Annotated in this window: 56 protein-coding genes and 1 riboswitch (2 of these 57 running past the window's edge); of the genes, 37 read left to right on the top strand and 19 right to left on the bottom strand. The window is 66.8% G+C overall.

Annotation, left to right across the window (positions count from 1 at the left end):
- Nucleotides 1-659, bottom strand: the start of a protein-coding gene (locus tag AC5RVN_RS10000; RefSeq protein ID WP_494137812.1) for an MFS transporter. The gene continues 832 nt to the left of window position 1, outside the view; the window shows 659 of its 1,491 coding nt (coding positions 1-659); its start codon is at nucleotides 657-659; its stop codon lies beyond the left edge, outside the window.
- A gap of 151 nt (nucleotides 660-810) precedes the next feature.
- Between AC5RVN_RS10000 and AC5RVN_RS09995 the strand changes: the two genes are divergently transcribed.
- Nucleotides 811-1,305: a GvpU-like protein gene (locus tag AC5RVN_RS09995; RefSeq protein WP_494137811.1), complete on the top strand. Its 495-nt coding sequence runs from the start codon at nucleotides 811-813 to the stop codon at nucleotides 1,303-1,305.
- A gap of 48 nt (nucleotides 1,306-1,353) precedes the next feature.
- On the top strand, nucleotides 1,354-1,935 hold the full coding sequence (locus tag AC5RVN_RS09990) for a GNAT family N-acetyltransferase (RefSeq protein ID WP_494137810.1): 582 nt from the start codon (nucleotides 1,354-1,356) through the stop codon (nucleotides 1,933-1,935).
- A 69-nt stretch (nucleotides 1,936-2,004) separates the two neighbouring features.
- Here AC5RVN_RS09990 and AC5RVN_RS09985 read toward each other — a convergent pair whose 3' ends face one another.
- On the bottom strand, nucleotides 2,005-2,388 hold the full coding sequence (locus AC5RVN_RS09985; protein ID WP_494137809.1) for a hypothetical protein: 384 nt from the start codon (nucleotides 2,386-2,388) through the stop codon (nucleotides 2,005-2,007).
- Between the two features lie 250 nt (nucleotides 2,389-2,638).
- On the opposite strand from AC5RVN_RS09985, the gene AC5RVN_RS09980 reads away from it, so the two are divergent.
- From AC5RVN_RS09980 to AC5RVN_RS09965, 4 genes are read left to right on the top strand one after another with little or no spacing between them, the layout of a single operon-like run.
- Nucleotides 2,639-3,751 (top strand): PP2C family protein-serine/threonine phosphatase, encoded by a 1,113-nt coding sequence (locus AC5RVN_RS09980; RefSeq protein ID WP_494137808.1) that lies wholly within the window; start codon nucleotides 2,639-2,641, stop codon nucleotides 3,749-3,751.
- A complete protein-coding gene (locus AC5RVN_RS09975) occupies nucleotides 3,748-5,715 on the top strand; it encodes a glycosyltransferase family 2 protein (RefSeq protein ID WP_494042074.1) in 1,968 nt (655 codons plus the stop codon). The genes AC5RVN_RS09980 and AC5RVN_RS09975 overlap by 4 nt, the downstream gene beginning before the upstream one ends.
- Nucleotides 5,705-6,037: an STAS domain-containing protein gene (locus tag AC5RVN_RS09970; protein ID WP_494042073.1), complete on the top strand. Its 333-nt coding sequence runs from the start codon at nucleotides 5,705-5,707 to the stop codon at nucleotides 6,035-6,037. The genes AC5RVN_RS09975 and AC5RVN_RS09970 overlap by 11 nt, the downstream gene beginning before the upstream one ends.
- Nucleotides 6,030-6,452 (top strand): ATP-binding protein, encoded by a 423-nt coding sequence (locus tag AC5RVN_RS09965; RefSeq protein WP_494042072.1) that lies wholly within the window; start codon nucleotides 6,030-6,032, stop codon nucleotides 6,450-6,452. The genes AC5RVN_RS09970 and AC5RVN_RS09965 overlap by 8 nt, the downstream gene beginning before the upstream one ends.
- Nucleotides 6,453-6,455: 3 nt before the next feature.
- Here the strand turns inward: AC5RVN_RS09965 and AC5RVN_RS09960 are convergent, their stop codons facing one another.
- Entirely contained in the window at nucleotides 6,456-7,730 is a 1,275-nt protein-coding gene (locus AC5RVN_RS09960) for a GAF domain-containing sensor histidine kinase (protein ID WP_494137807.1), read from the bottom strand.
- A 252-nt stretch (nucleotides 7,731-7,982) separates the two neighbouring features.
- On the opposite strand from AC5RVN_RS09960, the gene uraD reads away from it, so the two are divergent.
- The 10 genes from uraD to AC5RVN_RS09910 all read left to right on the top strand — a co-directional run bounded on the left by uraD (nucleotide 7,983) and on the right by AC5RVN_RS09910 (nucleotide 18,507).
- On the top strand, nucleotides 7,983-8,480 hold the full coding sequence (gene uraD, locus AC5RVN_RS09955; protein ID WP_494105149.1) for a 2-oxo-4-hydroxy-4-carboxy-5-ureidoimidazoline decarboxylase: 498 nt from the start codon (nucleotides 7,983-7,985) through the stop codon (nucleotides 8,478-8,480).
- Nucleotides 8,477-8,815: a hydroxyisourate hydrolase gene (uraH, locus tag AC5RVN_RS09950; RefSeq protein ID WP_494042070.1), complete on the top strand. Its 339-nt coding sequence runs from the start codon at nucleotides 8,477-8,479 to the stop codon at nucleotides 8,813-8,815. The genes uraD and uraH overlap by 4 nt, the downstream gene beginning before the upstream one ends.
- Nucleotides 8,816-8,909: 94 nt before the next feature.
- The gene (locus AC5RVN_RS09945; RefSeq protein ID WP_494137806.1) at nucleotides 8,910-9,224 is read left to right on the top strand and encodes a hypothetical protein; all 315 of its coding nucleotides are present in this window, start codon (nucleotides 8,910-8,912) and stop codon (nucleotides 9,222-9,224) included.
- Nucleotides 9,225-9,282: 58 nt separating this feature from the next.
- Nucleotides 9,283-10,953: an amidophosphoribosyltransferase gene (gene purF / locus AC5RVN_RS09940; protein WP_494105039.1), complete on the top strand. Its 1,671-nt coding sequence runs from the start codon at nucleotides 9,283-9,285 to the stop codon at nucleotides 10,951-10,953.
- Complete coding sequence (purM, locus tag AC5RVN_RS09935) at nucleotides 10,950-12,110, top strand: phosphoribosylformylglycinamidine cyclo-ligase (RefSeq protein WP_494137805.1); 1,161 nt, start codon at nucleotides 10,950-10,952, stop codon at nucleotides 12,108-12,110. The genes purF and purM overlap by 4 nt, the downstream gene beginning before the upstream one ends.
- 151 nt (nucleotides 12,111-12,261) lie before the next feature.
- A complete protein-coding gene (locus AC5RVN_RS09930) occupies nucleotides 12,262-13,071 on the top strand; it encodes an ATP-binding cassette domain-containing protein (RefSeq protein WP_494042066.1) in 810 nt (269 codons plus the stop codon).
- Nucleotides 13,068-13,871 (top strand): ABC transporter ATP-binding protein, encoded by an 804-nt coding sequence (locus AC5RVN_RS09925; protein WP_494137804.1) that lies wholly within the window; start codon nucleotides 13,068-13,070, stop codon nucleotides 13,869-13,871. Before AC5RVN_RS09930 ends, AC5RVN_RS09925 begins: the two co-directional genes overlap by 4 nt.
- The gene (locus tag AC5RVN_RS09920) at nucleotides 13,868-15,121 is read left to right on the top strand and encodes an MFS transporter (RefSeq protein WP_494137803.1); all 1,254 of its coding nucleotides are present in this window, start codon (nucleotides 13,868-13,870) and stop codon (nucleotides 15,119-15,121) included. The genes AC5RVN_RS09925 and AC5RVN_RS09920 overlap by 4 nt, the downstream gene beginning before the upstream one ends.
- A 78-nt stretch (nucleotides 15,122-15,199) precedes the next feature.
- Nucleotides 15,200-16,777: an ABC transporter substrate-binding protein gene (locus tag AC5RVN_RS09915; RefSeq protein WP_494042063.1), complete on the top strand. Its 1,578-nt coding sequence runs from the start codon at nucleotides 15,200-15,202 to the stop codon at nucleotides 16,775-16,777.
- Nucleotides 16,777-18,507: an ABC transporter permease subunit gene (locus tag AC5RVN_RS09910; RefSeq protein WP_494137802.1), complete on the top strand. Its 1,731-nt coding sequence runs from the start codon at nucleotides 16,777-16,779 to the stop codon at nucleotides 18,505-18,507. Before AC5RVN_RS09915 ends, AC5RVN_RS09910 begins: the two co-directional genes overlap by 1 nt.
- A gap of 174 nt (nucleotides 18,508-18,681) precedes the next feature.
- On the opposite strand, the gene AC5RVN_RS09905 is transcribed toward AC5RVN_RS09910, so the two are convergent.
- Nucleotides 18,682-18,915, bottom strand: a complete 234-nt coding sequence (locus tag AC5RVN_RS09905) for a DUF3073 domain-containing protein (RefSeq protein ID WP_494042173.1) — start codon at nucleotides 18,913-18,915, stop codon at nucleotides 18,682-18,684.
- A gap of 273 nt (nucleotides 18,916-19,188) precedes the next feature.
- Between AC5RVN_RS09905 and AC5RVN_RS09900 the strand changes: the two genes are divergently transcribed.
- Nucleotides 19,189-19,914 (top strand): septum formation family protein, encoded by a 726-nt coding sequence (locus AC5RVN_RS09900; RefSeq protein WP_494042061.1) that lies wholly within the window; start codon nucleotides 19,189-19,191, stop codon nucleotides 19,912-19,914.
- A 68-nt stretch (nucleotides 19,915-19,982) separates the two neighbouring features.
- Here the strand turns inward: AC5RVN_RS09900 and clpB are convergent, their stop codons facing one another.
- The gene (gene clpB / locus AC5RVN_RS09895) at nucleotides 19,983-22,640 is read right to left on the bottom strand and encodes an ATP-dependent chaperone ClpB (protein ID WP_494105032.1); all 2,658 of its coding nucleotides are present in this window, start codon (nucleotides 22,638-22,640) and stop codon (nucleotides 19,983-19,985) included.
- Nucleotides 22,641-22,792: 152 nt separating this feature from the next.
- On the opposite strand from clpB, the gene AC5RVN_RS09890 reads away from it, so the two are divergent.
- Nucleotides 22,793-23,176: a hypothetical protein gene (locus AC5RVN_RS09890; protein ID WP_494137801.1), complete on the top strand. Its 384-nt coding sequence runs from the start codon at nucleotides 22,793-22,795 to the stop codon at nucleotides 23,174-23,176.
- Nucleotides 23,177-23,236: 60 nt separating this feature from the next.
- On the opposite strand, the gene AC5RVN_RS09885 is transcribed toward AC5RVN_RS09890, so the two are convergent.
- The 5 genes from AC5RVN_RS09885 to AC5RVN_RS09865 form a co-directional block, all read right to left on the bottom strand.
- Entirely contained in the window at nucleotides 23,237-23,935 is a 699-nt protein-coding gene (locus AC5RVN_RS09885; RefSeq protein WP_494042058.1) for a hypothetical protein, read from the bottom strand.
- Nucleotides 23,936-24,025: 90 nt separating this feature from the next.
- Nucleotides 24,026-25,090 (bottom strand): sulfate/molybdate ABC transporter ATP-binding protein, encoded by a 1,065-nt coding sequence (locus AC5RVN_RS09880; RefSeq protein ID WP_494137800.1) that lies wholly within the window; start codon nucleotides 25,088-25,090, stop codon nucleotides 24,026-24,028.
- Nucleotides 25,087-25,935: an ABC transporter permease gene (locus AC5RVN_RS09875; RefSeq protein WP_494137799.1), complete on the bottom strand. Its 849-nt coding sequence runs from the start codon at nucleotides 25,933-25,935 to the stop codon at nucleotides 25,087-25,089. The genes AC5RVN_RS09880 and AC5RVN_RS09875 overlap by 4 nt, the downstream gene beginning before the upstream one ends.
- A gap of 10 nt (nucleotides 25,936-25,945) precedes the next feature.
- Entirely contained in the window at nucleotides 25,946-26,701 is a 756-nt protein-coding gene (gene modA / locus AC5RVN_RS09870; protein WP_494137921.1) for a molybdate ABC transporter substrate-binding protein, read from the bottom strand.
- 14 nt (nucleotides 26,702-26,715) lie between these two features.
- Nucleotides 26,716-27,123 (bottom strand): TOBE domain-containing protein, encoded by a 408-nt coding sequence (locus AC5RVN_RS09865; protein WP_494137798.1) that lies wholly within the window; start codon nucleotides 27,121-27,123, stop codon nucleotides 26,716-26,718.
- Between the two features lie 117 nt (nucleotides 27,124-27,240).
- Here AC5RVN_RS09865 and AC5RVN_RS09860 point away from each other — a divergent pair, with 117 nt between their 5' ends.
- Together AC5RVN_RS09860 and AC5RVN_RS09855 are read left to right on the top strand one after the other, a co-directional pair.
- Entirely contained in the window at nucleotides 27,241-28,110 is an 870-nt protein-coding gene (locus AC5RVN_RS09860) for a DUF4031 domain-containing protein (protein ID WP_494137797.1), read from the top strand.
- On the top strand, nucleotides 28,107-28,916 hold the full coding sequence (locus AC5RVN_RS09855) for a 2-phosphosulfolactate phosphatase (protein WP_494137796.1): 810 nt from the start codon (nucleotides 28,107-28,109) through the stop codon (nucleotides 28,914-28,916). The genes AC5RVN_RS09860 and AC5RVN_RS09855 overlap by 4 nt, the downstream gene beginning before the upstream one ends.
- 3 nt (nucleotides 28,917-28,919) lie before the next feature.
- On the opposite strand, the gene AC5RVN_RS09850 is transcribed toward AC5RVN_RS09855, so the two are convergent.
- Together AC5RVN_RS09850 and AC5RVN_RS09845 are read right to left on the bottom strand one after the other, a co-directional pair.
- Nucleotides 28,920-29,321 carry a YccF domain-containing protein gene (locus AC5RVN_RS09850; protein WP_494105025.1) on the bottom strand — a complete coding sequence of 134 codons (402 nt, stop codon included), beginning with the start codon at nucleotides 29,319-29,321 and terminating at the stop codon, nucleotides 28,920-28,922.
- 64 nt (nucleotides 29,322-29,385) lie between these two features.
- Nucleotides 29,386-30,003: a phosphoribosylanthranilate isomerase gene (locus AC5RVN_RS09845; RefSeq protein ID WP_494105024.1), complete on the bottom strand. Its 618-nt coding sequence runs from the start codon at nucleotides 30,001-30,003 to the stop codon at nucleotides 29,386-29,388.
- Nucleotides 30,004-30,099: 96 nt separating this feature from the next.
- Between AC5RVN_RS09845 and AC5RVN_RS09840 the strand changes: the two genes are divergently transcribed.
- From AC5RVN_RS09840 to AC5RVN_RS09810, 7 genes are all read left to right on the top strand, one after another.
- Nucleotides 30,100-30,690, top strand: coding sequence for a HutD/Ves family protein (locus AC5RVN_RS09840; protein ID WP_494105023.1), 591 nt, complete (start codon nucleotides 30,100-30,102; stop codon nucleotides 30,688-30,690).
- Nucleotides 30,691-30,761: 71 nt separating this feature from the next.
- Nucleotides 30,762-31,292: a ferritin gene (locus tag AC5RVN_RS09835; protein ID WP_494042049.1), complete on the top strand. Its 531-nt coding sequence runs from the start codon at nucleotides 30,762-30,764 to the stop codon at nucleotides 31,290-31,292.
- A 144-nt stretch (nucleotides 31,293-31,436) separates the two neighbouring features.
- Nucleotides 31,437-31,502: riboswitch (guanidine-III (ykkC-III) riboswitch) on the top strand.
- 9 nt (nucleotides 31,503-31,511) lie between these two features.
- Complete coding sequence (locus AC5RVN_RS09830) at nucleotides 31,512-31,835, top strand: DMT family transporter (RefSeq protein ID WP_494105022.1); 324 nt, start codon at nucleotides 31,512-31,514, stop codon at nucleotides 31,833-31,835.
- Nucleotides 31,835-32,230, top strand: coding sequence for a DMT family transporter (locus AC5RVN_RS09825; protein ID WP_494137920.1), 396 nt, complete (start codon nucleotides 31,835-31,837; stop codon nucleotides 32,228-32,230). Before AC5RVN_RS09830 ends, AC5RVN_RS09825 begins: the two co-directional genes overlap by 1 nt.
- A 27-nt stretch (nucleotides 32,231-32,257) precedes the next feature.
- Nucleotides 32,258-32,884, top strand: a complete 627-nt coding sequence (locus tag AC5RVN_RS09820) for a nucleoside/nucleotide kinase family protein (RefSeq protein ID WP_494042047.1) — start codon at nucleotides 32,258-32,260, stop codon at nucleotides 32,882-32,884.
- A 63-nt stretch (nucleotides 32,885-32,947) separates the two neighbouring features.
- On the top strand, nucleotides 32,948-33,943 hold the full coding sequence (locus AC5RVN_RS09815; protein WP_494137795.1) for an aldo/keto reductase: 996 nt from the start codon (nucleotides 32,948-32,950) through the stop codon (nucleotides 33,941-33,943).
- A gap of 35 nt (nucleotides 33,944-33,978) precedes the next feature.
- On the top strand, nucleotides 33,979-34,629 hold the full coding sequence (locus AC5RVN_RS09810; RefSeq protein WP_494042045.1) for an MBL fold metallo-hydrolase: 651 nt from the start codon (nucleotides 33,979-33,981) through the stop codon (nucleotides 34,627-34,629).
- A 66-nt stretch (nucleotides 34,630-34,695) separates the two neighbouring features.
- Here AC5RVN_RS09810 and AC5RVN_RS09805 read toward each other — a convergent pair whose 3' ends face one another.
- Nucleotides 34,696-36,597, bottom strand: a complete 1,902-nt coding sequence (locus AC5RVN_RS09805) for a DEAD/DEAH box helicase (RefSeq protein ID WP_494042044.1) — start codon at nucleotides 36,595-36,597, stop codon at nucleotides 34,696-34,698.
- 310 nt (nucleotides 36,598-36,907) lie between these two features.
- On the opposite strand from AC5RVN_RS09805, the gene AC5RVN_RS09800 reads away from it, so the two are divergent.
- Nucleotides 36,908-37,669, top strand: a complete 762-nt coding sequence (locus AC5RVN_RS09800) for a class I SAM-dependent methyltransferase (RefSeq protein ID WP_494137794.1) — start codon at nucleotides 36,908-36,910, stop codon at nucleotides 37,667-37,669.
- 2 nt (nucleotides 37,670-37,671) lie between these two features.
- On the opposite strand, the gene AC5RVN_RS09795 is transcribed toward AC5RVN_RS09800, so the two are convergent.
- Both AC5RVN_RS09795 and AC5RVN_RS09790 read right to left on the bottom strand, forming a co-directional pair.
- A complete protein-coding gene (locus tag AC5RVN_RS09795; protein ID WP_494137793.1) occupies nucleotides 37,672-39,105 on the bottom strand; it encodes an MFS transporter in 1,434 nt (477 codons plus the stop codon).
- Between the two features lie 57 nt (nucleotides 39,106-39,162).
- The gene (locus AC5RVN_RS09790) at nucleotides 39,163-40,500 is read right to left on the bottom strand and encodes an MFS transporter (protein ID WP_494137792.1); all 1,338 of its coding nucleotides are present in this window, start codon (nucleotides 40,498-40,500) and stop codon (nucleotides 39,163-39,165) included.
- 88 nt (nucleotides 40,501-40,588) lie between these two features.
- On the opposite strand from AC5RVN_RS09790, the gene trmB reads away from it, so the two are divergent.
- Both trmB and AC5RVN_RS09780 read left to right on the top strand, forming a co-directional pair.
- The gene (gene trmB / locus AC5RVN_RS09785; protein WP_494042040.1) at nucleotides 40,589-41,512 is read left to right on the top strand and encodes a tRNA (guanosine(46)-N7)-methyltransferase TrmB; all 924 of its coding nucleotides are present in this window, start codon (nucleotides 40,589-40,591) and stop codon (nucleotides 41,510-41,512) included.
- A gap of 176 nt (nucleotides 41,513-41,688) precedes the next feature.
- Complete coding sequence (locus tag AC5RVN_RS09780) at nucleotides 41,689-42,507, top strand: DUF1206 domain-containing protein (RefSeq protein WP_494137919.1); 819 nt, start codon at nucleotides 41,689-41,691, stop codon at nucleotides 42,505-42,507.
- A 72-nt stretch (nucleotides 42,508-42,579) separates the two neighbouring features.
- On the opposite strand, the gene AC5RVN_RS09775 is transcribed toward AC5RVN_RS09780, so the two are convergent.
- The gene (locus AC5RVN_RS09775; RefSeq protein WP_494137791.1) at nucleotides 42,580-43,248 is read right to left on the bottom strand and encodes a zf-HC2 domain-containing protein; all 669 of its coding nucleotides are present in this window, start codon (nucleotides 43,246-43,248) and stop codon (nucleotides 42,580-42,582) included.
- Nucleotides 43,245-43,745 carry a sigma-70 family RNA polymerase sigma factor gene (locus tag AC5RVN_RS09770; RefSeq protein WP_494137918.1) on the bottom strand — a complete coding sequence of 167 codons (501 nt, stop codon included), beginning with the start codon at nucleotides 43,743-43,745 and terminating at the stop codon, nucleotides 43,245-43,247. The genes AC5RVN_RS09775 and AC5RVN_RS09770 overlap by 4 nt, the downstream gene beginning before the upstream one ends.
- Before the next feature lie 169 nt (nucleotides 43,746-43,914).
- Between AC5RVN_RS09770 and AC5RVN_RS09765 the strand changes: the two genes are divergently transcribed.
- Nucleotides 43,915-44,472, top strand: a complete 558-nt coding sequence (locus AC5RVN_RS09765; protein ID WP_494137790.1) for a COG4315 family predicted lipoprotein — start codon at nucleotides 43,915-43,917, stop codon at nucleotides 44,470-44,472.
- A gap of 293 nt (nucleotides 44,473-44,765) precedes the next feature.
- Nucleotides 44,766-45,359: a DUF5655 domain-containing protein gene (locus tag AC5RVN_RS09760; RefSeq protein WP_494137789.1), complete on the top strand. Its 594-nt coding sequence runs from the start codon at nucleotides 44,766-44,768 to the stop codon at nucleotides 45,357-45,359.
- A gap of 13 nt (nucleotides 45,360-45,372) precedes the next feature.
- On the opposite strand, the gene AC5RVN_RS09755 is transcribed toward AC5RVN_RS09760, so the two are convergent.
- A complete protein-coding gene (locus tag AC5RVN_RS09755) occupies nucleotides 45,373-45,984 on the bottom strand; it encodes a DMP19 family protein (RefSeq protein WP_494137788.1) in 612 nt (203 codons plus the stop codon).
- A 228-nt stretch (nucleotides 45,985-46,212) separates the two neighbouring features.
- On the opposite strand from AC5RVN_RS09755, the gene AC5RVN_RS09750 reads away from it, so the two are divergent.
- Entirely contained in the window at nucleotides 46,213-49,701 is a 3,489-nt protein-coding gene (locus AC5RVN_RS09750; RefSeq protein ID WP_494137787.1) for a DEAD/DEAH box helicase, read from the top strand.
- Nucleotides 49,702-49,770: 69 nt separating this feature from the next.
- A complete protein-coding gene (locus AC5RVN_RS09745; protein ID WP_494137786.1) occupies nucleotides 49,771-50,784 on the top strand; it encodes a glycoside hydrolase family protein in 1,014 nt (337 codons plus the stop codon).
- 122 nt (nucleotides 50,785-50,906) lie between these two features.
- On the opposite strand, the gene AC5RVN_RS09740 is transcribed toward AC5RVN_RS09745, so the two are convergent.
- Nucleotides 50,907-52,196 carry an ammonium transporter gene (locus AC5RVN_RS09740; RefSeq protein WP_494105012.1) on the bottom strand — a complete coding sequence of 430 codons (1,290 nt, stop codon included), beginning with the start codon at nucleotides 52,194-52,196 and terminating at the stop codon, nucleotides 50,907-50,909.
- Nucleotides 52,197-52,542: 346 nt separating this feature from the next.
- Between AC5RVN_RS09740 and AC5RVN_RS09735 the strand changes: the two genes are divergently transcribed.
- The 3 genes in view from AC5RVN_RS09735 to AC5RVN_RS09725 are tightly spaced (at most 43 nt apart) and all read left to right on the top strand, a layout consistent with a single transcriptional unit that may run on beyond the window.
- Nucleotides 52,543-53,667: a Gfo/Idh/MocA family protein gene (locus tag AC5RVN_RS09735; RefSeq protein WP_494105146.1), complete on the top strand. Its 1,125-nt coding sequence runs from the start codon at nucleotides 52,543-52,545 to the stop codon at nucleotides 53,665-53,667.
- Nucleotides 53,667-54,416, top strand: coding sequence for a ThuA domain-containing protein (locus AC5RVN_RS09730; protein WP_494105011.1), 750 nt, complete (start codon nucleotides 53,667-53,669; stop codon nucleotides 54,414-54,416). Before AC5RVN_RS09735 ends, AC5RVN_RS09730 begins: the two co-directional genes overlap by 1 nt.
- 43 nt (nucleotides 54,417-54,459) lie before the next feature.
- A protein-coding gene (locus AC5RVN_RS09725; RefSeq protein ID WP_494137785.1) for an alanine racemase crosses the window boundary here: on the top strand, nucleotides 54,460-54,480 show its beginning. Its footprint extends 1,077 nt past the window's final position; the window shows 21 of its 1,098 coding nt (coding positions 1-21); it begins with the start codon at nucleotides 54,460-54,462; its stop codon lies off the right edge, out of view.

The raw sequence follows: 54,480 nt of genomic DNA, 5'->3' as shown, positions 1-54,480 counted from the left end.
ATGGACAGCCCGGAGAGCACCGAGGTGACAAGGAACATCAGTCCCTGCACCATGCCCACCAGCCCGTTGGCGTTGGCCCGCCGGTCCGGCTCGATGAGGATGGTTACGATGGTGGAGAGCGCGATGTTGCGCATGTTTTCCACCACCGCGCCGATCAGGATGACCATGGTGAACACCCAGAACCACGGCTGCGCCAGGTCAAGCAGCACGGCGGCGGGTGTCAGCAGGAACATCACTCCGGACAGCACGAACATCACCAGGGTGAACACGGCAGCAAACCGCATCACGGATAACTTGCGGTAGCGGTCCACGAAAGTGCCGAAGCTGATGCTTGAAAGGGCGATGAGCAACATGTATGCGCCGCCCACCACCCCCGTGGCGATCACGTTGCGGGTTCCCAAGTACACCCAGAACGTCAGGGCAAACCACAGGTAGCTGGTAGTGATGTTGGCGAGGGCAGTGTTCGCCAGAATCCAGGTGAAGGTGCGGTTCCTTTCGGCGGGAGTGCGAAGGGAGGTATCGACGGCGTCCGGGTCGGCCAGGTGCGGGGTTCCGCCGTCCTCACCCGTCCCCGCGTTGACGGCTACGTCCCTGCCAGGTCCTGTCCCGCCGTCGGAAGCCGCAGCCGCCCTGCCCCGGGCCGGTTCCTGCTCGGTCATGCGTCCCAGTGTAGTGACGGGAGACAGACGCCGACAGGGTTGGCACCCCCCTCCCTGCCGGCCTTCTTCCACCCGCCAACGCTTTGCGAGGCCAGGAAACTAAGCTCTTGTGGGAGGGTGACCTGGCGGAACCACGAAAGGGGAAGGGTCCATGGCGGACGAGACTGCTGAAGAGGTATTGTCCGCGGTGGCGGCGGAGCGCGACGCTGCATTCGCGGCCAACCGCGAACGCTTTAAAGCCCAATCCTGGTACGAGATCGACCACCGTCTTGCGCTCCTGTTGGCTCCGGTCGCCAGGATGGGCAACGACGCAACGGTGGAGCTCACCGTTGTTGTGGACGGCGCCGTCATCTCCGGATCCGTCGTGTCCGCGCACGCCTGGGCACAGCGGCAGAATGACCAGATCCGCACCGGCAGCCCGGCCGTCGCCGCCGCCTTCGAGTCGCTGGAGCCGGCGACGGACCAACTGGAACGCCAGCCGGCGGGAGAAGGCGGGGCAGGCCCGCAGCCGAAGGACCAGGACCGGTACATCCACTTCCTTGGACCGGTGCTGCTGTCAGGGGGAGTCCACGTACGCATGCAGGCCACCAGAGTCGACCTGCGCAAAGTCTCGGCATGGAGCATAGGGCGCATCCCGGGCGAGTAGGGACTCAGCGCCGTTGCCCCCTGCGCAGGCCGGTGACAGGATGGCCGCATGGTGATCGAGGTCCGTCCGGCCACTGAGTTTGAGGATGTCAGGACGATGGTGGGGCCCAAACGGCCGGACGCCAACGTCTGCTGGTGCCTGAGCTACCGCATTCCGTCGAAACAGAACCAGGCACTGCACGGGGCGGAGCGCGGGGAGCTGGTGAAGGAGCTGGTGGCCCAGGATCCCCCGCCGGGAATCCTGGCGTACGACGGCGGTGAAGTAGTCGGGTGGGCAGCAGTCCACCCCCGCTCGGATACCAGCTTCGCCGCGAACCGGAAGATTCCGCACGTGGACGGGCTGGACGTCTGGTCTGTGTGGTGTATCCGGGTGCGGCCAGGGCGCCGCGGCAAAGGCATTTCACACCTCCTGCTCAAAGGCGCCGTTGCGTTCGCTGGAAGCTATGGGGCACCGGCCATCGAGGGCTACCCGGTGGATAACCGCGGGCAAAAGGTAGACCTCACCATGGCGTACGTGGGCACGCGCAAGCTTTTCGAGGACGCCGGCTTCACCAAGGCTGCGGACACGGAGTCAGTACTCAACGGCTTCCCGCGGGTGCTGATGCGCCTGAACCTGCGGGATCAGGCGTAACCCCCCGGTTCCAGCGGCGCGCCGAAATCAGGGCGCCCAGCCCATAGCGCTAACCAGGGTTCCCGGCACCTAAACCGCCGCGGGACGCCCCAGGTCCGCACTCCTGAAAAGCGCCTCCAACCTGCAATGCGCCTCGGTCTCCAGGTTAAGGCGGTGCGTCAGCTTTTCCACCTGCACGGACATCTCCTCACCCACCGGCAACCGGTCCCCGGGCCAGCTCGACGCCGCCCTCGATTCGGCGAGTGCCTGCGCCAGTGCCTTGGCCGCGGCACGCACCTTCCGCGAGTGGAGGTAGACCCGCAGGAGCGCCCTGCCCTTGTTCAGGCCGGCCTGCACCAGTTCACGCGGACCCGCTTCCGCCTCCGGTCCAATCGCGGTCGCCCCGCCATCGGCAGGCGCCGCGCCCGCGGCGGCACCCGCCGTCGTCTGGTCTTTGATGTTGCTGTGTCCCATGGCTGCCCCTCCTGCACCGGCCAGCTTCCGGACCGGTCTTCGTTGACCGTTGTCCCTGAAGCTGTTTCTTCTGCCTTCGAGTGTCCCGGGCCTTCCTCAACGTCCAGGCAAGCAGGTGCCAAGATTGGCGCAAGATCCGCTGAGGCAGCCGCCGGGGAAGCCCGGAGCAGGTGGCCGCTGCCAACACGGCCAGCACCACAAGAAGCCTTGCGACATGCCCCGTTGCCGTTAATACGGTAGAAGTAGAGCTATGGTCTCTCCCTCCGAAACCCGCCGTGCCGTTGTCATCGAGGATGACCCGGACATTCGCGGCCTGCTGGTCCGCGTCCTGGTCAAGCAGGGCTTCGACGTTACGGAGGCCGGAGCGGGTCTGCCCGGTGTGGAGGAAGTCCGCCGCCGCCAGCCGGACCTGGTGACCCTGGACCTGAACCTCCCGGACCTCGACGGACTGGAAGTTTGCAAGCGGCTCCGGGAATTCTCGGACGCCTTCATTGTGATGCTGACCGCGCGTGCGGACGAACTGGACAAGCTGACCGGACTGGACAACGGAGCTGATGAATACATCAGCAAGCCATTCAGCCCCCGGGAGCTGCAGTCCCGGATCAACGCCCTCTTCCGCCGCCGCCCCTCCGCAGCTGCCGATTCGGCCGCCCGGAGCGAGCTGGAACGCGCCACCGAAGTCCAGTTAAGCCTTCTCCCGCAGGAGGACATCCGCGTCGAAGGCTATGACGTGGCCGGGATGTTCCGCCCTTCCCGCAGCGTGGGCGGGGACTTCTACGACTGGTACCAGACCCCGGACGGGCTCCACCTGACTTTCGCCGACGCCATGGGCAAAGGCATGGGCGCCGCCCTGATCGCGGCGACAGTCCGCGCCGTCATGCGCTCCACGGGCCGCCGGGAGGACCTCGACGGCGCGTTCGCCTCCGCCAGCAAGGCGATAGCCACGGACCTGGATTCCTCCAACTCCTTTGTCACTTTGTTCCACGCACGGCTTGACGCGGCCTCGGGAACGGTCAGCTATGTCGACGCCGGGCATGGGCTTGCGCTGCACGTCAGCTCCGGCGGCGCCGCCCACCGCCTCGCGTCCGGCGGGCCCCCAGTCGGAGCCTGGGCAGGAACACAATGGCCCCAGTCCAGCCTCGAGCTCGCCCCGGGCGATTCATTGGTGGTGGCCAGCGACGGCGTGCTGGACGTCTTCGATACCGTTGAGGACTTCACCGAGGCTGTCCGCAGCGCGGTGCAGGGACATGACTCGGCCCGGGCAGCCAGCAGCGCCATCCTTGCCCTGGCCCCGGCCGAGACCGCTGAGGACGACGTCACGGTGGTTGTGGTCCGCCGGCTGCCCGAAGGAGCAGGCGCATGACCCGGTTCCTGACCCGGCTGGTGGTGGTGCTCACCGTCATCACGGGCGTCAACTACATCGCCTGGCGCTGGATGGCATCGCTGAACTGGGACGCCTGGTGGATCGCCGTGCCGCTGGTGGTCGCTGAAACCTACAGCCTCATCGACGTGATGCTGTTCGGCATGACGGTGTGGAAGCTGAAGATCCGGAAGGGCGCCCCGGCGCCGCCGGCCGATGCCACCGTGGACGTCTTCATCACCACCTACAACGAAGACCTGGACATGGTGATGACCACCGCGCTGGCCGCTCAGAAGATCCGGCACCCGCACAGCACGTGGATCCTGGACGACGGCGCCCGCCCCGAGCTGGAGGCCCTCGCCGCCCAGCATGGCCTGGGTTATGTCACCCGCAGCGAGGACTGGACCTCCAACCTGCCCCGGCACGCCAAGGCGGGCAACCTCAACAACGCCCTGATGCAGACCCACGGCGAGTTCCTCCTGATCCTGGACGCTGACCAGATCCCCGAGCCGGACATCCTCGAAAAGACCCTCGGTTACTTCAACAACCGCCGGGTGGCGCTGGTCCAGACACCGCAGTACTTCAGCAACGTCCCGGCCGATGATCCCCTCGGCAGCCAGGCGCCCCTCTTCTATGGCCCCATCCAGCAGGGCAAGGACGGGTGGAACGCCGCCTTCTTCTGCGGCTCCAACGCCATCCTCCGCCGCGAAGCCCTCATGCAGCTGGGCCTGGTGGGTTACGTCAAGGAAACCGAGAAGAGCATCCGACGTGCCCTGGCCGCCTCCCGCTCTGCCATCAAGCAGGCCCGGAAGTCTCCAGACATGACACCACTGGTGGCCCAGGTGCTGGACGAAGTGGAGGCGGCAACCCGCGAGGCGCAGCAGGAGCTCGACGCCGGCGGAGCCCTGAGCGAGATCACCTACCGGGTACGCCGCCGCGTGGACGCCGCCGTGCAGACCCTGGTGATGGCCGACGTCGAAGCCCTGCAGGCAGACCTTGAAGAGATCGCCGCCATGGAACTGGCCCACGTGGGCGAGTCAGGCGTCCCCGTCGTGGCGGACGATGCCGTGCAGCGCATGTCCGCCCGTGACTGGTCGCCCCTGGGCGCCCTGGAATCCGTGCAGGCCGTCCTGGATGCCCTCTCGGTGGAACGCAACGATGAGGCACAGCCGGTCATGCCGCTGGCCACGATCTCCGTCACCGAGGACATGGCCACCGCCATGCGCATGCACGCGATGGGCTGGGAGAGCGTCTACCACCACGAAATCCTCGCCTACGGGCTCGCTCCCGAGGACCTCAAGACCATGCTCACCCAGCGCCTCCGCTGGGCGCAGGGCACCATCCAGGTGCTGCTCCGCGAGAACCCGCTGGTGCAGAAGGGCCTCAAGCTGGGGCAGCGGCTGATGTACTTCGCCACCATGTGGACCTACCTCAGCGGCTACGCAGCGGTTATCTACTTCGCCGCCCCGATCATCTACCTGTTGCTCGGAGTCCTGCCGGTGACGAGTTTGAGCTGGGACTTCTTCATCCGGTTCATCCCGTTCATGGTGGTCAACCAGCTGCTGTTCGCCGTCGCCGGCCGCGGCATCCCCACCTGGCGCGGCCAACAGTACAGCCTTGCCCTGTTCCCCACCTGGATCAAGGCGTGCTCGACGGCGGCCCGGAACGTCTGGTTCGGACGCCCCCTTGGATTTGCCGTCACCCCCAAGGCCCGCCAGAACGGCGGACCCAGCTGGAGCCTGATCCGGCCACAGATTGTGGTGTCCGTCCTGCTGGCCGTGGCCGCCGTCGTCGGAATCATCCGCCTGGCTACCGGCCTGGCCGAGCCACTTGGCACCCTAGTGAACGTCGTGTGGGTCATTTTCGACCTGGTGGTCATGAGCATCCTGGTGCGTGCAGTGCTCTACAAGGGTTATGAACCGGCTCCAGATTTGGCATTAGCAGAGAGGAAACCCGATGGAGTTTAGCTATGAGGTCAAGGACTCGTATGCGGAGGTCAAGGCGGACGGACGGCTGAACATGGTCTCCGCGCCCAAGCTGCGCGAGTTCGTCACGGATGTAATCGCCGGCGGATCCAACCGGATCGTGGTGAACCTGGAAAAAACGGCGTTCATGGATTCGTCCGGCCTGGGCGCGCTGATCGGCTGCCTCAAAGCGGCGCGGCAGGCGGGCGGGGACCTGCGGATCGCAGCTGTCCAGCCCCAGGTGAAGATGGTCCTGCAGCTGACCAGCATGGACAAAGTCCTCACCGCTTACGGATCCGCCGAAGAGGCGTTCAGCAATGACTGAAGTCCTGGCGTCCCGCAGCTTCCGCGGGCCGGCGTCCGAGGACGCCATCGAGTCGATCCACAACCACCTCGACAGCCTCTGGCTCGACGTCCCCTTTGTGCAGGACATGGACCAAATGACGTTTACGACGGCGGTCATCGAGTCGGCGTCGAACATCGTCCAGCATGCCGAGCCCGTGGCGCAGGAACCCGTGGAGCTGGGGGTGGACATCGAGGTGCGGCCCGCGCTGCTGCAGGCACGGGTGAGCGCCTACCACGCGAAGCCGCCCTTCGGCCCGATGGAGCCGGCAACCGTCGGTGAGGACGCCGAGTCCGGCCGCGGCCTGGCGCTGATCCAGGCCTTGGTCACGACGGTTACCTTCGAACGGCAGGACGGCACCAACGTCTGGGTCCTGTCCAGGACACCGCAGGGCTGATTTTTACAGCCGGCCCGACGTCCCGGCCGGGCCCGCAGCGGCTTCGGCCGGGATGAGCACCGAAACAGTGGCCCCGCCCCCGGGAGTGTCACTGATGGTGAGTTCTCCGCCGTGCGCCTGGGCGATCCGTTGGCAGGTCGCCAGGCCCAGGCCTGTCCCGGGCCCGTCGCCGGGCCGGTTGAGCCGTACCAGTGGCTCCACGGCCCTGGCCCGGTCGGCGGGCAGGATGCCTTTGCCGTTATCGGCAACCTGGACCGTCACGCCCCGGGGGCCGTTTGCAGCCCTGACCTCGATCCGCAGCGGACGTTCCGGCGAGCGGTAGTTCAGTGAGTTGGCCAGGAGGTTTTGCAACAGGGTGCGAAGCTGCCCGTGGTCTGCGAAGAGCTTGGCGTCGTCGCAGGAGATCCCGCTGTCGGCGTCGAGGTCCACACCGAGGTCCTGCGCTGCCTCCGCCGTGACAGCCAGCAGGGACACGTGGTTACGGTTCAACCTGCCGTCGGCGCGCGAGTAGTCCAGCACGTCTTCCAGAGTTACCAGCATGCGGCGCCCGCCGTTGGCTATGAGTTCCAGGTACTCGGCGGAAGGGTGTCCTTGGGGTATGTTGGGGTCGTCCTCGGCCAGTTCCACATACCCCAGGATGGTGGTCAGGGGCGCTCGCAGGTCATGGCTGACCCGCCCGGCGAATTCGGCCAGCATCTCGTTGCTCCGGTGGAGATCTTCAAGGGCTGTGTTGAGCTGCAGCGTACGGTGCTGGAGTTCCAGAAGTTCAACGACCTGGCCGGCCAGGACCTCCACCAGGCGGATCTGCTCGGGCGTGGGCAGATCCGCCTGGTCAGAAAACACACAGAGCGAGCCAAGCACCAGGCCGGAAGAGGTCTCCAACGGCACGGAGGCGTAGAAGCGGACGTCCGCTATTTCCCCGGTCACGAACGGGTTGGACCGGAACCGCGGGTCCACGGAGGCGTCGCGGACCACGGTGGACTCGCCGCTCAGAAAGACGCTCGAGCACATCGAGTCCTCGCGGGAGCATATTCCGGGATCTATACCGGCGGCGGCGACCTGCAGCTGTTGGTCCGCGGTAATGATGTTCACCACGCTGTAGGGCACGCCGCACAAACTCGCAGCCAGGCGTACCAGGTTGTCCAGCGCAGCACGCGTCCTCGGGTTCGCCAGCGCCGGCAACCCACCAGGGTCGGCGGGGATCAATCCGTATTCCCGAAGGCCACGATCGCGTGCGGCGTCCTGATCGGTCAGCGTTTGCATAGCCGTCCCGTCCATATTCTTTTTGTTCCCCCAGCATCTTCCGCCCGGGCCCTGCAGCTTCCCCGTGAGGATACCGGATGGGGCCCGGCACTGTTGTAGTCTCTTGACACCGGCAGCAGCCTGATCTTCAATATTACGTATGCTGAAATAACAGTTCCATGATGCGGAAGCCTTGATCCGGTTTCACTGGTGATGGGCGCCGGGAAGTCCGGCATCCGCATAGCCGTCACCATGGATGCCAGCAATTGTTACGAGGTACCTGCCAGCATGAAGCTTGCCGAATTCAACACTGCTGACCCCGCCCGGGCAGCGGAGACGCTTAGACCCTGCATCGACGTTCAGCGCTGGGTGGACACTGTGGCTGCCGCCCGGCCCTTCCCTTCCAAGGACGCGCTCCTGGCGTTCGCCTCCGAGGCTGCCCACCCGTTCACTCCGGCCGAGGTTGAAGCAGCCATGGCGCACCACCCGCGGATCGGTGAACGTCCGACGGCGGCCACCACCGAGGCGTCCATGTCACGTTCCGAGCAGGCAGGGGTGGATCCGGCGGACAAGGCCCTGGCGGAGGCTCTGGCCCAGGGCAACAGGGACTACGAGGCCAAATTCGGCAGGGTCTTTTTGATCCGCGCAGCCGGGCGCACGGCTCCCGAAATCCTGCAGTCCCTGGACCAGCGGCTGGGGAACTCCCCCGCTGAGGAAGATTCCATTGTGGCCCAGCAGCTGCGCGAGATTGCCGTACTGCGGCTTGAAGGACTGATCACCGAATGAGCGTCTCCCACGTCACTACCCATGTCCTCGACACCGGCGCCGGCCGCCCGGCGGCCGGGGTCGCCGTCGTGCTTTACAAAAACAACGGCGGCAGCTGGCAGGAACTTGCAGCCTCCACCACGGATGCCGACGGCCGCGCGAAGGATCTGGGCCCGGAGCAGCTGGAACCCGGCAACTACCGGCTCAACTTCGCAACGGGCAGCTACTATGCCGGCCTCCAGACTGCCACGTTCTTCCCCGAGGTGGACCTTGTGTTCGAAGTCACCGGCTCCGAGCACTACCACGTTCCGCTCCTGCTCAGCCCCTTCGCGTACTCCACCTACCGCGGCAGCTGACACCCCTCCCCGTTGCCCTGCCACTTACAGTCCCCAAACCGGCGCCCTGGCAGCCGTAACTGATAGGGCAACGGCGGAAATGTAGGCTTGAGGCATGGCTTTTGAACAACCCCGCGCCGAGCGCCGCGAGATCACCGTCCGCCGGGCGCCCAAGTACGTCCCGTTCCTGATCCTGGGCGCACTGGTGGGTGTGGGGGCGGCAGCGGCGGTTGCTTACGGCCTGCCGGCGAGCGAGAGCTTTGACCCCGCCTCGGTCTTCGGATTTTTCCTGGTGCTCTTTGCCGGCGCCGGCGCAATCCTGGGCGCCGTACTGGCGCTGATCCTGGACCGGCGAAGCCTGAAAAGGCAGCAGCGGGCTGTGGTGGAGTCCGTCCCCGATTCCGAACCGGACACCGACCCCCGTCCCTAGGCAAGTCACAAACGGGCGGCCGGAAAAGTCCTCCTCCAGGTCGTGAGATAATCGACCAGTGGCACGCGGCGATGGAAAACTTTCCCATGATCTTCTCCCTGGCGAAAAAGGCCCGCAGGACGCCTGTGGCGTTTTCGGAGTCTGGGCACCAGGTGAAGAAGTAGCAAAACTTACCTATTACGGGCTGTATGCACTGCAGCACCGCGGTCAGGAGTCCGCTGGCATAGCCACCAGCGACGGCAACCGGATCAACGTCTACAAGGACATGGGCCTCGTCTCCCAGGTCTTCGACGAGACCACCTTGAACACCCTTACCGGACACCTGGCGGTGGGCCACTGCCGCTACTCCACCACCGGAGCCAGCCACTGGGCCAACGCCCAGCCCACCCTCGGCGCCACCAGCACCGGAACGGTTGCCCTGGCGCACAACGGCAACCTCACCAACACCGCTGAGCTCAACGCGATGATCCAGGAACGCAACGGCGATCAGCTTACGGGCGAGATGAAGCAGGGCAACACCTCGGACACAGCCCTGGTGACGGCCCTCCTTGAGGGCGAGCCGGGCAAAACCCTCGAAGAGACGGCCATCGAACTGCTGCCCAAAATCAAGGGCGGCTTCTGCTTTGTCTTTATGGACGAAGGCACCCTTTACGCCGCCCGCGACACCTACGGCATCCGCCCGCTGGTCCTGGGCCGGCTGGAGCGCGGCTGGGTTGTCGCCTCCGAGCAGTCGGCACTCGCCACCGTCGGCGCCAGCTTCATCCGTGAGATCGAGCCGGGCGAGTTCATCGCCATCGACGAGCAGGGCGTGCGTTCCCAGCGTTTCGCCGAGCCGACGCCGGCGGGCTGCGTTTTCGAGTACGTTTACCTCGCCCGCCCGGATGCCGCCATCGCCGGCCGATCGGTGTACGAGTCCCGGGTGGAAATGGGCCGCCAGCTGGCCCGCGAAAACACGCAGGCCGCGGACATCGTTATCCCGGTTCCGGAGTCCGGTACGCCTGCAGCCGTGGGTTACGCCGAGGAATCCGGCATCCCGTTCGCCCACGGGTTCGTCAAGAACTCCTACGTTGGCCGCACCTTCATCCAGCCCTCGCAGACCCTGCGCCAGCTCGGCATCCGGCTCAAGCTCAACGCCCTCGAGTCCGTGATCCGCGGCAAGCGCGTGGTGGTAGTGGATGACTCAATCGTCCGCGGCAACACCCAGCGCGCCATCGTCCGGATGCTCCGCGAAGCCGGCGCCGCGGCCGTCCACGTCAAAATCTCCTCCCCGCCGGTCCAATGGCCCTGCTTCTATGGCATCGACTTCGCCTCCCGTGCCGAGCTGATCGCCAACGGCGCCACAATCGAGGAAATCTCGCAGGCCATCGGCGCGGACTCGCTGGCCTACATCTCCGAGGACGGCATGATCGGCGCCACCCGGCAGCCGCGCGAGCGCCTCTGCACCGCCTGCTTCACCGGCAAGTACCCCATCGAGCTTCCGGGCGCGGACAAGCTCGGGAAGAACCTCCTCGAACGCACCGACCTCGGCGGCCTGAAGCCCTCGCCTTCCGCCCTCCCCGGTGCCACCGCGGCCCTTGCCGTGGACTCCGAAGAGGACCCGGCGGAGAAGTCCGGCGCCACCGGCTGCGATCCCGGACCGGACTCGGAGTTCGAGAACCTGCTGACCGAAGCCGACCTTGTGCCAGACGTACACGCCGCCGCCGGCACTGACAAGAAAGAGTCCGTATGACTTCCGCTGCCCCCGCCTCCGGCAACACCTCCGGGAACACTGCAGGCATCACTTACGCCTCCGCCGGTGTCGATGTCGAAGCCGGCGACCGCGCCGTCGAGCTGATGAAGGGTGCCATCAAAGCTACCCACAACTCCTCGGTAATCGGCGGGGTAGGCGGGTTTGCCGGCCTCTACGATGTCTCCACGCTGCTCACCTACAAGAAGCCGCTGCTGGCCACCTCCACCGACGGCGTGGGTACCAAGGTTGCCATCGCCCAGGCCATGGACATCCACGACACCATCGGATTCGACCTGGTGGGCATGGTGGTGGACGACATCGTGGTGGTGGGTGCAGAGCCGTTGTACATGACGGACTACATTGCCTGCGGCAAGGTGGTGCCCGAGCGCATCGCCGATATTGTCCGCGGCATCGCAGCGGCCTGCTCCGTCGCCGGCACCGCACTGGTGGGCGGCGAAACGGCCGAACACCCTGGCTTGCTGGGCGAACACGAGTACGACGTCGCAGGCGCAGCCACCGGCGTTGTTGAGGCCGACCAGCTCCTGGGACCGGACCGTGTCCGCGCCGGGGACGTGGTGATCGGCATGGCTTCCTCCGGCCTCCACTCCAACGGTTACTCGCTTGTCCGCCGCGTAATCAACCACGCCGGCTGGGCATTGGACCGCCAGGTTTCCGAACTGGGCCGCACCCTGGGCGAGGAACTCCTCGAGCCCACCCGCGTCTACGCCGCGGACTGCCTGGACCTCGCCCGCACCTTCCCCGTCACCGGCGCATCAGCGGTGCACGGCTTCAGCCACGTGACCGGCGGAGGCCTGGCTGCCAACCTTGCCCGCGTACTCCCGCAGGGCCTCGTGGCCACGGTGGACCGCTCCACCTGGGAACTGCCCGCCATCTTCAAGCTGGTGTCCGAACTGGGCAACGTCCCGCTGGCGGACCTGGAACGCACGCTGAACCTGGGCGTAGGCATGGTGGCCATCGTCTCGGCTGACGCCGCTGACGCCGCAGTTGCCCGCCTCAACGACCGCGGCCTGCCTTCCTGGGTGATGGGCACCGTCACCGGGGACTCCGATTCCATCCTGAAGTCCGGCCCGGACTACGTTCAGGGCGCCAAGGGTGTGGATGGCGGGGCAGTCCGCCTGGTCAACGCCTACGCCTAGCATTTCCTCGACGCCGGTGGGTGCCTTCAGGGGTACCCACCGGCATTTTTGTGCCCGCTGCACCTCTTGGGCGCATTACGGTTTGCGTAATTGCGAATGATTATTGTTAGTATGAGACCTGCCCTGAGTCCTGTTACGAAATGATGCCCAGATGCCTGCACCCGCCCTCTCCGTGAAAAACCTCGCGCTGGCGCATGCAGGCCAGCCGCTGGTGCATCCCCTGACGTTTTCCGTCCACGCAGGTGAGTGCGTTGCCCTGTTGGGCGCCTCCGGATCGGGAAAGTCACTGACGGCCGCCGCCGTGACTGGAACCGTCCCGGAAGGGATCACCGTCAGCGGGGCAGTCACCTTCCCAGGGCGTCCGGCCGTAGCCGGCAAGGTGCAGGCAGCCCCGGGGAACGCGGCATTAATCCGCCAGGACCCGCAGACCTCCCTCAATCCGCTGGTCCCCGTGGGCAAACAGCTCCTCCTTCCGCTGCGCAGGGCCGGGCTCAGCCGGACGGACGCCCGGACGCAGGCTGGCCGGTTCCTGGCCCGGGCCGGAATCGAGCAGCCTTCAGCCATCCTGCCCCGCTACACCGGCGAGCTGTCCGGCGGGCAGCTGCAAAGAGTCTGCATCGCCCTGGCACTGGCCTGCGGTACCCGCGTCCTCGTGGCTGATGAGCCCACTACCGCCCTGGACGCCGTCACCCGGCTGAAAGTACTTGCGACCCTCGGCGCTTGGGGGGCCGAGGGCCGCACGCTTCTCTTTATTACCCATGACCTCGCGGCCGCCGCCGCGCTGTGCAGCCGCGCCATGGTCATGGAGGGCGGCCGGATCGTGGAAGACGCACCGATGGCGCAACTGCTCCGTACTCCGCGGCACGCCTACACCCGTCGGCTGGTGCAGGCAGCCGGTGCAACTTCGCCCTCGGCTTTTCCGGGAACCCCCGCGGCTGGAACAACAGCGGTGGCAGCATGACCGCCGCCCTGGCCGCAAATGGCATCTCCTTTGCCTACCCGCCCCGCGGCTTCCGCAGCAGGCGACCCGCGGAAAAGACGCTGGCCAACGTCAGCCTTGCCCTCTCCCCCGGCACCAGCACAGCGCTTGTGGGAAGCTCCGGCTCGGGCAAGTCCACCCTGGTGCGGATTCTCCTGGCCATGGCAAAGCCTTCCGCAGGCACCGTGACGCTCGGCGGACGGACCGTGGGGCCCGGAACCGCCAAAACACTTCGCTGGTACCGCCGGACAGTGCAGTACATTCCGCAGAATCCTGCAGGCAGCCTCGATCCCCGGATGACCGTTTGGCAGCTGTTGATGGAACCCTTGCGGCAGCTCCGGCTGGAAGGAAACCACCGGGAGATGATCGGCGATGCGCTGGAACGCGTCGAGGTGCCGGCTGCCCTGATGCACCGCCGCCCGGGGGAACTGTCCGGCGGGCAAAGCCAAAGGGTGGCCATCGCCCGCGCCCTGGTTGTCTCGCCCGCCTACCTCTTGGCCGACGAACCCGTCAGCGGCCTGGACCTCCCCCTCCGGGATACCGTGCTGACATTGCTGGCCGGACTGGTGCGGAATGACAACCTGGGACTGCTCCTGGTCACCCACGACCTGGAAACCGCCCGGCTGTGCGGCACCACGGCCGTGCTTGCAGGCGGCACCGTCGTGGAACAAGGGCCAACGGGGAAGGTGCTGGAAAACCCCGCCAGCCCGGCCGCCGTCGAGCTCGTGCAGGCCTCGGCTAACCTGCAGCTCCACTGCGCCGTCCCGGCGGGTGCCCTGTGACCGCCCTCAGCGCTGCAGAACAGACAGCAGCAGAACCCCGTCCTGCCCCTGGCCTCCTTCTCGCCAGCCAGCTCGTCTTCAACATCGGCTTCTATGCGGTGGTTCCGTTCCTGGCTCTGGTGATGACCCAGGACTTCGGAATGACCGCCACCGCGGTGGGCGTGGTCCTGGGCGCCCGCGTCTTCAGCCAGCAGGGACTCTTCCTGGCGGGCGGGATGATCACGGACCGTTGGGGGCCGCGCCGCGCCATGCTGGCGGGCTGCCTGGTCCGCATCTCCGGCTACCTGGCCCTGGCTCTGGCCGGCAGCTTTCCGCTGTTCCTCCTGGGCGCCGTGCTCACGGGCATGGGTGGGGCACTGTTCTCCCCGGCCCTGGAATCACTGGTTGGCAGGGCAGAAGAACGACGGCGGAACACCAGCGGGAAGGCACCTGGACTTTTTGCGCTCCTCGCCATCTGCGGAGAAATCGGGGCCGTGGCCGGCCCTCTGGTGGGAGCACTGCTGCTGGGGTTTTCCTTCAGCTGGGCCGCGGTGGCCGGGGCGGCGGTCTTTGCCGTCATGACCGGGGTGCTGTGGCACCACGTGCCGGCCCGGGCCGGGACACCTGCTCCAGCCCGCCTGCATTCCCCTGCCCTGCCCGCCGACGGCGTCCCCGCGATGCTGCGGGACAAGCGTTTCCTGGCCTTCGCCGCCCTTTACAGTGTGAACCTGCTGGCCTACAACCAGCTCTACTTCGGCCTTCCCATCGAGCTGACCAGAAGCGGCGCAGGACCTGAGGCCCTGGCCGTGCTGTTCGCCGTTGCCTCCGTCCTTACCGTGGCGCTGCAGTGGCCAATCTCCCGGCTGACCACCCGAATGGGCGCCGGGCGGGCATTGACAACCGGCTTCTTCCTCAAGGGCCTGGCCTTCGCCACCATGGCCCTGCTTGCCCGGTTCCCTGCCACCGGCACCCTGCAGCTCCTGCCGCCCCTGCTGCTCGTGGTGGGGCTGTGCCTGGGGCACATGTGCATCGGACCCGTGGCCATGCCGCTGGTCCTCGACTTTGCCCGCGGCCGCCTGACCGGCATCTACTACGGACTTCTTGCGAGCATGGGCGGCTGCGCAGTGCTGCTGGGCAACTTCGTCCTGGGACCGCTCTACTCAGGTGCCTCCCGGCCGGGCCCTGACGCCGTCTGGCCCTGGGCGGTGATGGCGGCACTCATGGTGATTCCCGCCGTCGGACTTCCACGGCTTCTGCCGGCCAGGCGCTGAACCGCCGCGCATATCAAGTAAACGCTCATTCCGGCAGTAAGCCGGCTCTCCCACCGACAATCGAAGCAGGTAACAAACGTGCCCAAAAAACGACTCCAAACAGGCGTAACTACCCTTTCAGCCCTCCTGATCGCTGCCGGCCTGAGCGGATGTTTCGCCGGCACCGAGCAGGCGGCCGAGGGCGGGGACGGTGCCGGCCGGATCAAGGTGGCCATGCTTCAGCCGCCCCGGTCCGGGTTGTCCCCGTTGAGCGACGACGCCTTCAAGCTGTCGCGCTGGAAGACCGCCGAAACCCTGGTGGTCCTGGATGATCTCGGCGAGGCCAAGCCGGCGCTGGCCACCGAGTGGCAGCAGATCGATGAGACCTCGTGGCGCTTCACTCTCCGGGAAGGTGTGCAGTTCCACGATGGGACAGCCATGACGTCGGCGGAGGTTGTTGCCTCCCTGACCGCTGCCGCGAAGGCCAGCCCTAAGCCGAGGATCCTCGACGGCGTCGAACTTGCGGCCGATGCTGACGGTCCCGGCGCTGTAGTGGTCAGGACGGCGACGCCCGATCCACTTCTGCCCCAGCGGCTGTCCAGTCCCCAGCTGGCCGTCCTCGCGTCCTCGGCTTACCAAGAGGGCGGCATGGTTGACCCGCGGAATGCAGGCACAGGGCCGTACCGGCTGGTGTCTGTGGACGGCACCTCGTCCGCACGGCTGGACCGCTTCGACGGGTATTGGGGTGAAAAAGCGGAGGCCGACGGCGTGGACGTCCAGTTCGTCCCGGACGGAACCGCCCGGGCAGCGGCTCTGCGGACCGGGGATGCGGACATTGTCGAAGCCATACCCGTGGGTCAGGTGGCACAGATCGATCCCGCCCTGGTGCACGAGGTGCCAATGCCGCGGACCAACACGCTCTACCTCAACACTGCCGCGGGTCCGTTCGCTGATCCGGCCGTCCGCGCCGCTGCCCGCGGGGCGATCGATGCCGGCACCGTTGTGGACAGGGTTTACGAAGGACGCGCGGACAAGGCAGCCGGGCTGCTCGGCCCGGCCCTTCCGTGGGCGGCGGACGAGCGGAATAACGAAGGGTACGCTGCAGCCCTTGCTGCCCGCGTTGCCGCAACCGCGGTGAAGGGGACGCCCATCCGGCTTGGTACCTTCACCGACCGGGCCGAGTTGCCGGAAGTTGCGGTCCAGCTGGAGCAGCAGTTGGAAGCCGCCGGTTTCACCGTAGAGCAGGATGTCCGCGAATACCAGCACATCGAGGCGGACGCCCTGGCCGGGAAATTCGATGCCTTCATCCTCTCCCGCGCAACTGTGCTGGATTCCGGTGATCCCGTGGCCTACCTCTACAGCGACTTCTCCTGCAGCGGATCCTTCAACATTTCCCAGTTTTGCGATCCGGCTGTGGACGCAGCCTTGGCCAGGGCCGCAGGCATTCCTGCCGGCCCGGAACGCCGTGCTGCCATCGCGGCCGCCGAAGGCCTCATCCTGGCCCGCGACGCCGCCATCCCGCTGCTGCACGAACGGGTCATCCAGGGCGAATCCGTAAGGGTGCGGGGCGTGGAGCGGGATCCGCGCGAACGGGCCCTGATCACGGGCAGGACAGCAGTCAGCAGCACGACGGAAAGCACGGGCGGCGGGTCCACCGGCACAGGCGCGGCCGGCTGATGCCCGCTCTGGTTTTCCTGAAGGTCACCGTCTCGCGGATCGTCGCCCTCCTCGGGCTGGTGGTGCTGATCGGGATGATGCCGTGGCTCTCGGGGCGTGGCGCCGAGTACACCATCCTCCGTGCCAGGTACGCGGACCGCGAGCCCACGCCGGAAGCATTGGCTGCCATCCGGGCGGAGCTCGGTTTGGAGCAGGGACCGGTGGCCATGCTTGGCTCCTGGGTCCAGGGGGTGCTTGCCGGTGACCTTGGCACGTCCTGGATCAGCAATACTCCGGTGGGACCCGGCGCCGCGGCTGCGTTGAGCGTGTCGGTGACGCTGATGGGTTTCGCCATTGCCATAGCAGCCGTTATTGCCCTGCTGATCTGCGCGCCGGCCGTAGTGGACGGCCTCCGGCAGCGGCGGAGGACAGCGTCCGGCGCGCTTTCCGCCGCACTCACCTCGCTGCCGGAATTCCTGCTTTCCGCCATGCTGCTGGTGGCAGGTGCCATCTGGCTGCAGTGGTTTCCGCCCTTCGGTTGGAAGGGCCCGGAGTACGCCGTCCTGCCCGCCCTGGCCCTCGGCATTCCTGCGGGCGGCCTGATGGGGCTGCTCCTGTCCGACGCCATCCGCGCCGGCTTCGGCGAGAAGTGGGTGGGCACCTGGCGGTTGGCAGGAACAGGACCCGGGCGGCTGACGCTGGCTGTGCTGCGGCGGGCACTGCCATCGGTGCTGCCACAGATCGGGCTGGTCCTCATCGGACTAACCGGCGGAGCGGTGGCGGTGGAAAAGGTCTACGCCATTCCGGGGCTCGGCCGGTTGCTCCTCGGTGCCGCCGGCGCCCAGGACATTCCCACCCTCCAGGCGGGCATGCTGGCACTGATGGGGCTGGCACTGCTGGTGGGAACGCTGACGACGGCGGCGCGGTACCTCCTGATTGGGCCCGCGGTCCGCTTCGGCACGCTGCCGCTTCCGGAGCCGGCGCAGTCAGGGCGGCGCCGCCGGCCGGCGGTGCCGGCAGTCGCAGCTGCCGCCTTGCTGCTCATTGTCGGGGCCGGGCTGCTGCGTGATCCCTTCACCTCCGCCCACGCCAGGCTCGCGGCACCCACCTGGGCGCTGCCCTTTGGTGCCGACGCCAGCGGCCGTGACCTCCTGGCCCGGGTGGGACACGGCGCCCTGGGGACGCTGGGGACTGCGCTGGTAGTGGTCCTGGTCTGCCTGGCGGTGGGAATCGCCGTCGGGCTGTTCCCCTTGGCCGCTGCGGGGCCGCTTGAGGTGGCCAACGCCGCGCCGCCCATCCTCGCCGGGCTGGTTGTTGCTGCCGTGCTGGGACCCTCGGCAGAGGGCGCTGCCCTGGCCGTGGCCGCCGTAAGCTGGGCTCCGCTGGCCGCACATACCGCCGCGCTTGCCCAGGAGGCACGGGCGCAATCCTACGTGCAGATCCTCCCTGTTCTGGGGGTGGGCAGGGCGCGCATCATGCTTCGCTACATCCTGCCGGCGGTGGTGCGGCCGCTCCTGCGCCACGCGATGCTCCGGCTGCCGGGGGTTGCCCTTGCCCTGGCGGCACTAGGGTTCCTGGGGCTGGGACCCCAGCAGCCGTCACCGGACTGGGGCCTGATCCTGGCCGAGGGCATCGGCTACGTGGAACGGGCGCCGTGGGCGGTCCTGGCACCGGCTTCCGCGCTGGTCCTGGCGTCAGTTCTGGCTGTGAGCCTGGCCGGACAGCAGAAAGCCCGCCCCGGCACCGTATAAGGCGAAGGGGGCGGGCTTTATGTCTGCAGTTCAGCACCCTCAGTCTGCGAAGACCAGGGGGCTACAAAGAAGCGCAGCACTGATCCGAGCTGAAAGACCGGGACCCCGATACTGAATCCATGAGTGCGACGGTGTCACAGGGCTGTCCGGTTACGGCAACAGACCTCGGGACAACTAGCCGATCCGACGGGTATCTACCTCGTCGTCATCTTCTTCCAAATCATCCGCGTACTTGTCCACGTAAGCCGAATAGTCCGGTTCAACCGGCTCGTTGGCGAAACGGCTGGGAGCGCGGACTTCTGAACTCTTGAGCTCACGCTGGAGAGCTGTGTAGTCAGTGTTCGGGGAGTAGTACTTGATGTCCCGAGCCTGTTTAGTAGCTTTTGCCTTTTGACGGCCGCGCCCCATGGCGTGACCCCCTTTTGTACTCGGACCGGAGGTGGTCACCTTGGCTATGGTGAGGCCCCGGAATGTTTGGTCAATTTGTCGTACACCTAGATTACATGCTTTCTACTGCTCCCGCTTGCCAGGCGCGCTCCCGCAGTGCCGATGCACATCACATGCAGTACCGCTCCTGCCCTGCCCAGGCCGGAATCAGGCTTTTTTCTTCGGTAGAGTCACATCAGCAACTACTGAGCCCGGCCGGAATTCCGGCGCCCGCGCGGAGAAAAACGCAGGAGGATGCACCCCGTGAACCACCAGGACGTCCCGCCCAAGCCCGCCTCTTCGCCCGCCGCCGGCCTGCCCACGGTACCCGCGGCCGAGTATGGAGTCCCGGCAGTCGAGCCCCCGTTACGCAGGCGGCAACAGCGGAATGAAGCCGGGGCGGGGGGCCGCAACCGGTCGGCCCTCCCGGAGGGGCCCGAAGCGGGCCGCGGGAGCATCAACCAGCGGACGCTGTGGAAGGCGTTGTTCGTTGTTGTTCTCCTGGCGGTCATCGGCTCGCTCGTTTGGCTTGCCCTGTGGTTGAACAGCAACGAAAACCAGGAGGCGTCCGGAGGCGCCGCTGCCGGTGTGCTGGAAACCGCCGCCACTCCCCCCGCCAGCCCGCTGCCCCTGCCCCGCGAGGCGGAACCTGCCGACTATGCCCTGGGCGACTGCTTTAAGGACTTCAGCCCGGAAGCGCTGAAAGCCACGGTTGTCCCCTGCGACACCGGCCATTCAGCCCAACTGGTCGCCTTGTTCCGCTACCCGGAAAGCGAGTCGTACCCGGGCCCCGAGGCGTTGAAGGCCAAAGCCCTGGAAGCGTGCCAGGCGGCAAGACTGGGACCTGCGGCCAACGAGTACACCCTGAACTTCGAGCGGAGCTTTCCCAGTTCCACCAGTTGGGAAAGCGGGGACCGCAGGGTGGACTGCTACGTCACCTCCCCCGGCGGCAACAACGTTAACGCGAGCGTGCTGCCCTAGCGCCTGGGGCACCAGGCGCCAGGGCAGCACGTCCTGGCCCGGCTACACGTCCACTGCTTCCGGTGGGCCTATTCCTTCCGGCGAACCACCAGTCCGGTTCCGGGGACCGCACCGCCGTTGGGCTTGGCCAGCGCTTCCAGCCCCTCGATGGTGAGTTCAACGGAATCGGTGGCCGTGTCCACCAGCACGGTGTCGCCGTCCGAGATTTCGCCGGACAGGATCGCCTTGGCCAGACGGTCGCCGATTTCCCGCTGGACCAGACGGCGCAGTGGCCGGGCGCCGTAGGCGGAGTCGAAGCCGGACATCGCCAGCCAGGCGCGGGCGCCGTCGGTGACGTCGAGGGTCAGCCGGCGCTCGTGCAGCCGCCGTCCCAGTTCGCCCACCTGGAGTTCAACGATGCGGGCAAGCTCCTCCACGGACAGCGGGTCGAACAGCACCACTTCGTCCAGCCGGTTCAGGAACTCCGGCTTGAAGGAGGCGTTGACGGTGGCCATCACGGCGTTCCGTTTGGCCTCGGCATCCAGCGAGGGATCAACCAGGAACTGGCTGCCCAGGTTGGAGGTCAGCACCAGGATCGCGTTGCGGAAGTCCACGGTGCGGCCCTGGCCATCGGTGAGGCGGCCGTCGTCGAGCACCTGCAGGAGGATGTCGAAGACCTCGGGGTGGGCCTTCTCCACTTCGTCCAGCAGCACTACCGAGTACGGACGGCGGCGGACGGCTTCGGTGAGCTGGCCGCCCTCCTCGTAGCCCACGTAGCCCGGAGGGGCACCCACGAGCCGCGCCACGGAATGCTTCTCGCCGTACTCGGACATGTCAATCCGCACCATGGCGCGTTCGTCGTCGAACAGGAAGTCCGCCAGTGCCTTCGCCAGCTCCGTCTTGCCAACGCCTGTGGGGCCAAGGAACAGGAACGAACCGGTGGGGCGGTTGGGATCACTGATGCCGGCGCGGGCGCGGCGGACGGCATCGGACACGGCGGTGACGGCCTTCTTCTGCCCGATCAGCCGCTTTCCGAGCTCCTCCTCCATGTGCAGCAGCTTCTGGCTTTCACCCTGCAGCATCCGGCCTGCGGGGATCCCCGTCCAGGCGGAGATGACCTCGGCAATGTCGTCTGCGGTCACCTGCTCCGCCACCATCTGGGCGGACTTGTCCGTGATGGCGGCTTCGGCCTCTGCGGCAGCGTTCAGCTCCCGCTCGAGCGCCGGAATTTCGCCGTAAAGGATCCGTGATGCCGTCTCAAGATCCCCTTCGCGGGCGGCCTTGTCGTACGTGGAACGCAGCTCGTCCAGCTTCGCCTTGAGGTCACCCACCCGGTTGAGCCCGGCCTTTTCGGCCTCCCAGCGGGCATTCAGCGCAGCCAGTTCCTCTTCCCTGTCCGCCTTGTCCGCCCGCAGCGCGGCGAGGCGCTCCATGGAAGCAGCGTCGGTTTCGCCTTCCAGGGCGAGTTCTTCCATCGTGAGCCGGTCGACGGCGCGGCGGAGCTGGTCGATCTCCTCGGGTGCCGAGTCGATTTCCATCCGCAGCCGGGACGCGGCCTCATCGACCAGGTCGATGGCCTTGTCTGGCAATTGGCGCCCGGAGATATAGCGGTTGGAGAGGGTCGCTGCTGCCACCAGGGCAGAGTCTGCGATGGCAACCTTGTGGTGCGCCTCGTAGCGCTCCTTGAGGCCGCGGAGGATGCCGATGGTGTCCTCGACGCTGGGCTCACCCACATACACCTGCTGGAAGCGGCGCTCCAGGGCAGGGTCCTTTTCGATGTTCTCGCGGTATTCATCGAGGGTGGTGGCACCGATGAGCCGCAGTTCGCCGCGTGCCAGCATGGGCTTGAGCATGTTGCCCGCGTCCATGGATGAGTCTCCGGTGGCACCTGCACCCACTACCGTGTGGATTTCATCGATGAAGGTAACGATCTGGCCGTCGGAGTTCTTGATTTCCTCGAGGACGGCCTTGAGGCGCTCTTCGAACTCGCCGCGGTACTTGGCGCCGGCCACCATGGAGGCGAGGTCCAGGGCGATGAGGGTCTTCCCGCGCAGGCTTTCGGGCACGTCCCCGGCCACCATGCGCTGGGCCAGTCCTTCGACGACGGCGGTCTTGCCCACGCCGGGCTCACCGATGATGACGGGGTTGTTCTTGGTCCGGCGGCTGAGGACCTGGACGATCCGGCGGATTTCGTTATCGCGGCCGATCACCGGGTCCAGCTTGCCGGACCTGGCCATGGCGGTGAGGTCCGTGCCGAACTTTTCCAGCGACTGGAAGGTGTTCTCCGGGTCCGGGCTGGTGACTTTTCCGTCGCCGCGCACGCCCGGCAGGGCGGCGAGCAGCGCTTCGTGGGAGGCGCCGGCGTCACGCAGCAGCCGGCCTGCGGCGTCGCTTCCGGCCGACAGGCCCAGGAGGAGCACTTCAGTGGAAACAAAGGTGTCGCCCAGCCGGTCGGCTTCCTCCTTCGCGTTTTGGATGGCCTGCAGGGCGGGCCGGGACAGCTGCGCCTGCTGGCTGGACGCCCCGGACGTGGCCGGCAGCGCTTTGATGGCACTGCTGGCCTGGACGCTGACAGCGTCCGGGTCGGCGCCGGTTGCGCGGAGAAGCGCCACCGCTACGCCTTCACGCTGGTCCATCAACGCTTTAAGCAAATGGGCAGGTTCCACCTGCGGGTTGCCGGCGGTGGAGGCATTCATGGCCGCAGCCGAAAGAGCCTCCTGGCTCTTGGTGGTGAATTTGACGTCCAAAGAGAGCTCCTTTCAGGGCAATTGATCTAAGTTGAGTCTACTACGCTCAACTTTGGATGGGGTACTTTTTATTTTCAGTTTTCCCACAGCGAACCCGGACGCCTCACTTCCCCCCCGTTTCCAAGCAGAGCCATCCACCCTAGGATCGGCTTGTGACCGGGGAGCACAGTGCCGCCGGCGCACGGGAGACCGGACAGGCAATGAAGAAGTTTGTTGTTCTCTACATCGCAGCACAGTCGGCCCAGGCGCAGATGGCCGAAAGTTCGCCGGAGGCAGCCCGGGAGGGCATGAAGGCGTGGATGGCGTGGGCCGAGGGCGCCGGCGACGGCATTGTGGACCTGGGCACCCCGCTGGGAGCGGGGAAGGAAATCACCTCAACCGGTACCTCAGATACCAGCACCGGCGTCGCAGGTTACGGAATCCTCCAGGCCGAGGACCTCGCCGGTGCCCAGGCTCTGTTGGACGGCCACCCGCACCTCATGATGCCCGGCGCCAGCATTCAGGTTTACGAGTCCCTGGACCTGCCGGGGATGTAGGCCGCCGCCGTGGGGAGCAGGCCGAGGACCGGCATCCGCTCAACGGCAACGGCAGCGGCGTCAGCCCGCCGGGTAACCGGCCGCCGGTTTGGTCTCGATGTAGTTGATGACCAGGAACTCTCCCGCCGGGACCAGTTCCACATACCAGCGCGTGGGCTTGTCCAGGTCCTCCCAGCTGCCTTGGCCGGCAACCACGGGGCGGTACACGGCATCGAACTTCAGGAACGTGCCGCTGTCTGTGGCGCTCGAGTCGATCTCCTGCAGCAGTTCGAACATTCCCCGCCCGCTGCTTTCCGGTTCAGCAGAGCGGACCGCTGCCAGGTTCTGCTGGTTCATTACCTTCACGGAGGTGAAGTACTGCTGCCAGGCCACGTCGCTGTGCGACGTGAAAAGGGTGTTCGAGTAGGCCTCCGCATTCCTGGCCGCAAGCCGCTCGACACAGTTCCCGGGGACCGCGGTGCCTGGAGTCCAGGCGCTGACCAGCTCCGAACCGGCGTTGAGCCAGGCGCTGTACGCGTTCAGGACACTGCCGATCGTCTCGCGCGGTGTGCCGATGGGGATCCGGACCGGCAGCAGGTCGTTCTGGCCAACGAAGGGGCACTCGGCCGGCAGCGCGGACACCGGCGTAGCCGGGGCGATGTCCGGCAGAGGGGCCGGCGACGGGAACAGGCTGCAACCGCTTGTGCCAGCCAGCAACGCAAGGGCGGCAGCCGCCGTCGTAATTTTTCTGCCGAGGACATGCCCCGCTGGTACGTTCATTAGTTCTCCCCCAATACGCCGCGCCCGTCCGCGCGACGCTGACCAGCCTACCCTTCGGGCTCACCGCACCATTAGCCGGGGCCAGAGCGACTAGTTCGGGTAGATGGCCACGGACCCGGCCTTGATCACGAAGTACACCCGCATGCCTGGCGCCAGCGCGAGATCAGCGGCGGCGGCCGGCGTGATGTCCGCGTTCAGCTGCCCGCTTTCGCCCGCGCGGACGCGGACCCCGTCCCCGTGCGGCTCCAAATCGGTGATGGTCACCGGAAAGGCGTTGCGCGGGCTGCCGTGCGCTTCAGACAGGAAAACCGAAACGGCCGACGGCGGGAAAACCGCCACGCCTGGCTGTCCGGCGGGCAGCGGGCCCGGAAGCTCGTGGTGCTGCCCGTAGAGGTTCAGCCCGCCGGACCGAAGCCCATGGTCCGTTATTTCGCCGGCCAGGAAATTGAGCCCTGCGAGCCCGGCGGCGAACCGGCTGCGGGGCCGCTGGAGAACCTCCCGGGTGGGGCCTTCTTCTGAGATTCTGCCCTTCTCCAAAATGACCACGCGGTCCGCCAGCATCAGGGCATCCAGGACGTCGTGGGTGATGATGATGGCCGGCCTGGCCGCCAGGACCCGCTTCAACAGGCGGCGCAGCAGCGGCGCGGAATGGATGTCAAGGGCAGCCATGGGCTCATCCAGAAGAAGGAGCCCGGGATCTGCTGCCAGGGCGCGGGCCACGGCAACCCGCTGGGCCTGGCCGCCGGACAGCCCCGCCGGACGGCGGCCATGAAGATCCTGCGCTTCCACCTCGGCCAGCCAGCGCGCAGCTTCTGTCCGTGCCTGGCGCCTGGCCACCCCGGCGCTCCGTGGCCCGAAGGCCACGTTTTCCAAGGCGTCGAGATGCGGAAACAGCAGGGGTTCCTGGGCGAGCAGGGCGGTGCCGCGGCGGTGCGGCGGCGTCCATGTCCTCCTGCCCGGCGAGAGATCGAACAGTGTCTTCCCGTCAAGCTCGGCCCGCCCGCTGTCCGGCCGAAGCAGGCCTGCGGTGGCGGACAGCAGGGTTGATTTACCCGCACCGTTCGGCCCCATCACTGCCACTGTTTCACGGGGGCCGACAGTGAGGGCCACGTCCAATCCCCGCTCCGCCACGGTTGCCTCAAAGATCAACGTCACGGGCCGTTCCCGCCCGGCGCGGCGGCCGTCGTCGTGCGCTGCCTGGACGCCCGGAAGGGACTGTTGCCGGGCCGGCGGTACGCAAGTGCCACCACAACGACCGCCACAGCCACCAGTACCAGGGACAGTGCGACGGCGGAATCCGGATCCGTTTCCCGCTGCAGGTAGATTTCCAGCGGGAGGGTCCGGGTCACCCCCTGGAGACTGCCTGCGAACGTCAAGGTGGCGCCGAATTCACCCAGGCTGCGGGCGAAGGCCAGCACCGCACCGGAGGCCAGGCCGGGCAGCACCAGCGGCAGCGTTACACGGCGGAACACCCGCCCGGGCGAGGCGCCGAGGGTGGCCGCCACGGCTTCATACCGTTCTCCTCCGGTCCGCAGGGCCCCTTCGAGGCTCACCACCAGGAAGGGCAAGGCCACGAAGGTCTGGGCCAGGACAACGGCCGTGGTGGAAAAAGCGATCTGGAGGCCGAAGACGTCCAGGGTCCTGCCAAGGAGGCCCTGGCGGCCGAACGTGTACAGGAGCGCGATGCCGCCCACCACGGGCGGCAGCACGAGTGGGAGAAGCACCAGCGAGCGCAACAGGCCCTGCAGCGGAAACCTGCCCCGGGCCAGGACCAGCGCCAGCGGCACACCCAGCGCGATGCACAGGACCGTGCTGGCGGCGGAGGTCCGCAGGCTCAGGCCCAGGGCTGACACGGCGGATTCGGAGGTGACCAGCGGAAGGAAGTTGCCCCAGTTGACCCTTGCCACCAGGGCGGCCAGCGGCAGGACCACCACCAGCGCGGCCAGGACCGCGACGGCATGCACCCAGCGCGGTATGCCGCTGTAGGCCTGGCGGCTCACGGGCTGCTGCTCACTGTTGACCACTGCCGAAGCCGGCGGATGCCAGGACTTGTTGGCCTTCGGGGCTGGCCAGCAGTTCGAGGAAGGCCCGGGCGTCTGCGCTGTTCCGGCTGTTGGCCAGCACGGCGGCCGGGTAGCTGTTGACGGTGGTGGCGGCTTCCGGGAAGGGAACAGCATCCACCTTTCCTGCCGCGGACCGGACATCGGTGACGTAGACCAACCCCGCGTCGGCTTCCCCGGAGATGACTTTGCCCAGCACATCCGTCACGGAGTTTTCCTCACTGACCGGGTTGAGCTCGGCACCAGTCCGCTGTTCGATGGCGGCAACGGCGGCACCGCATGGCACCTGCCGTGCACACTGGACCAGCCGCGTACCCGGTTCCGCAAGATCCGTGAAGGAGCTGATGCCGGCCGGGTTTCCCGGCGGGACTGCGATGGCGAGCGTGTTGGTGGCGAAGACCCTGGGACCGCCGTCCACCAGCCCGGCCTCCTGCAGCTTTTCCATGTTCCTGGTGTCGGCGGAAGCGAAGACGTCAGCCGGTGCGCCCTGGCTGATCTGCGTGGCAAGGTCCGCGGAGCCGGCGAAGCTGAGGCTGACGGTTGTGCCGGGGCGCCTGGCTTCGAACGTCCGGGCCAGCTTCGTGAAGCTGGCCTTGAGGGAGGCGGCGGCAAAGATCGTCAGTGACCCGCCGCTGCCGGCGGCCTGGCCGCTGCCACCGCAGGCTGCCAGCGCAGCCGTCATCAGGACCGCGAGCAGCAGGGCCATTCCCTTCTGGCCCGTCACAGGCCCTTGCCCTGCGGCGTCTCGATGATGACCGTGGTGGCTTTGACCACGGCGGTGGCCACGGAACCGAGCTCCAACCCCAGATCGCTGACAGCTTCGCTGCTCATCAGTGATACCACCCGGAACGGCCCGCACTGCAACTCAACCTGGGCCATCACTTTGTCCGCTGTGATGCCGGTGACCAGCCCCACAAACCGGTTCCGCGCCGAACTGCCTGTGCGGTGCGGATCGTCCGGCAGTTGAGCCAACTTCTGCGCATGCCGGGCCAATTCCAGCCCGTCCACGGCGATCCGGCCGCCGTCGTCCTTCACGGGGGTAAGGGAGCCGTTGTCCAGCCAGCGGCGCACGGTATCGTCACTGACACCCAAGAAGCGGGCAGCCTCAGCAACGCGGATAATCGTCATAACGGCAGTTTAGGGCTCATTTGCGGAAAACAGTCTCATAAAACTGCCGCAGCTTCGGAATTACCGGCCCGCTGCCGGCACCCGGTTCCCCCCGGCAGGTCCCACTAGACTTCCTGCATGGCCATCTACATCGACCCGCCCCTCTGGCCTGCCCACGGGACGCACTTCTCGCACCTGGTCTCGGACTCGTCGCTGGCGGAACTGCATCAATTCGCCGCCGCGGCCGGGATTCCGGAGCGCGCCTTCGACGCCGACCACTACGACGTTGCCGAGCGCCGCTTCGATGACCTGGTGGCCGCAGGAGCGGTTCCGGTGGAGGCCCGGGTCCTGGTCCGCAAACTGATTGCAAGCGGGCTGCGGATCCCTGCCCGGCAGCGGAACAAGTCACTCAAGGTTCCGCTGTTCAACCGCTGGGACGCCATCATGCCCGGCCACGACGCGCTCTTCCTCGACCTTCTGGACCGGTGGAGCGAGCCCCACCGCCGGTACCACGGCTGCACCCACCTGCTCTCAGTCCTGGAAGCCCTCGACCTGTTGGCCGATCCGGCCGACCCTCCCCGGACCGTGCTGCTGGCCGCCTGGTTCCACGACGCCGTCTACCGGGGTGCGGCCGGCCAGGACGAGGAGGCATCAGCACGCCTCGCGGAGGACCGGCTCCCTGCTGCCGGCCTTGACGAAGCGGACGTGGCTGAGGTGGCCCGGTTGGTGCGGCTGACGTCTGGCCACCGCCCGGAATACGGGGACGACGACGGCGCCCTCCTCTGCGACGCCGACCTTTCGGTTCTCGGGGGCGAACCTGACGAGTACGCCAGGTATGTTGCGGACGTCCGCCAGGATTATGCCCACATCGGTGACGCCGACTTCGCAGCCGGACGCGCGGCCGTCGTACGCCACCTGCTGGAACTTGACCCGCTGTTCCACAGCGGCCGGGCCCGGGAGCTTTGGCTGGACGCCGCGCACCGGAATTTAAGAGGTGAACTGGCGTGAACGCAGGTCCCTCAAACGCTGCCCGCACCTTTGCAGCGAGCGCAGCCCATCGGCAACTGCCCTACATCGTGCGGATGGAGTGGGGGCTGGACGGTGCCAGGACCGTAACGTCCGGGGCGGACCTCGCCGTGGTGGTGGACGTGTTGTCTTTCGGCACCTGCGTCAGCGTGGTCCTCGACCGGGGCGGCGTGGTTTTTCCTTTCCCCTGGAAGGACACGGGCGCTGAGGGCTTTGCCGCGCGCCACGGGGCCCAACTGGCCGGGCCCCGCAACGGGGGCGGGCTCAGCCTCTCCCCCGCCAGCCTCCGCGCTGCAGCGTCGCTGGACCGGGTGGTGCTGCCGTCCCCGAACGGTTCGGCGCTCTGCCACGGGCTGGCGCGCGAGGTCCCGCTGGTAGCAGCCGTGTCCCTGCGCAATGCCGCGGCAACAGCCGACTGGGTAGCTGCCAACCTCGCCGAGGAGGCGGTGGTCGCGGTGATTGCTGCCGGTGAGCGGTGGCCGGACGGCACGCTGCGCCCCGCAGTGGAGGACCAGATCGGGGCAGGCGCATTCATCGCCGGATTGGTAGCTGCGGGCAAGGGCGGCTACGAGGCGGAGGACGGCAGGCATGGCTACTCGCCGGAGGCCGTGGCGGCGATGGCGGTCTTCGAAGCCGCGGAGCCGAGGCTCCGCGGGATGCTGCACGGTTGTTCCAGCGGCCTCGAGCTGGCCGGTGCGGGCTACGCCGGGGACGTCGATATCGCCGCGGAACTGGACGGCAGCAGCGCGGTGGCCATCCTGGCGGACGGGGCCTTCAGCCCGCGCTGACTCTTACCGGTAGGCGGCTACGAATGGTGCGCTGGTAGGTACGATCTGCTTTCCCAGCGGCATCAGGGATACCGGGATGAGCTTCAGGTTGGCAATGGCCAGCGGGATGCCGATGATAGTCACTGCCATGGCAAAGGCGGTGACCACGTGGCCGATGGCGATCCAGATGCCCGCCACCAAAAGCCAGATCACGTTGCCCAGCAGCGAAAAGACTCCTGAGCCGCCGGGCTTGTCCACCACCGTCCGGCCGAACGGCCACAGCGTGTATTCGGCAATCCTGAACGAGGCGATGCCCCACGGGATGGTGACGATCAGCAGGCAGCAAATAACCCCCGCCACGAAGTAGCCCAGCGCGAGCCAGAATCCCCCGAAAACCAGCCAGATGATGTTGAGCAGTGTCTTCATGCATCCATTGTGCCCTTGGGGTGCGACAGAAAGGGATGGGGGCCTTCCCTGACTGCCCCCGGAATCAGTGCCGGACCGGGGAGGCGCCCTTCACTGCCTGCACGAAGGCGCGCACCTTGGCGAGGTCTTTGACGCCCCGGGACGCCTCCACGCCGGACGACACGTCCACGCCCCAGGCATGGGCAGCCGTGGAGGCAGCACCCACGTTGGCCGGGTCCAGCCCGCCGGCGAGGAGCCAGTGCCGGCCCTGAAGCACAGGCAGGGCGGCCACTGAGGCGTAGTCCCAGGCCTCGCCCGAGCCAGGCACAGCGGCGTCGATCAGCAGAATGTCCTCTCCCCAGTCTTCGAATTCCTCTGCAGTGGCACCCATGGTGATTGCCCGGATCAGCTTCATGCCGGCGTCGTGGACTGTTGCGACGTCCTGCCGGGAGCGCGGGCCGTGCAGCTGGATCCACTCCAGGCCGGCAGCGCGGGCGATTGCCACGGCATCAGCTACCGGCTCGTGGCGGAATACGCCGATGGGCGAGACGTCCGCAGGGACCTCCGCCAGCAACGAGGACACCTGGGAGGGCGAAACGACGCGCGGGCTGGCGGTGAGGACGAAACCGACCGCATCCGCCCCGGCGTTCACCGCTTCACGGACGGATTCGGGCGTACTGAGACCACACACTTTCACAAACATTCCCGGCTCCTTGAGGCTGTTTCGGTGTTATCCCCCCGGAGGAGAGTAGCAGGAGGCCGGGGCCCGGAGTGGACGCGGGCCAATTAGGCTGGGCAGATGGAGATCATCCGCTTTGCAGACCTCAAGCCCCAACCATGGCGCAACGGCGCTGGGGTGACGCGCCAGCTCGCCAGCCACCCCGCGGCGGCTTCAACGCAGGACGGATCCTGGGACTGGCGGGTCAGCATTGCGGACGTCAGCAAGGCCAGCGACTTCTCCCCGTTCCCCGGCATGGAACGGGTGCTGACGGTGATTGACGGCGAACTGCTGTTGCTCTCGGTGGACGGCGCCGAACACCCGCTCGAGAAGTTCCGGGCGTTCCGCTTCCCGGGCGGCGCGGCTACTTCCGCCAAGCTGCCCACGGGCGACATCCGGAACCTCAACGTCATCACAAGGACCGGCAGCTTCAAGGGTTTTACGTCCATCATTGAGCTCTCCAAGAAGCGCGCGAAACCCCTCTTTGCAGGACAGCTGGGAATCCTGCTTCAGGGGCAGGCTACAGCCGGTGTGGAGACGGAGGAACCCGAGGCCTTGGCACGGTATGACGCCGTGGTGGGCTCCGACGTCGGCACCCCTGACGTCCTTGGCCGCGGCTTCCTGGCCGTTGTATCCATTGACCCGGTCGAGGAAGAGCCCGAAGGGGCATAGGACAGCCTGGCCTTGCGTAGCAGAGCCTTTCCACACTGGTGGGCGCCCGCGGCCGTCCCTAGACTCGGGCTATGACCACTTCAACGTTCAATGCACTCCTGTCCACGCAGATCGGCAACGAATTCACGGCATCGCAGCAGTACATTGCCGTGGCCACCTGGTTCGCCAACCAGGACCTCCCGCAGCTGGCCAGGTACTTCTACCGCCAGTCCGTGGAGGAGCGCAACCACGCCATGATGATGGTGCAGTACATGCTGGACCGGGACATCACCTTCACCATCCCGGGCGTTCCGGCGGTCCGCAACGACTTCGCCTCCGTGACTGAGCCGTTGGCCCTGGCCCTGCAGCAGGAAAAGGAAGTCACCCGCAATATCGAGGACCTGTTCCGGGCTGCGCGCGGCGAGAACGACGCCCTTGGCGAGCAGTTCATGCTCTGGTTCTTGAAGGAGCAGGTGGAGGAAGTCGCTTCCATGACCACGCTGCTGAACATCGCTGAGCGCGCGGACAACCTGTTCGACATCGAAAACTTCATTGCCCGGGAAACCATCGGTGATGGCGGCCGGGACTCCGCGGCCCCCGAAGCTGCCGGCGGCGCCCTCTAGCCTTTGGTCCGCCCGCCCGGGCGGCCAGCGCCGCGTGCCGTTGTGGAACCCCGGAGCGGCACGTGGCGCTGCCTGCTTGGATGCAGCTGGTGAGGTTGGGCACCATCGTTGGGCGCCCGGCGCCCGGCGTTGCTACGCTGGAAAGGTAGGCCCTGCAGACGGGCCTCCGGACGACGGTTCAGTACCCGGCAAGCGACAAGACTGGCCAAAGGATCTGTCATGCCGTGGTTAATCCTCATTCTTTCCGGTGCCCTTGAAGCCGTGTGGGCGGCCGCCCTGCACCGCGCTTTTCAAGCGTCGGGCCGGCGCCGCGTCGCCCCCGCTTTGTTGTTCCTGGCCTCCGTGGCAGCGAGCACCGGCGGCCTGGCCATCGCCATGCAAACCATCCCCACCGGCACCGCCTACGCCGTCTGGGTGGGAGTGGGCGTAGTGCTCACCTCCGCATATGCCATCATCACCAAAGTGGAACGCCCGACGGCGGCACGCCTGCTCCTTCTGTCCGGCATCGCTGTGTGCGTGGTGGGCCTGAAGGTGGTGGCGTGATGCTCCGGCGTTCGATTCCCTGGCTGGTACTGCTGGCCTCGGCCGTCCTCGAAGCGGTCTGGGCCACAGCCCTTGGCTTGTCGGACGGTTTCACAAAGCCGGCGCCAACCCTGGTTTTCGCGGTGACAGCAACCCTGAGCATGCTGGGTTTGGGCATGGCCATCCGCAGCATTCCCCTCGGGACCGCCTACGCCGTGTGGGTGGGGATCGGGGCAGCGTTGACTGTTGGCTGGGCGATGGCCACCGGCGCGGAACCCTTCAGCGTGCTCAAGGTGGTCTTCATTGCCGGGATCGTCGCCTGTGCGGCCGGGCTCAAGGCGCTGCCCGGCGACACCGGCTCCCCTGGGTCCGGGTCCGAGGCCGTCGCCTCCGCTTCGGCTTCCACCAGTCCCTGATGTTCCTGGCGCCGTTAGGCTTTTGCCATGGACTCCCCAGAGATTACTGAGGCCCTGGCTGCCCTGCGCGAAAGACTGCACGGCGGCCGGCGGGTGCTGCTGGGCGTCGCGGGGGCGCCGGGTTCCGGAAAGTCCACCTTCGCTGCCTGGATCCAGCAGCAGTTCGACCCCGGGCAGGCAGCCGTGGTGCCCATGGATGGCTTCCACCTGGGGAACGCCATCATCGAGGGGACGCCGCTGCGGCAGCGCAAGGGAGCCATCGACACGTTCGACGCCGGCGGTTACCTGTCGCTGCTGCGCCGCCTGGTGCGCCGGGATGAGCCAGTCGTTTACGCCCCGGAGTTCCGGCGCACCCTGGATGAACCCGTGGCAGCCTCCATCGTGGTCCCGGCGGAAGTGCCGCTGGTGATCACTGAAGGCAACTACCTGCTGGTGGAGCAGGAGCCCTGGAAAGACATCAGGGCGCAGCTGGACGAGGTCTGGTTCGTGGACACGCCTCACGCGCTGCGGTTGAGCCGCCTGGTGGAACGGCACGTGTCCTTTGGCATGGAACCTGTCGCGGCGGAAGCCTGGGCAACGGGGCCTGACGAGGCCAACGCGGTGCTGATCCAGGCGACCCGCCCGGCAGCGGACCGGCTCATCCCCTGGCACTAACGGAATACAGCCACCCCGGACGGGGTTCTTGGCTTGGATAACTTCGATGATGGGAGCACGACCATGACTGGACCCACCGTTCACCTCGGCGATGGCCTTCGGGTCAGCCCGCTCGGCTTCGGCGGAATGGCGCTCACACCGGTCTATGGCGATGTTGATCCGGCCGACGCGCTCCGGACGCTGCACCACGCCGTCGACTCCGGCGTCAGCTTCGTTGACACGGCGAATATCTACGGCGGGGGCAGCAACGAAGAACTGATCGCGCAACTGCTGAAGAAGCGGCGGGACGAGGTCCAGCTCGCCACCAAGTTCGGCCTGGTGGGCTCGCCGGCGGACGGGTACACAGACATCCGCGGCGACGCCGCCCATATCCGGCAGGCCGTGGACCGCAGCCTGCAACGGCTGGGCACGGACGTCATCGACCTCTACTACATGCACCGCCGTGACCTCCGCGTTCCGATTGTGGAAACCGTGGAGGCCATGGCGGAGCTTGTGCAGCAGGGCAAGGTCAAGCACCTGGGGCTCTCGGAAGTGACGGCCCAGGAGCTTGAGGAAGCCTCCGCCGTCCACCCGATTGCTGCCGTCCAGAGCGAATGGTCCATCTGGAGCCGCGACGTGGAACGCAACGTTGTTCCTGCCGCCGCCGCCCTCGGGGTGGGTTTTGTGCCGTACTCGCCGCTGGGCCGGGGATTCCTCACCGGCACCGTTGACGCCTCGAACCTGGGGGACAATGACTTCCGACGCCGGATCCCCCGCTTCGCCCCGGACGCCGCCAGTGCGAACGAGGCTGTAGTGGACACCGTCCGGTCCGTGGCGGACGAGATTGATGCGACGCCCGCCCAGGTGGCCCTGGCATGGCTGCTCGCCCAAGGCAAACGGCTGGGACTTCCAGTGGTCCCCATCCCCGGCACCCGCAAAAGGCACCGGATCAACGAAAACCTGGGCGCACTGGCCCTGGTACTGACTTCCGCGCAACTGGATGCACTTGGCGAAGCATCGGACGCCGTCGTGGGGTCCCGCTCCGCCGATCCCAATTGGGTATCCCAGGGCCGCGAGTAGCCCGGCCACAAAAGGGCGTCCCTAGACTGAAGCCTATGGACTCACTTCTGTACGACCTGCCGGCCCTGACCATCCGCCGGATCCCGGTCAGCGAGATGGACAACAATGTGTACCTGCTGACGGCCAAAACCAGCGGCGAACAGGTGCTGATCGACGCCGCGGATGATCCTGCTGCCATCCAGCAGCTGCTGCAGGACTCCTCCGCGGACACGGCGGGTGAGCCCCGGCTCGCCCTGATTGCCACCACTCACCAGCACTGGGACCACGTGCGGGCGCTGAAGGAGCTGGTTGAGGCAACCGGTGCGCCCACTGCCGCTGGAGCGGACGACGCCGACGCGTTGCCTGTCGCGGTCGACCGGCGCCTCCAGCACGGGGACACGGTGGCTGTGGACGGCTTTGAGCTGACAGCAGTCCACCTGCGCGGACACACTCCGGGCTCAATAGCGTTGGTGTATGAGGACCCGGAAGGCCCCGCGCATATCTTCTCCGGCGACTCACTGTTCCCCGGCGGAGTGGGCAACACCCAGAAGGATCCGGACCGGTTCAATCAGCTGATCACCGATGTGGGCGGGCGTCTGTTCGGGGCCTACCCGGACTCCGCCGTCGTACACCCTGGCCATGGCAAACCCACAACCCTGGGCGCCGAGCGGCCGCACCTTGAGGAGTGGCGCGCCCGCGGCTGGTGACACAACCGCATTGAAGCAGTGGTTGAGCCCATCCAAATTTGACGGGCTCAACCACCGAAAATACTCTTAGCGGCCGCGGCGCTCGTTGGAGGCCGGAGCCGAAGCGCGGCGGGGACCGCTGCGCGCGGGACGGCCGGTACCGCCGCCGTTGCCGGCGGAGTAGGATCCGCCGGAGGTTCCCCCGGTGTTGGACGACCAGACAGCCTTGTTGCCACCGGCAGCAGCTGCACCGGCACCTGCGGAGCGCTGTCCGCCGGTCCGGGCACCTGCGCCGGCTGCGGCGCGCTGGCCGGTTGCCGGACGTCCGCTGCGCTGTCCGCCCGAGGTGGCCGGGCGGCCTGAGGAAGCCGGACGGCCGGTCCCGCCACGGGGAGCGTCGCTGCGGGTTACACGTGAATCAGTGCGTCCGTCCGAACCGCGGCCAGCCGATGCACGGCCACCTGCCGCGGGGACGTCGTTGCTGTGCGTGGACGCGATGCCGCGGCCACGTGCGTTGCGGCGGGCAGCCGCTGCGGCGATGGCGCGGTCCTCGTTCTGCTCGCTGACGCGGTCGAACGCTGCACGGGCTTCGGTGCGGCCTTCGAAAGCTGCCGCGCGGCGCTCGGCACGCGGTACGTCGGTACGGGTGGGCTCGGCGGAAACCCGGCCGCGTCCACCGCGGCCGCCACGTCCACCGGCGGTGGGTGCAGCCTGGCGTCGGGCGCGCTTACGCTCGGCGTTGGCACCGGTGGAGGTACCGCCGCCCTGCTGCGCGGCTTTCTTGGCCAGCAAGGCAGCACGGGTGCGCGGATCGATCTTGTCGGCCATTTCGCCCACCAGTTGAGCAACCAGCGGCGAGTTGGCGGTGACGCGCTCGAAGTTGACCTCGACGCCTGCGGCCTTCATGAGCTTCTTCACGTCGGTCTGCTGTTCGGGGAGGGTCAGCGTGACCACTGTGCCGTCGGAACCGGCACGGGCGGTGCGGCCTGAGCGGTGCAGGTACGCCTTGTGCTCGGTGGGCGGGTCTACGTGGATGACCAGTTCGACGTCGTCCACGTGTACGCCGCGAGCTGCGACGTCGGTGGCCACCAGGACGCGCACGTCGCCGGAGGAGAACTCGGCGAGGTTGCGGTCACGGGCGTTCTGCGAAAGGTTGCCGTGCAGGTCCACGGCGGGGATCCCGGCGTCGGTCAGGGTCTTGGCCAGCTTCCGGGCGTGGTGTTTGGTCCGCATGAACAGGACGCGGCGGCCGGCACCGGAGGCGAGCTCCACGATCAGCTGCTTCTTGACGGTCTGGTCGTTGACCACCAGGACGTGGTGCTCCATGGTGGTGACCGCTGCCTGCGGATCGTCCACGGAGTGGGTCAGCGGGTTGGACAGGTAGCGCTGGACGATCTTGTCCACGCCGTTGTCCAGGGTGGCGGAGAAGAGCAGGCGCTGGCCCTGGCCCGGGGTCATGTCCATGAGCTTCTTGACCACCGGCAGGAAGCCGAGGTCGGCCATGTGGTCGGCCTCGTCCAGGACGGTGATTTCCACAGCTTCGAGGGTGAGGATGCGCTGGCGGATCAGGTCCTCCAGGCGGCCTGGGCAGGCGATGACGATGTCGACGCCGGCACGGAGGGCCTTTTCCTGGCGGGCCTGGGAGATGCCGCCGTAGATGACGGTGGTGTTCAAGCCGGCAGCCTTGGCCAGCGGCTCGATGGTGGCATTGATCTGGGTGGCCAGCTCGCGGGTGGGGGCAAGGACCAGGCCCATGGGGCGGCCGGGCTTGCGGAAGTGCTTGGCCTCCCGCTCAGCGAGCCGTGCAACAAGCGGGATCGCGAATGCGATGGTCTTGCCGGAGCCGGTACGGCCGCGGCCCAGGACGTCGCGTCCGGCCAGGGTGTCAGGGAGGGTCTTCACCTGGATGGGGAACGGCTCGGTAATTCCCTGGGCGGTGAGGGTGTCGGCGAGGGCTTTGGGCGTGCCGAGGGCAGCAAAAGTAGTCAAAGTCAAAGGTCTTTCAGGCGGTATCCGTGCGGATATCGGCCCCCGACGCCGGTTGGCAACGGGGGTTCGCCGAAGAAAATTCAGGTGATCAACCAGCCTGCTGCCGCTTATGCAAAGCGGCGGCCGGGACCAAATGGAACGCGTTCATCGACGCAGGATGTGCCTCTCACATGAAAAAAGCCCAGTCCCTTAATGAAGGGAGACAAGGGCATCACTGCACATCAAGTTCCACCAGTCTAGCATCCCGCGCCCACTCCCCTTCCCCGGACCACCCGTTGCCAACCCTGGCAGTGCGGGGCAGGGTGGAGGCATGACTGAACACGCCTCCCACCAGCATGAAGCGCACTCCCCCGAATCCCACCGGGCAATGCACGACGCCGGGCCAGGCCTTTCTGGGGACAGTGAAGGCCAGGGCATCAGGGACGCTGCCGCCCTGTGGGACGAGCGGTACCGGAGCAAGCCCCAGATCTGGAGCGGCAAGCCGAACCCGCAACTGGTCCGGGAGGCCGGCGGGCTTCGGCCGGGACACGCGCTGGACCTCGGCTGCGGCGAAGGCGCTGATGCGATCTGGCTGGCCCAGCACGGCTGGACTGTCACCGCCGTCGATGTTTCCGCCGTCGCCCTGGACCGGGCACACGGACACGAGAAAGCCGCCCTGGCGCGCGAAAGCGTGCACGCTGCCGAGGGCGCCATCGCCAGCCGCATCCATTGGCAGCAGGCCGACCTCGAGGAATGGCAGCCCGACGAATCGTACGACCTGGTGACCTCACAGTTCCTCCACTCCCAGGAGCTCGCCTGGCAGGGTCCCTTAAAAAATGCCGCAGCGGCGGTTAAACCAGGCGGCACCTTGCTGGTGGTGGGCCACCATCCGGACCGGCTTCCCCCGTGGGGCGGCGCCCACACAACGCATGGGATGTTCTACACCGCAGAGCAGGTGGTCAAGGAACTGGAGCTGGATGGCCCCGAGTGGCAGCTGGAAGTGCAGACCAGCCGCGAGCGTCCGGTGACCGGACCGGACGGGCAGCACGCCACCATCGCCGATGTAGTGGTTCGCGCCAGCCGCGTGCCCTGAGGTCAAGCTCCGCCCTGGCTCTTGTTGGTTACCCGTGGAGAAACCCCCGCCGCGGCTGCCGCTACCAACGCGGCAAGTGCGAAGACCCCCGCGAAGGACTCCGTCGTGGTCGTAAATGCTGCGAACACGATGCCTGTGGTCGCCAGCGCGAGCGCACCGCCCAGGGAGTCTGAGATGGACATCGCGGAGCTGTTGAAACCCTCGTTCTCCTTGCTGGAAAGCGCGAGTGTCATGACGCTTAGCCGCGGATAGAGCAGGCCCATACCGCCGCCGGCAAAGACCCACCCCGAGATGGCGAGAGCGGCCGGCCAGTGCAGGGCGGTGGTGGCCAGCGCGAGGACCACAGCACCAAGAACCATGAAAGCGCCGATGCGGACGGCGCGGCGATGGGGCAGCCGCGCCCCGAGCCGGCCCTGGACTGCCGACGCGCCTGCCCAAGCCAGCGCTCCACAGGTGAGGGTGAGGCCGGCCAAGGTGGGCGGGAAGCGGTACTGCTCAACCAGCAGGTACGGCAAATAGACCTCGGCGCCGAAGAAAGCAGCCGAAGCGAGCCCGCGGACCAGGATCACGCTTGGCAGGCCGCGGCGGGCAATGAGCGTCCCCTGCGGCACCAGCGGCCGCGCGGCCACCAGCGCAATAACGACGGCGGCGACCGCCAGGAGCGCCGGTGCTGCGGGCATGCCGGGGAGGCGGACATCCCGCGACAGATTGAGTCCCAGCACCGCCAGCGCCGCGAGGATTGCCCAGACAAGCCTGTTCAGGGCCCGTGGAGTGGATGGTTGCTGTGCTTCGGATCGTTCTTTGGCGTCCTGTTCCCTGGAGGACGGCACGTTCCGCAGCACCGGCGCAATCATCACGAGCGCCGGTAGGACCAGTAACACCACGCCCAGGAACACCCAGTGCCAGCTGAACACCTGCGCAACAATCCCGGCGGCAAACGGGCCCACCAGGGACGGAATCACCCAGGCCGCGGAGAAGGCAGCGAAAATTCCAGGGTGCAGCAGCGCGGGATAAATTCGGGCCACCAGGACGTACAGCGCCACGGTCAACGCGCCGCCGCCCAGGCCCTGCACCAACCGGCCGGCCACGAGCACCGGCATGGATTCCGCAGTGCCCGCGATCAGCAGGCCAACCACGAACAAAGCCACTGAGGTGTACAGGGGGACGGTGGGGCCACGGCGGTCGGACCAGTTTCCAGCAGCAACCATGCCGATAACGCCGGTTGCGAGCGGCCCCGCGAAGGCCAGGGCGTAGAGGCCGCCGCCGTTCAGTTCCCGGCTCACCACCGGCATGATGGTGGTCACTGCGAGCGACTCGAACGCGGCGAGGAACACAAGCGCGCAGGCACCGATGGTCACCCACAGGTACGGCCGCTGCAGAATGCCGGCGTGGGGGTCGCTGGCTGCAAGGGTTGTGTGGCGCACGCTTCTGCCCATCGGTTGTATTGGACGTGCTCCACAGCATAGCGGCGGGTGTCGGTTTGCGGCCCTCTGCTACCTGGTCTGGTCCCCGACATATCGGTTTCGTCCAGCCCGGTAGCCGAAAACCGCCGCCAGCGATCCGACGGCCAGAAAGAGGATTCCGGCGGCGGTGAATGATCCCGTGGCATGGTGCAATTGGCCCACCATCAGGGTTCCAGTGGAGCCCAGGCCGTAGCCCACGCCCTGCATCATTCCAGACAGGTGCGCCGCCGTGTGTCCGTCCCTGGTGCGCAGCATGATCATGGTCAGCGCCACCGCGGTGAGGCTGCCTTGGCCAAGGCCCAAAAGTCCTGCCCATATCCAAATCAGCTCGAGCGGCCCGAAAATGCTCAATGCGAAACCGCTGCCGGTCATCAGCGCCACCACCGTGTTGATGCCTCGCTGGTCCGGGAACCTCGCAGCCAGCGCCGGCGCGAAGAGGGAACCAAGCATCTGCAGCACGATGCACATGGACACGACCAGCCCGGCTGTCGCTCCGTCCACGCCCCTTTCCCGCAGGATGGGCGAGAGCCAGGCGAACACGCTGAAGGACATCATGGCCTGGAGCACCATGAAAATCGTGACCTGCCAGGCGACCGCCGAACGCCAGACGTTCACCCCCTCTCTCACCGCCTGGTGGCGGACGGAGTGCTGCCGCACCGCCACTGGCAGGAACAGGACAAGGACGACGGCGGCGGTGAGCGCCCAAAACCACAGCGCCATGGTCCACTCCCCCGTCGCCTGGTACAGCGGGTAGGTGAAGCCAGCCCCCAGCGCGGCCGAGGCACAGATGGCAGTGGTGTACAGACCACCCATCAGGCCCAGCCGGTGGGGGAAGTCGCGTTTGACCACCCCGGGCAGGAGCACGTTGCACAGTGCGATGGCAGCGCCGCAGGCCGCTGTTCCTGCCAGCAGTGCCGGCAGGTGTCCTGGTCCCGGCGCCGCACCCGCGGCCGGCAAGGAGAGTTCGGCGGGGCGGAGCAACAGCCCTGCGGTGAGTACGGCCATGGCGCCAAGGAGGACCCGTTCCGGACCGAAGCGGCGGGCGAGGACCGGGGCCAGGGGCGCAAAGAGACCCAACAGCGTCACCGGGACAGTGGTCAGCACCACCACCGCCCATCCCGGAAGGGCAGCTTGTGAGGTGACCTCGGGAAGCACTGCGGAAAAACTCGAGAAGACGGTGCGCAGATTGAGGCCGATCAACACAAGGCACAGGGCCAGGTAGATGAGTTCCCTTCGGCTTCCTGCCCGGGTTGGTTCCGGTGCCGGCAGCTCATCAATTTCCGTGTCCACCAGGTTGCCGGGCTGGGGCTTTCCCGCCGGGCTGCCGGGCTGCTGCTTCTTCGCCGCAGCATCTGTCGCTTCCGTCACGTGCCCATTCTTGCAGGAGGACTGGCGGAGGAGTTCGAGGTGACACCCCCGGCCAATAGGCCACCGCCCCGCCGGTATTCTGGAAGGGATGAGCGAATCCCCAGAATCCCCGCAGCCGGAGCACGTCCCGAGGCCGGTGACCCCCGGCACGCAGGCGTCTTTCGGCACCTATGGTGGCCGGCCGGTCAGCTTTGTCCGCCGCGGAACCCGGCTGCAGGGCCGCCGGCAGGCCGCATGGGAAGAGCACGCCGAACGGTGGGCTGTTGACGTCCCCCGGCACGTCGCCAACACCTCAGTCCACCCTGACTACACTTTTGACGCCGAGGCGGAGTTCGGCCGCAAGGCACCCCTCATCGTGGAGATCGGCTCCGGCCTGGGTGATGCCATCTGCCATGCCGCAGAGCAGAATCCGGACTCCGATTTCCTGGCGGTGGAGGTTTACACCCCCGGCCTTGCCAACACCATCATCAAGATCAACAGCCGTGGGTTGAGCAATGTCCGGGTGGTGGAGGCCAACGCACCGGAGGTGCTGGCCAGCATGCTTCCCGAAGGATCCGTCAGTGAACTGTGGGTCTTCTTCCCGGACCCCTGGCACAAGTCCCGGCACCACAAGCGGCGCCTTATCCAGCCCGAGTTCGCGGACCTTGCCGCCCGTGCGCTGAAAAAGGGCGGACTTTGGCGGATTGCCACGGACTGGTCCAACTACGCCGTCCACGTCCGTGATGTCCTGGCCGGTTCAAAGGACTTCGAGAACCTGCACACCGGCGAGCGCCGCGGGCCGGAGAGCCCGCTGACCCAGGTATGGCAGTCCGGGGTCGAGTCAGTGGTGGGCGGAGCCCCGGTCCGTGAAGGCCGTGCCCCCGTCAGTACAGAACACACCGGCCCCAACGAGGGCGTGGACGAGACAGGTGGCTGGGCGCCGCGGTTCGAGGGCAGGATCCGGACGAGCTTCGAGGGCAAGGCCCACGAAGCCGGGCGGCTCATTTTCGATCTCTGCTACCGCCGCCGGTAACTCCGCAACCCCTCCATTCGTCCTGCCAGCCCCGGCGGCCGGCGGTTGTGCGATGCGTGGCCGTGCCGGACCACTGGTCCCGGCCACCCCGGCATGGCACGATTGCCCTTGTGCGGGTTGGCACGCTAAATCAGCGCATTAGCGCGTGCGTAGAGGGAACAGCCATCAAAAGAGAACTGCGACAAGCGGCTGATGCAGCGGAGAACGTCACCAACTCCCGCACCTTTGAGCTGCTGGCAAGGGCGGGATTTGCGGCGAGCGGCATCCTGCATCTGCTGGTGGGGGCCATCGCGATCCGGCTGTCCATGGGCGGTACAGGCAACGCTGATTTCAGCGGCGCAGTGGCAGAGCTTGCCGGCCAGCCGGCCGGGCCTTTCCTGTTATGGGCCAGCTTCGCCGCGTGCGCGGCCCTCGCGTTGTGGCAGACCAGCGATGCCGTCTTCGATTACAACCGGCTGCCCACAAAACAGAAGGTTGGGAAAAAGGCCAAGGCTGCTGCACAGGCACTGGTGTTCGCAGGTCTTGCCCTCACGCTGATGTCCTTTGCGAGGGGAACCGGTTCCGGCGGGGACAACCAGCAGGCAGCCAGCGATTTCACTGCTTCGATGATGAAAGCTCCGGGTGGCGTGGCGCTGCTGGTCCTGCTGGGCATCGGCATTGCCGTTACCGGCGTCGTTTACGGCATCCGGGGCCTGCGGAAGTCTTTCGAAAAGCATCTGGTGATGCCTGCCTCCTCCAGCACCAGAACGGCCGTCACCGTCCTGGGTGTCACGGGGTATGTGGCTAAGGGGGTCGTGCTGCTGCTGACCGGGCTGCTCATCGCCATAGCCACCCTTCAGGCGCATCCTGAGGAGTCCACCGGGTTGGACGGCGGGCTCCGGGCGCTCCGTGACCAGCCGTTTGGAATATATCTCCTGGCAGCGGTTGGGGCGGGGCTGGTCTGCTACGGCGCCTTCATGATCGTCCGGGCCCGCCTGGGGAAATTGACCCGATAAATTGGCAGCTCCCCGCAGATGCCTCTGTCCTCGTAGGGGGCTTTGGCCCGCCGCGCAGGCACCCGGGAGCCTCTAAGGCACAGTAATTACTGCGACGGCATGCTGCATGCCGTCCCGCAGTTCCACGCTTGAAATGCTGGTCAGCTGGATGGGCGTGGCTCCCGTAACCCTGACCCTGCCGCTTGGCGTGGCCGTCCAGGCGCACGCCCGGTCCTCGCCGCCTGCGCGGTCACGTACCCACAGGGACAGCGTGCCGTCGGAGGGGAGGCTGCTGCCATTCACGGCCAGCTCGGTCCCCCACGTTTTGCGGGCCATATCAATGCTGAACTGAAGGCCGCCTCCTGACTGGACGGAATATGTGGCATCCGGCGGCGCGGGCCGGTTCAGAAGCGGACCCACCGCCAGCCCCACGGCGAGGCAGGCTGCGGCGACCGTCCCTGCCAGAGCTGCCCCCCGCCGTCGTGCCTTACGACGGCGGCGTGCCAGATCGGAGAGGAGGTGCACCGGGGCACGGGTTGCAGGGGCGGGCGGCGCACCTGATCCGGCCGGGACGACGGTTAGCGCTACGGCCTGCGGGACAGGAAGGGCGTCCAGCAAGGCAGGCACTTTGTCGAGGCGGGCAAGCTCGTCCCGGCATTTCGCACATCCCTGCAGATGGGATTCAAAGCCCTGCACGTCCTCGGCGCCCAGTCCGCCCAGCAGGTAGGCGCCCAGCAACTGGTGCTGGTCCGGGGCGTTCACCGTTCCACCCCCATCTCGTCCAGGATGGTCCGCAACGCCCGCACAGCATAGTAGGCGCGGGACTTTATCGTTCCGCTCGGGACGTTCAGCTGGACTGCTGCCTCATTCACGGTGAACCTGCGGTAGTGCAACGCCACCAGAACGTCGCGGTGTTCCGGGCTGAGCCGGAGCAGCGCTTCCTCGATCAGTACCCGGTTCAGCAGCTCATCCACGCGTTCCTCGGTTGCCGCCGAATCGGCGAGGCCGTCATCCAGTGTCTCGGTTGGGCGGCGCTGCGCCCGGCGGTAGTTGTCGATCATGATGTTCCTGGCCGTCCGGAAAAGATAACTGCGGAGGCTGCCGGTGACTTCCGGCGCGTGCTGCCACACCCGGAGCACCGTTTCCTGGACCACGTCTTCGGCAAGTTGCGGGTCCCGGGAGGCGCTCAGCACAAAGCGGCGGAGGGCCGGGCCGTGTTCACGATAGATGGCTTCCACAACGTCCTCGTCCAGCGGCATTCCCAGGACCTCCCGTCCCGCCAGCAGCACTGCCCGCTCACGCGCTGCTTCCGGCTGATACGACGTCCGCAACCGGAATGTGGTTCATTTGAACCATTCTTCACCCGGAGGCGTCGTTCCCGTTAGCGTCCGGTGGTCCGACGCCGGGCACCAGCCAAGGAGCAGACCCATGAAAAAGCATCTGGGGACAGGCCTCTTCGTCCTGGCCTTGACGGCGGCCCTGGCGGGCTGCGCCGGCGGAACCGGCACAACTCCTGCCGCCAGCAGTCCGGCTGTCACGGCAGGATCGCCCCTCGCCTCCGCAACCGCACCCGCCGCCTCGGTCTCCCCGCCGTCCGCAACGCCTTCTACAACGGCGAGTGCCGGCGTCGACCTCATGACCGCTTCTTCCAGCCTTGGCGAGATCGTGGTGGATGCCAAGGGGATGAGTCTCTACTTCTTCACCAAGGATGGAAAGGACTCCGGAACCAGTGCCTGCACGGCGGAATGCCTGGCCGCGTGGCCGCCGCTCCTCACCACCTCGGACGAGCCCACGGTCGAGGGGGTAACCGGAACGGTAGGTACCATCACCACGCCGGAAGGTGCCCGGCAGGTGACCTTGAACGGGCTGCCGCTGTACTACTTCGCCAAGGACACCAAGGCCGGCGACATCCTCGGCCAGGGCGTCAACGGCGTCTGGTACCTGGCTGATCCGACCGGCGAAATGATCAAGACGGCTGCGAAGTAGATGACCCATGGGGACGGGAAGCTGGGTGCCGGGCAAGGTTAATGAGGCGGGGACTTCCCCGGGCTTGCCCGGGGAAGTCCGCTGGCGTGCGGGGGTGTCCGCCGGCGTGCGGGGGCACCTTCCGCGGCCGGGCCGCCCGACGACGAGTGAAGGAAGGGGCGGGCACGAGCTCTGGGGCCGGTGCGCCGACAACACGTTGTCATCGATCCGTCGGGCGGACCCCCTGAACCGCGGAGGAGGGCGGAAAAGTTACGGGTGTCCGGAATCTTTTTCCGCGGCGCTACGATCGATCCATGCCTGCCACCCCGGAATCCCATAAAAAGCCCAACACCTGGCAATCGATGGTGGACAACAATAAAGCCCTCCTTCTAAGGAAGACCGGCGAAGACACTGCGCTCTGGGTTGAGAAGGCACGCGCCGCCGGCATCCGGGACGACAGCGAGCTCCGCACCTGGATGCGCGACGGCTTCGGGGTGACGGGGTACGCGCAGTACGCGGTGTCCTGGGAGATGTTCGGCTACCCGGAATTTATGCTGCGGGACGCCGATGAGCTGATCGACGGGCAGTACGCCAACCACCCGCATCTGCGGCCCGTCGCGGATGCCATCCTGGCGTGGGCGTCCGCGACTGAGGGCGTGGAGATCCAGATGCGGAAAGGCTACGTGTCCCTCCACAGCCCGCGGCGGAAGTTCGCCCAGGTCACCCGCACAACCAACACCGCGGTGGACGTAACCCTGCGGCTCGATGCCGCTGCCGAAGGACGGATCGAAACCGTGAGGACACGGGCGAATGACCCTTTCACCCGCCGCGTACGCCTCACCTCAGCCGAGCAGGTGGACGACGAACTGCTGGAAATTCTCACGCTGGCTTTGGAGCAGAACGGCTGACCCGGGAGCGTTGTCACACCCGCCAGTCAGATAGCTCCTGGGCGTCGGCCTGTGCCTGGCGCCCGCTCGAAGCCGGAATCCGGGCAGCGAGCTGCTCGATGTACGCGCCGACTTCCTCGTCGTCCAGCACCAGGAGTTCGGGCTGGCCGTGCAGCCAGGCGGCGTTCAGTGCGGTGATGTTCTCCCTCTCCAGCAGCTCCTCAAACTCACCGTCGAGTTCCTCCATCCGGAGGACGCCGTCGGGCGTTTCCCGCGAGTCCTCCTGGCCGCCGTCGAGGTAGCACTCTTCGTCTTCTTCGGACAGTCCGTCGAAGGCCTCAATGAACCGGTTGAAAAGGTCCAGGTGCGCGGTCGCTCCCATTCCCGCCATGCCTTCGCGGATCAGCTTGTCTGCCTCAACCCTGTCGTCGGCGTTGGACACGTACTGCGCGAAGCCACCCTCCAGTACCTCGGTGAGATAAAAGTCCACGTAGTAGCTGCGGACGGCGACGCGATTCATCTCGTCAGCGGGGAGCAGGGCAGAGTGCATGGCATCCACAACACTGACATTGGCCTCCACGACGTCCTCATCGCTGGATCCAATGCTGCTGCTGGTCAAAACGACAGGCTGCTGGCTGGTAATCATGGCAATCCTCACTGCTGTACGCGGATGGTGCTCAAACGCTTTCCACGCTATGTGCGGCACGCACCAGCGGCGTTGAGGGCGAAGTGAACGTCCGGCGAAGTTTGCGGGCCCCCCTTCCCCGGCCTTCAAAAGGCGCGGCACGCCCTCCCCCGCGGGCGAACTAAGATGGATCAGATAACCAACCACCGGCCCCGGCCCCGCCGTGGCCTGTTGAAAGTAGCGCGCACCATGCCATCCCAACCGGACGAGAGTGCGGCACTGGCAATACAGACCCCTGCCATCAACGACCGCTCCCTGGCGGCCGGGCTGGCCTATGCCATGGGAAGCCGCGTCTCCGGCATTTCGTTCGACGCTGCCACCGGGCTCATGCTGGGCAAGGTCCGCGGCGGTGCTGACCTGCCGTATTCAACCACCGCAAAGCTGGTCCGCAAGGGTGGCGGCTGGAGCTGCACCGTGGGTGTGTGCAGCTGCCCGGTCCGGAAGGACTGCAAGCACGTGGCCGCGCTGCTCTTCGCGGCGGAGGACAACCCTGCCACCCGCCTGCAGCTGCTTTCGCCGGCCACCGCCACGCAGGTTTCGCGCGAACCGTCCAGTGCCGTTTCTGACTGGGAACAGGCCCTCAGCCCACTGATCTCCCGGCCCGGCGCCGGGCCCTCAAGCAACGGCGTTCCCCTGGCGCTGCAGTTCGAGATCGAAGAGCCCGCACCGCACTTTTCCTACACCGGCCGCCGGGATCCCCTGCGCAGCGTCCGCCAGCTCAAAGCCCGCCCGGTGATCATGGGTGCCAAGGGAAAGTGGATCCGCGGTGACGTCTCATGGAACACCCTGAGCTACCTGAACTTCCGCCGCGAATGCAACGAATCGCACGTGGAATGGATGCAGGAGTTCCTGGCCGCGCACTCCGCCTCCGCCGGCCGCATGCAGAACTCATCAGGGCTTTGGCTGGGCCTGAACACCTACTCCGGGAAAAACCTCTGGAGCCTGCTGGCCGACGCCAGGAAGATTGGCCTGGCGCTGGTCCACTCCCGCGGCACCGAACCGGTGCGGCTCGCGGAGTCCTCCGCCGCCGTCGGCCTGAACCTCAGCCGCTACGGGTCCCCCGCCGCTGAGCCTTCAGCTGCCGGCGGGGGCTCAGCCGGCTCTGCCGTCGCCGCTCAGGCGTCCGACGGTGGCCTGGAGCTCGCGCCCACCGTCACCGTTGAGGGGGTCGAGGTCGATCCGGCGTCAATAGGCACCATCGGCCGCCCCGCGCACGGAATTTTTGTCACGTCCGGAGAGGCAGCCTTGCCGGGAGTTCCGGACCCGGACGGTGTCATCACCCTGGCGCCGCTGGAAAGCGGGTTGAGCGAGGAGCTGCTGGCGTTCGTCACTGCCGGCAGCACGCTCCACATTCCCGCCAAAGACGAGTCGCGCTTCCTCACCGGTTTCTACCCGAAACTGAAGCAAACCGCCCGTGTCACTGCGCGGGACGAGTCCGTTGAGCTCCCCACCCTTGCCGTCCCCACGCTCTCCCTGCTGGCAAACTACGGCGCCGACCACAAAGTGCGGCTGCACTGGGAATGGCACTACAAGACGGGAAACCTGGTCACGGCCCAACCGCTGTGGCGACACCCCGGCGACCACGGCTACCGCGACGACACCGCCGAAGCCCGGATCCTCGAAGGAATCGGCCAGCCCTGGGACGTGGTCCCGGCGCTCGGAGAATCGGCCACCGGCGGCTGGGGCACCCCCCGGCTCGCGGCGTCCGTGGAGCTGAAGGGCCTGGACACGCTGGCGTTCACCGAGGAGGTACTGCCCCGGCTTCGCCAGGCCCCCGATGTGGATGTTGACACGGTGGGCGACATCGCGGACTACCGCGAGGCCGAGGAAGCGCCGGTGGTTTCCATTTCCACCAAAGCCACCGAACAGCGCGACTGGTTCGACCTCGGCATCCAGATCTCCCTCGAGGGCCAGCCGGTTTCCTTCGCCGCGGTGTTCTCCGCGCTCGCCGCGGGGCAGACCAAGATGCTGCTGCCCAGTGGCGCTTACTTCTCGCTGGATCTGCCCGAACTGCATCAGTTGCGGGCACTGATCGAGGAGGCCCGCTCCCTGCAGGACAACAAGGACGCGCCGCTGCAGATCAGCCGCTTCCAGGCCGGCCTGTGGGACGAGCTGGCCCAGCTGGGGATCGTGGACGAGCAGGCAGCGGCCTGGCGTTCAGCTGTTGGCGGTCTGCTCGAGGGCGGCGTGGACGGCCTGCCGCTCCCCGCCACCTTGAATGCAGAACTGCGTCCCTACCAGCTGGAGGGCTTCAACTGGCTCACATTCCTCTACCGACACAGCCTGGGCGGCATCCTCGCCGATGACATGGGACTCGGCAAGACCGTCCAGGCCCTCGCACTGATGTGCGCGGCCAAGGAACTGGCTGCCGCGGCCGCAAAGGAACCTGCACCCGATGCTGCAGCCTCCGGCGCTTCAGGCCCCCCGTCCGACGCCGGGGCTCCCTTTTTGGTGGTGGCCCCCACCAGCGTCGTGGGCAACTGGGCCCTGGAGGCGGCGCGCTTTGCTCCTGGCCTGAAGGTTCAGGCCGTCAGTGAGACCTTCGCCAAGAGCAGCCAGCTGCCGGCGGACTCGCTTGCCGGAGTGGACATCGTCATCACGTCGTACGCCTTGTTCCGGATCGATTACGAGGCCTACGCTTCCCGGGAGTGGGCCGGCTTGGTCCTGGACGAGGCCCAGTTTGTGAAGAACCACCAGTCCAAGGCGTACCAGTGCGCCCGCAAGCTGCCGGCGGCTTTCAAGTTGGCCATCACGGGAACGCCGCTGGAGAACAACCTCATGGAATTCTGGGCGCTCACCTCCATCGTCGCGCCGGGACTGTTTTCAAGTCCCAAACGCTTTGCCGAGTACTACCAGAAGCCTGTGGAGAAGAACGGTGACAAGGGGCAGCTGGACAAGCTCCGCCGCCGGGTCCGTCCGCTGATGATGCGCCGCACCAAGGACCAGGTCATCAAGGACCTGCCGCCGAAGCAGGAGCAGATCCTGGAAGTGGTGCTGAACCCCCGCCACCAAAAGGTATACCAGACGCACCTGCAGCGGGAACGGCAAAAGATCCTGGGGCTGATCGAGGACGTCAACAAGAACCGCTTCACCATCTTCCAGTCGCTCACCCTGCTGCGGCAGCTCAGCCTGGATGCCTCTCTCGTGGACCCGGCGATGGCGTCGGTCCGGTCCAGCAAGCTCGATGTGCTGTTCGAACAGCTTGATGACCTGGTGGCGGAGGGCCACCGTGCCTTGATCTTCAGCCAGTTCACGGGGTTTCTTGGAAAGGTCCGGGAACGGCTTGACGAGGAAAAGATCGAGTACTGCTACCTCGACGGCGGTACCCGCAACCGCGCCGACGTGGTCAGTGAATTCAAAAACGGCGCTGCCCCCGTGTTCCTGATCTCGCTGAAAGCCGGCGGGTTCGGGCTGAACCTCACCGAGGCCGATTACGTGTTCCTGCTCGATCCCTGGTGGAACCCCGCGTCCGAGGCGCAGGCGGTGGACCGCACCCACCGCATTGGCCAGGAGCGGAATGTGATGGTCTACCGGCTTGTAGCCAAGGACACCATCGAAGAAAAGGTCATGGCGCTGAAGGCCCGGAAGTCACAGCTGTTCGCCGACGTGATGGAAGGCGACGCCCTGGCCGGCGGCGCCATCACTGCGGAGGACCTGGCTGGGCTGTTCCAGGAATAGGCCTCCACATCCTGCAGGTGGTTCTGTCGCCTAAGCTGTAGGGACAGGAACTACAACGTTGGAGAAGACGTGCAACAGCAGCAGGCCGGAACCGGGATCCTTCCATCTTCGAACCTGCTGCCGCTCCGCCCGGACGCCTTCCGGACTCCCTACCGGGATCCTGTCTGGGACGGGCCCACCGATCCCGTCCTGGTTCCGGACCACCTCGCCGGCGAGTGGGTGCTCTTTTATACCCAGCGCCGTGCCACGGCACCGGGCCTGTCGGGGGTGGAATGGGTTCACGGCACAGCTATCGGCGTTGCACGGTCCTCCGACGGCGGACGGAACTGGCGCTACCAAGGCACCGTGGACGGACTGGTGCCCCCTCAAACGGCACTGCCGGCAACCCTGTGGGCGCCCGACGTCGTACGTGTCGGGGACGAGTGGGTCATGTACCTGACGGTGCTGGGCGAAGTCCGGACGGACTGGACCGGCAACGCGTCGATTGTCCAGTTCAGCAGCCGGGACCTTGTCGCTTGGCAGTACCTCGGCGCCATCGGCCTGGACTCGCCGAGGGTCATCGACGCCGCCGTCGCACTGTGCGGGGACGGCCGCTACCGCCTTTGGTACAAAGACGAGACCCGTGGCTCCAACACGTACAGCGCCGTGAGCGACACCCCCCGGGACCCCTCGTCCTGGGTTCCCGAAGGACTCACCATCCCCGGCCGTCCCCACGAAGGACCCAAGGTCTTCCGCCTTGAGGGAACCTACTGGATGATCGTGGACGAATGGCGGGGCCAGGCCATCTACCGCTCGGCCGATGCCGCAGGAAACTGGGCCCGGCAGGAGTACCTGGACGGGCTTATCCTGACGCGGCCCGAGCACGTGGACGGAAGGCCCGTCGTCGGACGCCACGCGGATGTGGTTCCCCTGGCAGTTGGTGAAGACGGGAAGGAACGCGCATTGGTGGTCTACTTCACGCACCCGCACTGGGGCGGCGAGGACATCAGCACGATGGCACCTGATTCCCGGACCCGCCTCAGCCACGTCAGAGCGGCGGTATTGGAAGTCCGCGACGGCATCCTTATCTGCACCGAACACTGAACTGGTATGACAAAGGGCCAAACCCTGGAACTATAAGCCAGCTGCTGCCGGCACCGGTCCAGGGCCTGGCCCTCCGCCTGATCCGTGTGCCGGGCGCCTCCACCCGGACTTCTCAGTGGCTCCTAGGTCCGCTGCGGCGAACCAAGCTCCACCGGATCCTCATCGGTGAGGTATGCCAGCTCCGAGTGCGCGGCGAGGTCGATGCCCCGCATCTCGTCCTCCGGCTTGATCCGCAGGCCAACGATGCGGTCCAGGATCTTCGCCAGGATCCACGTGATGCCGAAGGAGTAGGCGAGCACCGTCACAGTCGCCAGCGACTGGACACCGAGGAGTTCGACGCCGCCGCCATAGAAGAGTCCGTTCACTCCGTTGGGTGCTGCGTCAGTAGCAAACAAGCCAATCAGCAGGGTGCCGAGGATTCCGCCCACCAGGTGCACGCCCACGACGTCGAGCGAATCGTCATAGCCCAGGCGGAACTTCAGTTCGATCGCAAGGGAGCAGACGGCCCCGGCAATGGCGCCGATGGCCACCGCCCCAAGAGGGCTGACGGCGCCGCAGGCAGGCGTGATGGCCACCAGGGCGGAGATCAGGCCGGACGCCGCGCCCATGCTGGTAGCTGCGCCGCGGCGCAGGCGTTCAACCAGGGCCCAGGCAAGGAGGCCGGCAGAAGCCGCGACTGCGGTGTTCAGGAAAACCACGGACGCGGACTGGCCTGCAGAAAGCGCGGAACCGGCGTTGAAGCCGAACCAGCCCACCCACAGCAGCCCGGCTCCGATGAGCACCAGAGGGCGGCTGTGCGGCTTGGCGTGCTCCACCTTCGGCCACCCTGAACTCTTGCCCAGGACCAAGGCCAAGGCAAGGGCGGCGGCGCCGGCGTTCATGTGGACTGCGGTACCGCCGGCGAAGTCGATGGCCTTGATGCCGTTCGCGATCCAGCCGCCGGTCACACTGCCGTCGGCCGAGGAGAAGGCGAACACCCAGTGCGCGATGGGGAAGTAGACGATGGTGGCCCAGATGCCGGCGAACAGCATCCAGGCGCCGAACTTCATGCGGCCGGCGGCTGCCCCTGCCACCAAAGCGGTGGTGACGCACGCGAAGAAAAGCTGGAACGCGGCAAAGAGGACCACCGGGATGGAAGCGCCCTCATCCGCCGGGAGCAGCTGCGCCATGCCGGGGAACTCGGTGACGTCACCAATCAGTCCCAGGCCCCCTACCGAGTTTCCGAAAGCCATCGAATAACCGAAAAGCGCCCAGAGGACAGCCACCAGGCTGGCGCCGCCGAAGCACATCATCATCATGTTGAGAATGCGGCGCGACCCCACCATTCCCCCGTAGAACAGGGCCAGGGCGGGGATCATCATGCAGACCAGCGCCGAGCTGGCCAGAATCCAAGCGACATTTCCCGAATCCATGGGAAACCCCTTTCGTGATGCGAAGAGAGAACGGAAGTTGCCGTCAGAGCCGCTCCGGAGGAGGAACGCGGGTCCAGTACCACGTTGAGCGGAGGGGCGGCTATTGCCGTCGTGCTCCAACTGTATGGCGGCCATTTTTGGGCAGGTTTCCTGCGCGTTAAATGGTCGTTTCAGTCATTCATCTGCGAGTTTCAGGAGTCACGGTGCTTGCAGGTGCTTCGCCGGCCGTTTCCGAGATGGCCCGGACTATGCTGGGGAAAACCCAGACAGTCCCGCCGCGCCGAAAGCTCCCGCCACCAAGGAAAAGGAAGTATCCGTGAAAAACGAGCAGCCACCCGGACAGCCAATCCCAGCCACTGAGACAGCGGAGGCAGAAAAGGGGACTGAAGGCGCCCAGGAACTGCGGGTCGGGGTGGTGGGCATCGGCTGGGCGGGCCAGCAGCACCTTAAGGCCTACGCTTCGCTGCCGGGCGTGAGGATCGTGTCGCTGGCAGGGATGGAGCAGGAACTCCGCGGTTCGCTGCAGGCCGAGTACTCCATTCCGAACGCCTTTGCGGAATGGGAGGAGATGCTGGAGCACGGCGGCCTGGACGCGATCAGCGTGGCAGTGCCTACCTTCCTGCACGCACCTATCACCGTCGCCGCACTGGAACGCGGACTCCACGTGCTCAGCGAGAAACCCATCGCACGCAACGCGGTTGAGGGCCGGGCAATGGTTGACGCGGCGCGGAAGGCGGGGCGCGTCCTGGACGTCGCCTTCAACCACCGCCGCCGCGGTGACATCCAGGCACTCAAGGGCGTGATTGACGACGGCGGCCTGGGGCGGCCATATTATGCCAAGGCATCCTGGCTGCGCCGTTCGGGCATCCCGACGCTGGGCAGCTGGTTCACCAACCCGGAGCTCGCCGGCGGCGGACCGCTGGCGGACATCGGCGTGCACGCGCTCGATTACGCCCTGCACCTTCTCGGCGAACCCAAAGTAGTGGCCGTGTCCGCCGCGACCCACTCAGAACTGGGCCCGCAGGGGCGGGGCGGCGGAAGCGAGTACTCCGCGTTGGCTTCCAGCCACGCTTTCGAGGTGGAAGACTTCGCGTCCGCTTTCCTCCGCCTTGAGGGCGGCGGGACACTGCTGATTGAGGCGAGCTGGGCCACCTATCGCGAAACCGACGACCTGTTGGACTTCACGGTGTACGGGACCGACGGCGGGGCCGAGCTCAAAGTGCAGGGGGCACCTTTCCCGCCCGTCGGCCAGCTGCGGGTGTTCACGGAAAAGGACGGTGAAAGCGCCGATTACGTGCCGCCGGTGCTGCCCGGCCGCGCCCATGACGGAGTGGTGGAGGATTTTGTGGCAGCCGTGCGCGGCGGGCAAGCAGTCTGGGAGGAGCATGACGGCTCCCTGGCGCTCTACCGGGCACAGATCATCGACGCGTGCTACCAGTCCGCGCTGGAGCAGAGGGAGGTTCGTCTCTAATGAACGGCAAACTGAAAATCCGGGTGTGGAACGAGGGCGTCCACGAGGCCAACAACGAGCCGTCCCACATCGGCGAGATCTACCCTGACGGCATCCACGGCGCCATCGCCGCCGGTCTCCGCTCCTACTACCCGGAAGCAGATATTACGACGGCGGTCCTCGCCACCGACGATGAGCACGGCCTCGACGAGGAGGTGCTTGCGGAAACGGACGTCCTGCTCTGGTGGGGGCATATCGCCCATCACGAGGTGAGCGACGCCGTCGTCGAACGCGTCCACCGGCACGTGCTCGGCGGGATGGGGCTGATCGTGCTCCACTCGGGTCACTTTGCGAAGGTGTTCACCAGGCTGCTGGGCACCAGCTGCTCACTGGCCTGGCGCAACGACGGCGAGCGGGAGCTCGTGTGGACGGTAAAGCCGTCGCACCCCATTGCGGAGGGGGTGGACAGCCCCATTGTCATCCCGGAGCAGGAGATGTACGGCGAGTTGTTCGACATTCCGGACCCGGACGACCTGATCTTCATCAGCTCCTTCGCCGGCGGTGAAGTGTTCCGGTCCGGCGTCACCTTCACCCGCGGTAAGGGCCGCATCTTTTACTTCAGTCCCGGCGACCAGGAATACCCGGTGTATCACCACCCGCAGATCCAGCGGGTCCTGGCGAACGGCGTGCAGTGGGCGGCCCAGCCCGGCCGGCACCGTTCGGGTCCGGAGGTGACCAACCCCGCACGGGACTGGTTCGAGGAGGAATGAGGTTCCACACCGTGCTGCCCGGCAGCTCCTAAGATGGCGAAGCATGACTATTCCCCCGGAAGTT

This window comes from Arthrobacter sp. sptzw32 (assembly GCF_059089735.1).
Note: the sequence above shows the minus strand (reverse complement) of the source record. Positions and strands in the feature narration are given on the sequence as shown.

What these genes read in the sequence shown, in the direction of transcription:
- AC5RVN_RS09885 (WP_494042058.1), bottom strand. Translation starts at nt 23,935, where the DNA reads ATGAACGTACCAGCGGGGCATGTCCTCGGCAGAAAAATTACGACGGCG.
- AC5RVN_RS09900 (WP_494042061.1), top strand. Translation starts at nt 19,189, where the DNA reads ATGCACCCCGTGAACCACCAGGACGTCCCGCCCAAGCCCGCCTCTTCG.
- AC5RVN_RS09975 (WP_494042074.1), top strand. Translation starts at nt 3,748, where the DNA reads ATGACCCGGTTCCTGACCCGGCTGGTGGTGGTGCTCACCGTCATCACG.
- AC5RVN_RS09980 (WP_494137808.1), top strand. Translation starts at nt 2,639, where the DNA reads ATGGTCTCTCCCTCCGAAACCCGCCGTGCCGTTGTCATCGAGGATGAC.
- AC5RVN_RS09750 (WP_494137787.1), top strand. Translation starts at nt 46,213, where the DNA reads ATGCCATCCCAACCGGACGAGAGTGCGGCACTGGCAATACAGACCCCT.
- AC5RVN_RS09760 (WP_494137789.1), top strand. Translation starts at nt 44,766, where the DNA reads ATGCCTGCCACCCCGGAATCCCATAAAAAGCCCAACACCTGGCAATCG.
- AC5RVN_RS09820 (WP_494042047.1), top strand. Translation starts at nt 32,258, where the DNA reads ATGGACTCCCCAGAGATTACTGAGGCCCTGGCTGCCCTGCGCGAAAGA.
- AC5RVN_RS09825 (WP_494137920.1), top strand. Translation starts at nt 31,835, where the DNA reads ATGCTCCGGCGTTCGATTCCCTGGCTGGTACTGCTGGCCTCGGCCGTC.
- AC5RVN_RS09800 (WP_494137794.1), top strand. Translation starts at nt 36,908, where the DNA reads ATGACTGAACACGCCTCCCACCAGCATGAAGCGCACTCCCCCGAATCC.
- AC5RVN_RS09945 (WP_494137806.1), top strand. Translation starts at nt 8,910, where the DNA reads ATGGCTTTTGAACAACCCCGCGCCGAGCGCCGCGAGATCACCGTCCGC.
- uraH (WP_494042070.1), top strand. Translation starts at nt 8,477, where the DNA reads ATGAGCGTCTCCCACGTCACTACCCATGTCCTCGACACCGGCGCCGGC.
- trmB (WP_494042040.1), top strand. Translation starts at nt 40,589, where the DNA reads ATGAGCGAATCCCCAGAATCCCCGCAGCCGGAGCACGTCCCGAGGCCG.
- AC5RVN_RS09965 (WP_494042072.1), top strand. Translation starts at nt 6,030, where the DNA reads ATGACTGAAGTCCTGGCGTCCCGCAGCTTCCGCGGGCCGGCGTCCGAG.
- AC5RVN_RS09765 (WP_494137790.1), top strand. Translation starts at nt 43,915, where the DNA reads ATGAAAAAGCATCTGGGGACAGGCCTCTTCGTCCTGGCCTTGACGGCG.
- AC5RVN_RS09990 (WP_494137810.1), top strand. Translation starts at nt 1,354, where the DNA reads ATGGTGATCGAGGTCCGTCCGGCCACTGAGTTTGAGGATGTCAGGACG.
- AC5RVN_RS09995 (WP_494137811.1), top strand. Translation starts at nt 811, where the DNA reads ATGGCGGACGAGACTGCTGAAGAGGTATTGTCCGCGGTGGCGGCGGAG.
- AC5RVN_RS09730 (WP_494105011.1), top strand. Translation starts at nt 53,667, where the DNA reads ATGAACGGCAAACTGAAAATCCGGGTGTGGAACGAGGGCGTCCACGAG.
- AC5RVN_RS09865 (WP_494137798.1), bottom strand. Translation starts at nt 27,123, where the DNA reads ATGACGATTATCCGCGTTGCTGAGGCTGCCCGCTTCTTGGGTGTCAGT.
- AC5RVN_RS09930 (WP_494042066.1), top strand. Translation starts at nt 12,262, where the DNA reads ATGCCTGCACCCGCCCTCTCCGTGAAAAACCTCGCGCTGGCGCATGCA.
- AC5RVN_RS09925 (WP_494137804.1), top strand. Translation starts at nt 13,068, where the DNA reads ATGACCGCCGCCCTGGCCGCAAATGGCATCTCCTTTGCCTACCCGCCC.
- AC5RVN_RS09815 (WP_494137795.1), top strand. Translation starts at nt 32,948, where the DNA reads ATGACTGGACCCACCGTTCACCTCGGCGATGGCCTTCGGGTCAGCCCG.
- modA (WP_494137921.1), bottom strand. Translation starts at nt 26,701, where the DNA reads ATGGCCCTGCTGCTCGCGGTCCTGATGACGGCTGCGCTGGCAGCCTGC.
- AC5RVN_RS09845 (WP_494105024.1), bottom strand. Translation starts at nt 30,003, where the DNA reads ATGTTTGTGAAAGTGTGTGGTCTCAGTACGCCCGAATCCGTCCGTGAA.
- AC5RVN_RS09970 (WP_494042073.1), top strand. Translation starts at nt 5,705, where the DNA reads ATGGAGTTTAGCTATGAGGTCAAGGACTCGTATGCGGAGGTCAAGGCG.
- AC5RVN_RS09830 (WP_494105022.1), top strand. Translation starts at nt 31,512, where the DNA reads ATGCCGTGGTTAATCCTCATTCTTTCCGGTGCCCTTGAAGCCGTGTGG.
- AC5RVN_RS09905 (WP_494042173.1), bottom strand. Translation starts at nt 18,915, where the DNA reads ATGGGGCGCGGCCGTCAAAAGGCAAAAGCTACTAAACAGGCTCGGGAC.
- AC5RVN_RS09850 (WP_494105025.1), bottom strand. Translation starts at nt 29,321, where the DNA reads ATGAAGACACTGCTCAACATCATCTGGCTGGTTTTCGGGGGATTCTGG.
- AC5RVN_RS09810 (WP_494042045.1), top strand. Translation starts at nt 33,979, where the DNA reads ATGGACTCACTTCTGTACGACCTGCCGGCCCTGACCATCCGCCGGATC.
- AC5RVN_RS09835 (WP_494042049.1), top strand. Translation starts at nt 30,762, where the DNA reads ATGACCACTTCAACGTTCAATGCACTCCTGTCCACGCAGATCGGCAAC.
- purM (WP_494137805.1), top strand. Translation starts at nt 10,950, where the DNA reads ATGACTTCCGCTGCCCCCGCCTCCGGCAACACCTCCGGGAACACTGCA.
- AC5RVN_RS09770 (WP_494137918.1), bottom strand. Translation starts at nt 43,745, where the DNA reads ATGCCGCTGGACGAGGACGTTGTGGAAGCCATCTATCGTGAACACGGC.
- AC5RVN_RS09860 (WP_494137797.1), top strand. Translation starts at nt 27,241, where the DNA reads ATGGCCATCTACATCGACCCGCCCCTCTGGCCTGCCCACGGGACGCAC.
- AC5RVN_RS09985 (WP_494137809.1), bottom strand. Translation starts at nt 2,388, where the DNA reads ATGGGACACAGCAACATCAAAGACCAGACGACGGCGGGTGCCGCCGCG.
- AC5RVN_RS09840 (WP_494105023.1), top strand. Translation starts at nt 30,100, where the DNA reads ATGGAGATCATCCGCTTTGCAGACCTCAAGCCCCAACCATGGCGCAAC.
- uraD (WP_494105149.1), top strand. Translation starts at nt 7,983, where the DNA reads ATGAAGCTTGCCGAATTCAACACTGCTGACCCCGCCCGGGCAGCGGAG.
- AC5RVN_RS09795 (WP_494137793.1), bottom strand. Translation starts at nt 39,105, where the DNA reads ATGGGCAGAAGCGTGCGCCACACAACCCTTGCAGCCAGCGACCCCCAC.
- AC5RVN_RS09960 (WP_494137807.1), bottom strand. Translation starts at nt 7,730, where the DNA reads ATGGACGGGACGGCTATGCAAACGCTGACCGATCAGGACGCCGCACGC.
- AC5RVN_RS09755 (WP_494137788.1), bottom strand. Translation starts at nt 45,984, where the DNA reads ATGATTACCAGCCAGCAGCCTGTCGTTTTGACCAGCAGCAGCATTGGA.
- AC5RVN_RS09740 (WP_494105012.1), bottom strand. Translation starts at nt 52,196, where the DNA reads ATGGATTCGGGAAATGTCGCTTGGATTCTGGCCAGCTCGGCGCTGGTC.
- AC5RVN_RS09910 (WP_494137802.1), top strand. Translation starts at nt 16,777, where the DNA reads ATGCCCGCTCTGGTTTTCCTGAAGGTCACCGTCTCGCGGATCGTCGCC.